This window comes from Streptomyces sp. NPDC107538, from assembly GCF_055657445.1.
Genome location: NZ_JBVKAY010000008.1, coordinates 458,774 through 505,997 on the forward strand (window position 1 = coordinate 458,774; position 47,224 = coordinate 505,997).

At 71.5% G+C, this 47,224-nt stretch carries 38 protein-coding genes (1 of these 38 only partly in view); 16 read left to right on the top strand and 22 right to left on the bottom strand.

What is annotated here, in order from left to right; translation table 11 throughout:
• The 8 genes from ACZ7MG_RS28975 to ACZ7MG_RS29010 all read right to left on the bottom strand — a co-directional run.
• Positions 1 to 307: the 5' portion of a hypothetical protein gene (locus ACZ7MG_RS28975; protein ID WP_471384185.1), read on the bottom strand. 1,082 nt of this gene lie to the left of the window's left edge; the window shows 307 of its 1,389 coding nt (coding positions 1-307); its start codon is at positions 305 to 307; its stop codon lies off the left edge, out of view.
• Between the two features lie 157 nt (positions 308 to 464).
• Positions 465 to 1,793: a helix-turn-helix domain-containing protein gene (locus ACZ7MG_RS28980; protein WP_471384945.1), complete on the bottom strand. Its 1,329-nt coding sequence runs from the start codon at positions 1,791 to 1,793 to the stop codon at positions 465 to 467.
• 373 nt (positions 1,794 to 2,166) lie between these two features.
• The gene (locus ACZ7MG_RS28985) at positions 2,167 to 3,894 is read right to left on the bottom strand and encodes an acyl-CoA dehydrogenase family protein (protein ID WP_471384183.1); all 1,728 of its coding nucleotides are present in this window, start codon (positions 3,892 to 3,894) and stop codon (positions 2,167 to 2,169) included.
• A 112-nt stretch (positions 3,895 to 4,006) separates the two neighbouring features.
• Positions 4,007 to 5,017, bottom strand: a complete 1,011-nt coding sequence (gene sbnA, locus ACZ7MG_RS28990) for a 2,3-diaminopropionate biosynthesis protein SbnA (protein ID WP_471384181.1) — start codon at positions 5,015 to 5,017, stop codon at positions 4,007 to 4,009.
• A 46-nt stretch (positions 5,018 to 5,063) separates the two neighbouring features.
• Positions 5,064 to 6,107 (bottom strand): 2,3-diaminopropionate biosynthesis protein SbnB, encoded by a 1,044-nt coding sequence (gene sbnB, locus ACZ7MG_RS28995; protein ID WP_471384179.1) that lies wholly within the window; start codon positions 6,105 to 6,107, stop codon positions 5,064 to 5,066.
• A complete protein-coding gene (locus ACZ7MG_RS29000; RefSeq protein WP_471384176.1) occupies positions 6,104 to 7,237 on the bottom strand; it encodes a TauD/TfdA family dioxygenase in 1,134 nt (377 codons plus the stop codon). Before ACZ7MG_RS29000 ends, sbnB begins: the two co-directional genes overlap by 4 nt.
• The gene (locus ACZ7MG_RS29005) at positions 7,234 to 9,993 is read right to left on the bottom strand and encodes a non-ribosomal peptide synthetase (protein ID WP_471384173.1); all 2,760 of its coding nucleotides are present in this window, start codon (positions 9,991 to 9,993) and stop codon (positions 7,234 to 7,236) included. The genes ACZ7MG_RS29000 and ACZ7MG_RS29005 overlap by 4 nt, the downstream gene beginning before the upstream one ends.
• 14 nt (positions 9,994 to 10,007) lie before the next feature.
• Complete coding sequence (locus ACZ7MG_RS29010) at positions 10,008 to 12,521, bottom strand: Pls/PosA family non-ribosomal peptide synthetase (protein WP_471384170.1); 2,514 nt, start codon at positions 12,519 to 12,521, stop codon at positions 10,008 to 10,010.
• A gap of 582 nt (positions 12,522 to 13,103) precedes the next feature.
• Between ACZ7MG_RS29010 and ACZ7MG_RS29015 the strand changes: the two genes are divergently transcribed.
• Both ACZ7MG_RS29015 and ACZ7MG_RS29020 read left to right on the top strand, forming a co-directional pair.
• Complete coding sequence (locus tag ACZ7MG_RS29015; protein ID WP_471384167.1) at positions 13,104 to 14,237, top strand: YihY/virulence factor BrkB family protein; 1,134 nt, start codon at positions 13,104 to 13,106, stop codon at positions 14,235 to 14,237.
• 180 nt (positions 14,238 to 14,417) lie between these two features.
• Positions 14,418 to 15,104, top strand: a complete 687-nt coding sequence (locus ACZ7MG_RS29020; RefSeq protein ID WP_471384164.1) for a helix-turn-helix domain-containing protein — start codon at positions 14,418 to 14,420, stop codon at positions 15,102 to 15,104.
• Positions 15,105 to 15,130: 26 nt separating this feature from the next.
• On the opposite strand, the gene ACZ7MG_RS29025 is transcribed toward ACZ7MG_RS29020, so the two are convergent.
• Positions 15,131 to 15,535 carry a VOC family protein gene (locus tag ACZ7MG_RS29025; protein WP_471384163.1) on the bottom strand — a complete coding sequence of 135 codons (405 nt, stop codon included), beginning with the start codon at positions 15,533 to 15,535 and terminating at the stop codon, positions 15,131 to 15,133.
• A gap of 165 nt (positions 15,536 to 15,700) precedes the next feature.
• On the opposite strand from ACZ7MG_RS29025, the gene ACZ7MG_RS29030 reads away from it, so the two are divergent.
• Positions 15,701 to 16,375, top strand: a complete 675-nt coding sequence (locus ACZ7MG_RS29030) for a hypothetical protein (protein ID WP_471384943.1) — start codon at positions 15,701 to 15,703, stop codon at positions 16,373 to 16,375.
• A 39-nt stretch (positions 16,376 to 16,414) separates the two neighbouring features.
• Here the strand turns inward: ACZ7MG_RS29030 and ACZ7MG_RS29035 are convergent, their stop codons facing one another.
• From ACZ7MG_RS29035 to ACZ7MG_RS29050, 4 genes are all read right to left on the bottom strand, one after another.
• On the bottom strand, positions 16,415 to 18,517 hold the full coding sequence (locus ACZ7MG_RS29035; RefSeq protein ID WP_471384160.1) for an alkaline phosphatase family protein: 2,103 nt from the start codon (positions 18,515 to 18,517) through the stop codon (positions 16,415 to 16,417).
• 190 nt (positions 18,518 to 18,707) lie between these two features.
• Complete coding sequence (locus ACZ7MG_RS29040; RefSeq protein WP_471384158.1) at positions 18,708 to 19,748, bottom strand: LacI family DNA-binding transcriptional regulator; 1,041 nt, start codon at positions 19,746 to 19,748, stop codon at positions 18,708 to 18,710.
• Positions 19,749 to 19,940: 192 nt separating this feature from the next.
• Positions 19,941 to 20,504 (bottom strand): dihydrofolate reductase family protein, encoded by a 564-nt coding sequence (locus ACZ7MG_RS29045; protein WP_471384155.1) that lies wholly within the window; start codon positions 20,502 to 20,504, stop codon positions 19,941 to 19,943.
• 137 nt (positions 20,505 to 20,641) lie between these two features.
• Complete coding sequence (locus tag ACZ7MG_RS29050) at positions 20,642 to 21,406, bottom strand: alpha/beta fold hydrolase (RefSeq protein ID WP_471384152.1); 765 nt, start codon at positions 21,404 to 21,406, stop codon at positions 20,642 to 20,644.
• A 92-nt stretch (positions 21,407 to 21,498) separates the two neighbouring features.
• Here ACZ7MG_RS29050 and ACZ7MG_RS29055 point away from each other — a divergent pair, with 92 nt between their 5' ends.
• Positions 21,499 to 22,719 carry an FAD-dependent monooxygenase gene (locus ACZ7MG_RS29055; RefSeq protein WP_471384149.1) on the top strand — a complete coding sequence of 407 codons (1,221 nt, stop codon included), beginning with the start codon at positions 21,499 to 21,501 and terminating at the stop codon, positions 22,717 to 22,719.
• Positions 22,720 to 22,804: 85 nt separating this feature from the next.
• On the opposite strand, the gene ACZ7MG_RS29060 is transcribed toward ACZ7MG_RS29055, so the two are convergent.
• Positions 22,805 to 23,131 (bottom strand): carboxymuconolactone decarboxylase family protein, encoded by a 327-nt coding sequence (locus ACZ7MG_RS29060; RefSeq protein WP_471384148.1) that lies wholly within the window; start codon positions 23,129 to 23,131, stop codon positions 22,805 to 22,807.
• A 15-nt stretch (positions 23,132 to 23,146) separates the two neighbouring features.
• A complete protein-coding gene (locus ACZ7MG_RS29065; RefSeq protein ID WP_471384145.1) occupies positions 23,147 to 23,554 on the bottom strand; it encodes a (R)-mandelonitrile lyase in 408 nt (135 codons plus the stop codon).
• Positions 23,555 to 23,716: 162 nt separating this feature from the next.
• Between ACZ7MG_RS29065 and ACZ7MG_RS29070 the strand changes: the two genes are divergently transcribed.
• The 3 genes from ACZ7MG_RS29070 to ACZ7MG_RS29080 all read left to right on the top strand — a co-directional run bounded on the left by ACZ7MG_RS29070 (position 23,717) and on the right by ACZ7MG_RS29080 (position 26,484).
• Positions 23,717 to 24,607: a helix-turn-helix transcriptional regulator gene (locus ACZ7MG_RS29070; protein ID WP_471384142.1), complete on the top strand. Its 891-nt coding sequence runs from the start codon at positions 23,717 to 23,719 to the stop codon at positions 24,605 to 24,607.
• A gap of 76 nt (positions 24,608 to 24,683) precedes the next feature.
• Entirely contained in the window at positions 24,684 to 25,670 is a 987-nt protein-coding gene (locus ACZ7MG_RS29075; RefSeq protein ID WP_471384139.1) for an aldo/keto reductase, read from the top strand.
• A gap of 94 nt (positions 25,671 to 25,764) precedes the next feature.
• The gene (locus ACZ7MG_RS29080) at positions 25,765 to 26,484 is read left to right on the top strand and encodes a TetR/AcrR family transcriptional regulator (protein WP_471384136.1); all 720 of its coding nucleotides are present in this window, start codon (positions 25,765 to 25,767) and stop codon (positions 26,482 to 26,484) included.
• A gap of 11 nt (positions 26,485 to 26,495) precedes the next feature.
• Here ACZ7MG_RS29080 and ACZ7MG_RS29085 read toward each other — a convergent pair whose 3' ends face one another.
• From ACZ7MG_RS29085 to ACZ7MG_RS29110, 6 genes are all read right to left on the bottom strand, one after another.
• Positions 26,496 to 26,840 (bottom strand): hypothetical protein, encoded by a 345-nt coding sequence (locus ACZ7MG_RS29085; RefSeq protein ID WP_471384134.1) that lies wholly within the window; start codon positions 26,838 to 26,840, stop codon positions 26,496 to 26,498.
• A gap of 64 nt (positions 26,841 to 26,904) precedes the next feature.
• Positions 26,905 to 28,746, bottom strand: a complete 1,842-nt coding sequence (locus tag ACZ7MG_RS29090) for a glycoside hydrolase family 43 protein (RefSeq protein WP_471384131.1) — start codon at positions 28,744 to 28,746, stop codon at positions 26,905 to 26,907.
• Positions 28,743 to 29,669: a carbohydrate ABC transporter permease gene (locus ACZ7MG_RS29095; RefSeq protein WP_471384130.1), complete on the bottom strand. Its 927-nt coding sequence runs from the start codon at positions 29,667 to 29,669 to the stop codon at positions 28,743 to 28,745. Before ACZ7MG_RS29095 ends, ACZ7MG_RS29090 begins: the two co-directional genes overlap by 4 nt.
• Positions 29,669 to 30,553, bottom strand: coding sequence for a carbohydrate ABC transporter permease (locus tag ACZ7MG_RS29100; protein WP_471384127.1), 885 nt, complete (start codon positions 30,551 to 30,553; stop codon positions 29,669 to 29,671). Before ACZ7MG_RS29100 ends, ACZ7MG_RS29095 begins: the two co-directional genes overlap by 1 nt.
• 11 nt (positions 30,554 to 30,564) lie before the next feature.
• A complete protein-coding gene (locus ACZ7MG_RS29105) occupies positions 30,565 to 31,905 on the bottom strand; it encodes an ABC transporter substrate-binding protein (protein ID WP_471384125.1) in 1,341 nt (446 codons plus the stop codon).
• Positions 31,906 to 32,280: 375 nt separating this feature from the next.
• Positions 32,281 to 33,294, bottom strand: a complete 1,014-nt coding sequence (locus ACZ7MG_RS29110; RefSeq protein ID WP_471384123.1) for a hydroxyacid dehydrogenase — start codon at positions 33,292 to 33,294, stop codon at positions 32,281 to 32,283.
• Positions 33,295 to 33,562: 268 nt separating this feature from the next.
• Here ACZ7MG_RS29110 and ACZ7MG_RS29115 point away from each other — a divergent pair, with 268 nt between their 5' ends.
• The 7 genes from ACZ7MG_RS29115 (at position 33,563) to ACZ7MG_RS29145 (ending at position 45,188) form a co-directional block, all read left to right on the top strand.
• Positions 33,563 to 34,912 (top strand): extracellular solute-binding protein, encoded by a 1,350-nt coding sequence (locus tag ACZ7MG_RS29115; RefSeq protein WP_471384942.1) that lies wholly within the window; start codon positions 33,563 to 33,565, stop codon positions 34,910 to 34,912.
• Complete coding sequence (locus ACZ7MG_RS29120) at positions 34,909 to 35,880, top strand: carbohydrate ABC transporter permease (RefSeq protein ID WP_471384120.1); 972 nt, start codon at positions 34,909 to 34,911, stop codon at positions 35,878 to 35,880. The genes ACZ7MG_RS29115 and ACZ7MG_RS29120 overlap by 4 nt, the downstream gene beginning before the upstream one ends.
• A gap of 80 nt (positions 35,881 to 35,960) precedes the next feature.
• Positions 35,961 to 36,806, top strand: coding sequence for a carbohydrate ABC transporter permease (locus ACZ7MG_RS29125; protein WP_471384940.1), 846 nt, complete (start codon positions 35,961 to 35,963; stop codon positions 36,804 to 36,806).
• Between the two features lie 37 nt (positions 36,807 to 36,843).
• Complete coding sequence (locus tag ACZ7MG_RS29130) at positions 36,844 to 38,628, top strand: putative Ig domain-containing protein (protein ID WP_471384119.1); 1,785 nt, start codon at positions 36,844 to 36,846, stop codon at positions 38,626 to 38,628.
• 15 nt (positions 38,629 to 38,643) lie between these two features.
• Complete coding sequence (locus tag ACZ7MG_RS29135) at positions 38,644 to 42,051, top strand: alginate lyase family protein (RefSeq protein WP_471384116.1); 3,408 nt, start codon at positions 38,644 to 38,646, stop codon at positions 42,049 to 42,051.
• Positions 42,052 to 42,068: 17 nt separating this feature from the next.
• Positions 42,069 to 43,352 (top strand): alginate lyase family protein, encoded by a 1,284-nt coding sequence (locus ACZ7MG_RS29140; protein ID WP_471384113.1) that lies wholly within the window; start codon positions 42,069 to 42,071, stop codon positions 43,350 to 43,352.
• 165 nt (positions 43,353 to 43,517) lie between these two features.
• Positions 43,518 to 45,188, top strand: coding sequence for a carboxylesterase/lipase family protein (locus ACZ7MG_RS29145; protein ID WP_471384111.1), 1,671 nt, complete (start codon positions 43,518 to 43,520; stop codon positions 45,186 to 45,188).
• 14 nt (positions 45,189 to 45,202) lie between these two features.
• Here the strand turns inward: ACZ7MG_RS29145 and ACZ7MG_RS29150 are convergent, their stop codons facing one another.
• Positions 45,203 to 45,949, bottom strand: coding sequence for a GbsR/MarR family transcriptional regulator (locus tag ACZ7MG_RS29150; RefSeq protein WP_471384109.1), 747 nt, complete (start codon positions 45,947 to 45,949; stop codon positions 45,203 to 45,205).
• Between the two features lie 224 nt (positions 45,950 to 46,173).
• Here ACZ7MG_RS29150 and ACZ7MG_RS29155 point away from each other — a divergent pair, with 224 nt between their 5' ends.
• Both ACZ7MG_RS29155 and ACZ7MG_RS29160 read left to right on the top strand, forming a co-directional pair.
• A complete protein-coding gene (locus ACZ7MG_RS29155; RefSeq protein WP_471384106.1) occupies positions 46,174 to 46,845 on the top strand; it encodes a DUF4097 family beta strand repeat-containing protein in 672 nt (223 codons plus the stop codon).
• Between the two features lie 80 nt (positions 46,846 to 46,925).
• On the top strand, positions 46,926 to 47,224 hold a 299-nt coding region (locus tag ACZ7MG_RS29160; RefSeq protein ID WP_471946193.1), incomplete at its 3' end, for an ATP-binding cassette domain-containing protein.

Below are 47,224 nucleotides of genomic sequence, written 5' to 3' on the forward strand. Positions count from 1 at the left end.
AGCAGTCGCCCTCGCCCCGCATCGCGTGGTTCGCGCTGCCCAGCACCTCGTCGACACCGACCGGGCCGCCGGTCTCGTCGGTCAGGGCCTGCAGGGCGGTGCGGTCGGTCAGGGTCTCCCGGAGCTGGAGCGCGCGCAGCTCACCGGACGAGGTGACCGGGGAGAGGGCGCCCGGCGTCCGGCCGCCCGCCGCCTGGGACGTGCTGATCAGGGTGGCCGCCGCCGTGAGCGCCAGCGCGGTTCCCGCCAGGGACGCGCGCAGCGCACGTCCCCTTCTGCGTCGACGGTGTCTGCCGCGGTGCTTCATGAAACCTCCCGGGGACGGCCAACTGCCAACCGAGAACAAGATCTTGACGGCGAGGCAGGTGGGGCGGCCTGGCTGCGATGCTACGGCAGTGGGACACGTGTCACGCCGAGGTCCCGGGAAATACAGGGAGATCCCTCACCCCGAGGCCATGATCCGTTCACCGGAAAGGGGGGTGCGGATGGTCGCGAGGGGCCGCGGATGTTTGACCGGGGCTCACCAGTGCGACGCCCCGGGTGCGGACCACCCCCGGTGCCACCGAGTGCGGCAGCAGGTCCAACGGGGTGTCGGGGAGCAGGACTTCGACGTCGGCCCGCTCGGTGAAGCGGTACGGGCGGTGGTCGAGGAAGGCGCCGAGATAGCGCCGTACGCGGGACATCTCGGCGCGGACCGTGACGGTCCGGGCCGGATCGCCGAACATGTCGTCGGCCAGCGCGGACGCGCTGCGGCCGGCGCGGTGGAGGGCGAGCAGGTACAGCAGTTCGGCGTGGCGGGGCGTCAGTTCATGGGTCCAGGAGCCCGCGCAGCCGGCCACGGTGACGGTCCACCGGCGCGGGTGGGAGACGTCGAGCGTGATGTGCGTGGCGGTCGGGGCGGGCGCGGGCTCCGCGGTGGGGCGTATCAGCCAGCCCGCGGGCAGCGGTTCGACGGTGCACAGGCCGAGCGCGGGCAGCCAGCAGCGGCCGGGGGAGAGGGACTTGGGCAGGGCGACCCGGCTGGTGTACGGCATCCCGGTGACCGCGGCCGTCCAGCCGTCCCGGTCGACGGCGACCGCGCGACCGCCGAGCCGGGCCAGCACCGGGGCCGCCACCGCGCGCAGTTCCTCCAGCGAGATGACGTGCAGTTCCCGCAGCCGTGCCTGGGCGAGCTTGGCCACCGAGTCGACCAGGGCGAGCGTCGAGGGGTGCAGGGTCTCCAGGGGGCCGCTGATGTCGACCGAGCCGAGCAGCCGGCCGTCGCGCGGGTCGGTGATGGGGGCGCCGGTGCACGTCCAGGGGTGCAGGGCCCGTACGAAGTGCTCGGCGGAGAACACCTGGACGGCACGGCGGGCGACGAGGGGCGTGCCGACGCCGTTGGTGCCGACGGTCTCCTCGCGCCAGTCCGCGCCGATCCCGAGGCCGTGCCCGTCGGCCTTGCGGAGCACCGCCGTACTGCCCTCCCGCCACAGCACCCGGGCGTCGGCGTCCGCGACCATCATGATGTGCCGCTCGGTGTCCGCGAGGGAGAGCAGCCCCTCGCGCAGCACCGGCAGGACATGGCGCAGCCGCGAGGTTTGCCGGCGGCGCTCCACCTCGTCACGGCCGAGGAGGTCGGCGCGGAAGTCGTGGTCGGGGTCGACACCGCTGTGTGCCATGCGGCCCCAGGACTCGCGGATCGCCGGGCGCGGGGCGGGTTTCGAGGGCCGGCCGTCGAGGGTGGAGGCGCGGACCTCGCCGAGGACCCGGGCCGCTCGGGCGGCGTCGGTCTCGGTGAGCCGCGTGACTTCCATCGGCGAGTGCGGCACTCGTTCCTTCCCGGCGGTCCGGTGTGCCTCCCGGCCCCTGATGGCCGTGGAAGTCCGGATCTGCGCGACGGCGTTGACTGCGGGGTTCATAGTCTGCCGCTCTTCGGCCACGGAGGGACACACTCCGGCCACAGAGCGCAGATGAGTTGCAACCCCCTGCAACCCTGGCGTACCGGCCCGTGCTCCTTGAAACTTGTTCGACGTCGCCCGCTGCGGCGTACGCGCTCCGCTCGAAGGGGCCGGAGAGCGGGGGTGGTGCCGTGTCGGCGCAGCACCACCCCCGCGTCGTAACGGCCTTGTGCGACCACTCGAAAGAGGATGGCTGCGGAGGCCGGAGGCGTCCTCGGTGCGTGCGGGTTCAAGCCACCGGACGCGCCCGTTCCACGATCGACGCCAGGTCCAGTGTGTGCGGGAGGGTGCCGAAGGCCGAGCCCCGGTCGCCGCCGAGCCGGGAGGCGCAGAACGCGTCGGCCACCGCCGGGGGCGCGTACCGCACGAGGAGGGCGCCCTGCAGTACGAGGGCGAGCCGTTCCGCGAGCCGGCGCGCGCGGGCCTCGATGCCGTCCAGATCGGCGAGTTCGGTCAGCAGGTCCTTGATCGCGCGGTCGAGCCGGTGGTCGGCGCCCCGTGCCCGGCCCACCTCCCGCAAGTAGGCGTCGAGGGCGCCGGGTTCGCGGCGCAGGGCCCGCAGCACATCGAGCGCCTGGACGTTTCCGGCGCCCTCCCAGATGGAGTTGAGCGGTGACTCGCGCAGCAGGCGGGGCATGCCGGACTCCTCGACATAGCCGTTGCCGCCGAGGCACTCGGAGGCCTCGACCACGAGCGGGGCGCAGCGCTTGGTGATCCAGTACTTGGCGATCGGCACCGCGAGCCGCAAAAACGAGCGTTCGTTCTCGGCGTCCGCGCCGGCGGGGTCCGCCCCGTAAAACGAGCGTTCGTTCCCGCCGCCCGCGCCGCCGCCTGCGCCACCGCCCGCGCCGCCGCCCGCGTCCACGCTGTCGTAGGCCGCCGCCACCCGCAGCGCCAGCGTCGTCGCCGCCTCCGACTCCAGCGCCAGATCGGCCAGGACATTGCGCATCAGCGGCTTGTCGATCAGCCGTCCGCCGAACGCCTCCCGGTACGCGCAGTGATGCACCGCCTGTGCCACCGCCTGCCGCATCAGCGAGGCCGAACCCAGCGCGCAGTCCAGCCGGGTGGCCGCCACCATCCCGATGATCGTGCGCACCCCCGCACCCTCGTCCCCGACCCGGCGCGCCCACGTCCCGTCGAACTCGACCTCGGCGGAGGCGTTCGACCGGTTGCCCAGCTTCTCCTTCAGCCGCTGGATACGGAACACGTTCCGCGACCCGTCCGGCAGCACCCGGGGGACGAGGAAGCACGTGAGTCCGCCCGGAGCCCGCGCCAGCACCAGGAACCCGTCCGACATCGGCGCCGAACAGAACCACTTGTGGCCCGTCAGCTCGTACGTCCCGTCCTCGGCCAGCGGTCGCGCGGCGGTGGTGTTCGCGCGGACGTCGCTGCCGCCCTGCTTCTCGGTCATGCCCATCCCGAACAGGACCCCGGCCTTCTGGTCGGCGGGCCGCATGTCCCAGTCGTAGAGCACGGACGTCAGCCGGGGCTCCCACTCGGCGGCGAGCGCCGGGTCCGTGCGCAGCGCGGGCACCGCCGCGTGGGTCATGGACAGCGGGCAGCCGTTGCCGGCCTCGACCTGGGTCCAGACGACGAACGCCGCCGCCCGCCGCACATGCCCGCCGGGCCGGGTCCAGGCCGCCGTCAGCCCCGCCGAGACCCCCTTGCCGAGCAGCCGGTGCCACGACGGATGGAACTCGACCTCGTCCACCCGGTTCCCGTACCGGTCGTACGCCCGCAGCTTCGGCGGGTTCTCGTTCGCCAGCCGCCCCCACTCCTGCACCTGCGCGGAGCCGGCCGTACGCCCGAACCCGGCCAGTTCGTCCCGCGCCTCCTCCAGCACATCGGGCGCCAGATGCCGCTCGACCGCCTCGGTCAGCACCTCGTCGGCGCCGAAGACGTCGTAGTCCACCAGGGGCGGAGGCTGATTGGTCACTTCATGGGTGCTGGATGCCATATCCGGAACCTACCCGTCGGCATCCCGTCGTCACGGCGACAGCCAGGGGTGTCCCGCGGCGGGTGCCCGGCGCCGACCGGAACCGGTCGGCGCCGGGCACCCGGAGGTCGCCTCAGACGGGTGCCGCCAGCTCGCCCGTCCCCAGTTCGCCCGTGCCGAACTCCTCCTCCGGGCCGAGTACGGCCTCCCCGTACTGCTCCAGCGGCCAGCCCGGCCGGTAGACGGTGTCGAGGTAGCGCTCCCCGAGGTCCGGGGAGATCGCCACGGCCGTGGTGTCGGGTGTGCCGTTGCGGGCCAGCCACGCGCCGGCGCCGCTGACGACCGTGCCGGTGGAGCCCCCGAAGAGGAAGCCGCGCCGGGCCATGCGGTGACAGGCCCGTACGGTGTCGATCTCCTCCACCCGGACGACGTCGTCGACATAGGACGCGTCGAGCAGCGCCGGGGTCACGCTGGTGCCGAGCCCCGGGATCATCCGGCGGCCCGGCGCACCGCCGAACGCCACCGAACCCACGCTGTCCACCGCGACGATCCGCACCCGGCGCCGCCGCTCCCAGAACCACTGGGCGCAGCCCATCAGCGTCCCCGAGGTGCCGACCCCCACGAACAGCACGTCCAGCCGCGGGAACTGCCGGGCGATCGCGGGCGCGGTGGTGCGGTAGTGCGCCCGCCAGTTCGCCTCATTGGTGTACTGGTCGAGCCACACGTACCCCGGGTCGGTGGCGCACAGCGCGCGGACGTACGAGATCCGCGCCCCCAGGAAACCGCCGTGCGGGTCCGGCTCGGAGATGATGTGCACCCGGCTGCCCAGCGCCTCGATCACGCGCCGGGTCTGCGGATTGCACCGGGAATCGGTCACACACAGAAACCGGTAGCCCCGGCTCGCCGCGATCATGCTCAGCGCGACGCCCAGATTGCCGGACGACGACTCGACGAGCGTCGAGCCCGGCCGGAGACGTCCCTCCCGCTCGGCGGCCCGCACCATCTCGGACGCGGCCTTGAGCTTGATCGAGCCGGCGAAGTTGAACCCCTCGCACTTCAGGAAGAGCTGGTGTCCGACGACCTGACGCAGATCGACGTACAGCTCCTCCTCGTTGAAGTCCGTGGGAACGGATATGACTGGCACCGCTGCCCCCCTGGTTGTGCACTGTCGTACTCGCTGCGCCCGGCGGTCAGCCGTGGCGGCGCAGCTCGTGGAAGAAGTCGTCCACGACCCGCAGTCCGCCGGAGCGGGCCACTTCGTCGTGAACACGACCGCCGACCGCGAGGTCGAGGACCCCGAGGCCGAACGGCGAGAAGATCACCGGACGGTCCGCCGGCACGGTCGCCCGGCCGGTGAGGACGTCATGGAGCGTTCCGTCGAGGAAGTCCCGTGCGCCGGTGAGCTGTTCGGCCAGGTGCGGTGACGTGTTCGCCTTGAGGCAGTGCTCGACGTCGTCGACGAAGTTCGCCGACGCGAGCAGCACCTCGGGCGCGAGATCGCGCAGCGACACGTGCAGCACCAGTGGGTGGTGGGCGAACCACTTGGGTTCATGGATGTGCGGCTCGCCCGCGATCGTCGCGAGGACCACCAGGTCGCTCGCCCGGATCACGTCCTCGGCGCTGTCGTACACGGTCACGCGTCCGTCCGCCCCGGACCGCTCCAGATACCCCCGGAACCCCCGCGCGCTGTCCGCGGACAGGTCGTGCACCCCCACCTCCTCGAACGCGAAACCGGTCGCCACGAGGAAGGTGTGGATGTACCGGGCGATCAGGCCCGTGCCGAGGAAGCCGACCCGCGTCGGACGCGGCGCCCCCCGGCGCGCCTCGCTCAGCCGGTCGGCCGCCAGCGCCGCCGACGCGGCGGTCCGGGTGGCGCTGATGATGGACGCCTCCAGGCACGCGAACGGGTACCCGGTGGCGTGGTCGTTGAGGATCAGCACGGCGGAGGCGCGCGGCAGCCCGCTCGCCGTGTTCTCCGGGAAGCTGGAGACCCACTTCAACCCGTCCACCTGGTACTTCCCGCCCAGCGAGGCGGGCAGCGCGATGATCCGCGAGGACGGCCGGTCGGGGAAGCGGAGGAAGTACGACGGCGGGTTCACCGTGTCGCCGGTGTCCCCGTTCCCGTGCAGCAGATAGGCGGACTCGACCAGGTCGACGATCTCCCGTTCCCGGCCCCGCAGGGCCTGCTGAACCTGGGCGCCGGAGATCACGGCGAAACCCGGAACCTCGGTCATGTGAACCTCACCTCGTCCTTCGAGTCGTCTTTCGAGCCGGAGTGCTGCGTGCGGTGCCGCGTGGCGTGCCGCAGGGTGTGGCCGGTCGGCCGTACGGGATTCGCCAGGCCCACCAGCACCTCGCGTGGTCCCTCGAAGGGCTCCCGGCTGTGGGCGCAGCGGATGTTGTCGACGAGGAGCAGGTCGCCCGGCCGCCACGGGGTGCGGACGGTGTGCGCCTCGTAGACCGCGTTGAGGGTCTCGACGACGTCGGCGCCGATCGGAGTGCCGTCGCCGTGGCGGGTGTTGAAGGGCAGCCCGTCGGGCCCGTACAGGTCCACCAGGTACTCGCGGACCTCGGGGTCCATGGTCCACTCGTTGAGGAACGCGATCTGGTTGAACCAGCAGCGCCGGCCGGTCACCGGGTGCCGGAGTACGGCGGCGCGCCGCTGCCGGGTGTGCAGGGAGCCGTCTGGCCGCCAGGCGAACTCGATGGAGTGCGCCCGGCAGTACGCCTCGACGACGGTCCGGTCGTCGGTGCCGAACGCCTCGGCTACCGAGGCGCCGATCTCGTCGTTGTACGAGCGGGTGAGCAGCCAGCCGTCCCGCTCGAACCGCTCGGTCAACTCCCCTGGCAGCGCGGCCAGTACGGCCTCCGCGTCCGCGATCCCGGTCGCCCCGCCCTGCCCGGCGGCCTCCAGGCAGGCGAGGAGCAGCAGCCCGGGGAACTCCACGGTGTAGCTCAACTCGTGGTGCATGCACATCGGTTGGTTCGACGGCCAGGCCGTCGACGAGTACACGCCGTCCGCGTACGTCCGCCGGGGCGCGAAGGCCTCCCGCTCGGTCATCAGCGTGTCGGCCAACCCCCGGAAGACCGCGCCGACTTCGTCCGCGTCCCGCAGTCCGAGCCCCCGCACCAGCACCGAGCCGTGCTCGGCGACGACGCCCCGCAGGGCATCCCGCTGCCCGGCCGCCCAGACGCCGGCGGGCTCGCCCGGCGAGACGACGAGCAGCGGCGGACTGCCGGGCCCGATCTCGACGTCCGTCAGCGATACGGGAGTCAGCGGTACGGGAGTCGGCGACGGCGACGACGGCGTGACGGTCTCCTTGCGATGGCGCCCGGCGGCGCGCAGGCGACTCAGAAAGCTCACGACGACGACCTCCCCACGGCCCCGGAGGCAGAGCCCGACGTGCCGGCGGCGGTGCCCGTGACGGTCCCGGACAGGGTGAATGTGGGAGACCCGGCGGGGGTCGCGGGCAGGGTGCCTGTGGGGGTCCCGGCGGCGGTTCCCGTGGCAGTCCCGGCGGAGTTCCCGGTGACGGTGCCTGCGGCGGTCCCGGCGGAGGTCCCCGTGACGGTGCCTGCGGGGGCCCCGGTGGCGGGGCCGGGGATGGTCCTGGCGGCCGTCCCCGTGGCGTTCCCGGTGACGGTCCCCGCAGGGGCCCCGGTCCCGGCTCGCGCGCCAGCCCTCGTGTCGATCAGCTTGGCCAGGTCGGCCAGGAGCGGATGGCCGTTGACGTCCTTGGGGGACACCGCACGCTCCAGGGCGATCGCGAGTTTCACCGCGGACAGGGAGGTGCCGCCCCGGTCGAAGAAGTGGTCGTACCGGCCGATCCGGGCCCGTGGCACTCCCAGTACCTCGGCCCATACGGCCGCGAGCCGCTCCTCGGTCGCCGTGGCGGGCGGCTCCACCGACTCGTCCGCCCCGGCGTCCAGCCGCTCGGCCAGCGTGGTGAGCGCGCGCCGGTCGGTCTTGCCGTTGGCGGTCAGGGGCAGGGTCGCGCGATGGTGGAACACCGACGGGACCATGTACGCCGGCAGCGAGGCCGCCAGCCGGTCCCGCAGCACCTCGGCCGCGAGCGCCCGGCCGGAGTGGAAGGCGACCAGCCGCGCGCCCCCGGCGACGACGACCGCGCCGTCCCGGACACCCGCCACCTTCAGCAGCGCGTTCTCCACCTCGCCGATCTCGATACGGAAGCCCCGCACCTTGACCTGGGTGTCCTTGCGGCCCAGGAACTCCAGCTTGCCGTCGGGCCGCCAGCGCCCCTGGTCCCCGCTGCGGTACAGCCGCTCGCCGGGCCGGTACGGGTCGGTGGTGAACGCCCGCGCGGTGCGCTCGGGATCGTTGACGTATCCTCGCCCGACGCACACTCCGGAGAAGACGATCTCCCCGGGCGCGCCCAGCGGCACGAGGGCGAGGTGCTCGTCGACGACGTACACCCGGACGTTGCGGACGGGAGGCCCCAGCGGCACCCGGCTGCCCTCCGGGGCCCGGTCCATCACCTCGTGGTTGGTGTCGTCCGAGGTCTCGGTCAGCCCGTAGGCGTTGACCAGCGGAATCCCGGGCTCGGTGGCGAACCAGCGCTCCGCCAGCTCCTTCTTCAGCGCCTCCCCGGTGACCGACACCCGGCGCAGCGCGGGCAGTTCACGCGGGTGCCGCTCCAGCTGGGCGAGGACCGCTTCGAGGTACGACGGCACGACCTGGACCACGTTCGCCCGGCCCTCGGCGATCCGGTCGACGAACCGCCCGACGTCGAGGATCACCTCCTGCTCGACCAGCAGCGTCCGTCCCCCGACCAGCGGCGCGGCCAGCAGCTGCCACAGCGAGATGTCGAAGCACTGGGGCGCGGTCTGCGCGACCACGTCCCCCTCGCCGATGTCCAGGTCGTCGAGCTTGGCGTGCAGATGGTTGAGCATCCCGGCGTGCTCGCACATCGCGCCCTTGGGCTCACCCGTGGAACCGGAGGTGAAGTAGATGTACGCCAGCCGGTCCGGCCCGATCTCCAGGCCGAGGTCGGAGTCCGGATGGGCCTCGTCGTACGCGTCCTCCACCAGCAGCCGCTGCGTCCCGGGCAGCGTGGCCAGGGCCTCGTCCAGGGTGGCGGTGCTGCCCCGCTCGGTGAGGACCAGCTCGCAGCCGGCGCGGGCGAGCGTGCGGGCGACGCGCTCGGCGGGGAAGTGCGGCTCGACGGGCAGATAGGCGCCGCCCGCCTTGAACACCGCGAGGACGGCCGCCATCCAGTCGAGGTTCCGCTCGGTCACCACGGCGACGACGCCCTCGTGGCCGAGGCCCCGGACCAGCAGGGCCCGACTGAGCTGGTTGGCGCGGGAGTTGAGTTCGCGGTAGGTCCAGCGCCGGTCGCCGTGGACGGCGGCGACCGCGTCCGGGTGGGCCACCACCCGCTGCTCGAACAGCTCGTGCACCCGCCGGTCGGGCAGCTCGCGCCGCGGTCCGGCCAACCCGTCGAGCTGGAACCGGAGTTCGTCCTCGCCCACCAGGCTCCGCCGCCCGTGCCCGGCGTCGGGGCCCTCGGCCAGCAGGGTGAGCGCGGTGACGTGGTACCCGGCGATCCGGGCCGCCCCCTCCTCGTCCAGCACGTCCGTGCGGTAGCGCAGCCGCAGCGCCGGCCCCTCGTCGCGGTGCACCAGCCCCACGCGCAGGACCACGTCCTCGTCGAGGTCGCCGTCGCCGCCGCCGGTGTCGAGCACGGTCTCGAACGGCGGCTCGGTGAGGCCCAGTTCGTGCCGCAGGGCGCCCACCGGGTACGCGGCATGTGTCAGCAGCTCGGCGGTGGCCCGGTGGGTGCGCCCCAGCAGGGCCCGCCAGGTGTCGCCGGGCGCGACGGTGAGGCGGCAGGGCAGCAGCCGGCCGTCCTCCAGCCAGCCGGTGGTCACCTCGCCCTCGCCCGACAGCGCGGCGAGCACCTTGGCGTGCGCGGCGAGCAGCGCGGCCGTACCCTCCGAGGCGGTCAACAGCCCTTCCGGCAGCGCCACTTCGTAGGCGGCGACCCCTTTCACCGGGTCGGCGCTCCACCGCGGTATCGCGGTCAGCCCCCCGGCGGTGAGCACTCCGTGCCAGTACGTCCGGGCGGCGTCGCCCGACTCCGCTTGACTGATCCGTTCCATCTTCTTCCCCCGATTTACTGTGATCCGGTGTTCTCCGTCGCCGGGTTTCCGCCCCAGCGGGCGTGCGGCGGGACCTCTTCGCCCTTCATCAGGAAGGAGTCCGGTGCGAGCACCGCCCCCTCGCCCAGCACCACGCCGTAGTGGACGAAGGCCTGGACCTCCAGCGTGGCGCCGGCGCCGATCGTGACGTGGTCGGACTTGAAGGTGCCGTCCTCCTGCGAGTGCGCCTGGATCTTGCTGCCGGCCGCGAGGGTGCAGTCGTCCCCGACGGCCGTCAGGGTCCGCTCGGTGATGAACGCCCCGTCGTCGAAGACCCGCCGCCCGATCCGCACCCCCAGCAGCCGCCAGACGAGGTTCTTGTACGGGGTGCCGTTGAGCACCTCCAGATGGTGGTCCGGCAGCTTCCACAGCCGCTCCTGCCGCCAGAAGACGGGGTCGTAGATGGAGCACAGCCGGGGCCGCAGCGGACGGAAGCGGGTCAGGGTCCGCTCCACCAGCGCCCAGTACAGGACGGTGAACAGCAGCGCCGCCGGGGGCAGCGCGGCGAGCGGCAGGAGGGCCGCGAAGCCGTCGCCGTGCCCGTACAGGTCGTAGGCGGCGAAGGCGAGCACGGTGAGCGCGAAGGTGTGCAGCCAGCGCAGGAACAGGAACAGTCCCATCGAGCGCAGGTTGAAGCGATTCTTCGCGGCGAGCCGGCGGCGCAGTTCGTCGCCCTCGCGCAGATGGTCGAAGCGGCTGTCGCGCTCCACCGAGCGGGGGATCTCGAAGGGCGGCGAGCCGAGCAGCCCGACCCCCTCACGGATCTCGCCGTCCAGCGGGACCAGCACCTTCGTGGCCAGCAGACAGTTCTCGCCGGTCCGGCCGCCGGCCGGGTAGGCGATGAGGTTGCCCAGGAAGTTGTGCCCGCCGATCGCCGTCCGGGACACCCGGAACGACGTCCCCGAGAAGTCCGCGTTCATGACCGACAGCCCGTCCGCGACCATCGTGCCGCTGCCGACCTTCACCAGGTACGGCGTCTCGTGCTGCATCGCGGTGCCGAAGTTGGACCCGGTCTGGTCGACGCGGGAGAGGTCGTACCCGAGGGTTTTGAGGTAGGGGACGATGTACGAGCTGTCGCCGCACAGCCACTTGAAGAACCTGCGGTTGGTCAGCCGGGTGATCGCGCGGTGGACCGAGTAGTGGAAGCCGTACAGCGGATAGACACGGTCGGGCTTCACCAGCGGGCGCAGCAGCCGGGGCACGGCGAACACGGTGACGGTTCCGACGACGATCGAGCCGGTGAACAGCGCCAGCGACAGGGCCGCCGCCTCGGCGTAGAAGCGTCCCGAGGAGATGTGCTGGGACGCCGGGTCGAGCAGGGTGTCCAGTTCGGGTACGGCGGTGAGCAGCAGATAGGCGCCGCCGACGGCCAGCGGTACGTACAGCAGGAGGGTCTGGAGCAGGGCGGCCAGCCCGTAGCCGGTCCGGCGGAGGGTGCCGCACGGGAGTGCGGGGACCCGGATGTGGTCCACGTCGGTGGGCCGGGCCGGTGAGCCGTGCCGGCTCTGGCCGGCCGGGACCGACTCGTCGGCGCGCAGCGCGGAGGAGTGGCCGAGCTGGGAGCCGTCGCCCATGGCGGTGCCGATGTCGAGGACGGTGTGCTCGCCGACGAAGACATCCCGGCCGAGGATGACCGGGCCGGTGCGGATGCGCCCGGCGCGCGCCCGGTAGCAGAGGAAGAAGGAGTCCTTGCGGATCACCGTGCCCGCGCCGATCGTCAGCAGATCGGTGCAGACCGGGACGGTACGGCTGAGGATCGTGACGCCCGGTCCGATCCGGGCGCCCAGGGCCCGCAGATAGAGCACGTACAGCGGGTTGCCGACGAACAGCGCCATCGGACTGGTGTGCAGCAGCGCCTTGACGATCCAGAAGCGGAGGTACGCCGGGCCCCACACGGGGAACTCCACGGGCTTCCACCGTCCGACCAGCAGCCATTTGGCGGCGACCGGCAGGGCGCACAGCGCGAGGAAGCCGAGCGCGCCGAAGACGGCCGAGCGCAGATAGACCTCCACGATCCCCGGGGCGTCCGCGACCCACTCGTACCCCTGGACGTAGCCGGAGGTGGCGAGCAGGCAGTAGCCGGCGAAGAGCAGCAACTGCAGCGTCCCGCACAGGGCGTAGCGGACCGTGCTGCCCGGGGGCACGGGTTCGGCGGGCGCCGGCGGTGGTCCGGCCGGTGGTGCCGGGGCCTCGGTCAGCGCGGTGGCGAGAGTGCGGATCGTCGGGTGGCCGTAGACGTCCCGGATGGACACCGACGGCAGATCGGGGTGCTTCCTGACGCGGGCACAGAAATGCGCCATCGTCAGTGAGTTGGCACCGAGGTCATCGAAGAAATGGCTTTCTGCGGGCACATGTTCGAGGCGTGCGACGCCGGCCAGAATTTCGGCGAGGAGTCGCTCGACGGCGGTGTACGATTCCGCCGCGTCCGGCTCGGCCCCCTGGACCTCGCCCGGTTTTTCCACCACGGGTCGTGGCGCTGGCAATGTCATTGAATTTCTCCGCGACAGGTATTGCGATGGAAGGCGCCCGGGGGTGAACGGGACGGCGCGCGGAATGACAGAAGGAGGGGGAGGAGTTGCGCGAAAGGAAAGCGGTGACGTATGGGGCGGAATTGATCAGGCCTGGTCGGAGCCTGGGTTAATCCCCCGGTGGGTAGCTGTGCCGGCATCTGGTCCAGAGGGGCGCAGCGGAATGCAATCCGGATTCTTTCGGTACATTCGGGAACGGGTCAAGCAGGGTCGGGTATTTGACGATTTCCCGCCCCTTTCCAGCCTCTTCCCCGATCTCTTCCGAAGTGTCGGACCCGGGTCCGTCCCGTGCTTCAGCGGGGAACTTTCCAAAAGGACGGTACAAAAGCGCCGAGAGGTTCCGCTTCCGGCCCCCTCCATGATTCGGCCAGCACGTCCATGACAGAAAAGGCGATTCGGAATCACCTTTGGTTTCTGCTGGGTTTCCCTTCGTTTGCTGCCCCGTGACGCGACCCGAGGGAAGCGTGCGTCGCACGCGGACCCTGTCACCGCCGACGGCACCGGGAGGTGAGGGCGGCACGCGCGGCCGGATACCTTTAGGGCGTGCAGCCAGCAAGTCAGTCACCCCCACCGTCCGGGACGCCCGAGAGCCCCCATGGACGTCTCCACCGCGCCCGCGCCCTCTACCGGGACGTCTCCAAGCGCAGGACCGCCTGGCTGCTCCTCAAGGACACCGTCAACTCCTGCATCGAGTACCGCATCCTGGGCCTCGCGGCCGAGGCGGCGTTCTTCACGCTGCTCTCCGTACCGCCGCTGCTGCTCAGCATGATCGGCCTGCTCGGCTACGTCGACGACTGGACCGGCGCCGACACCATCGCCAGCCTGGAGCTCAACCTCCTGGAGGCCTCGCGCACCGTCCTGTCCGACAAGGGCGTCGCCCAGATCGCGCAGCCCATCCTGGACGACGTGATGAAGGGTGGTCGCCCCGACGTCATCTCCATAGGCTTCCTGTTCGCCCTGTGGTCCGGCTCCCGCGCGGTGAACGTCTTCATCGACACCATCACCGTCATGTACGGCCTCGACGGGGTCCGCGGCATCGTCAAGACCCGGCTGATGGCGTTCCTGCTCTTCCTCGTGGCCCTGCTGATCGGTTCGATCGCCCTGCCGCTGATGGTCGCCGGGCCCGACGCCGTCGTCCGGATCGTCCCGTGGTCGGCGACGGTCGTCCAGGTCCTCTACTGGCCGGTCGTGATCGTCCTGTCCATCGTCTTCCTGACCACGCTCTACCACGTGTCAGTACCGGTCCGCTCCCCCTGGGTCGAGGACGTACCCGGCGCGCTCGTCGCCCTCGGCATGTGGGTTTTGGGCAGCTTCCTGCTCCGCATCTACCTCACCAACACCGTCGAGGGCGCGACCATCTACGGCTCCCTGGCCGCCGCCGTCGCCGTCCTCCTCTGGATCGGCGTCAGCGCCTTCGCCGTGCTGGTGGGCGCCGCCGTCAACGCCGCGATCGACCGCGTCTGGCCCGCCGCCGCCACGGCCGCGGCCCGCGCCGCCAACGAGCGCCTCCGCGAGGAACAGGCCGCCGAATACGTCGCCCGCGCCGCCGCCGCCCGCTCCCACGACCCCGAAGACCCCGACATGCCCTCGGAGTTCCCCGAACGCTGGTCCCGCTTCCTGCCCCCGGAGGACGTGACATCAAGGCTGCGGTCACCGGTGAAGAAGGGGGAGGACTAGGGCGAGGCCGGGTGCGCGGGCGGGCGGTGCCTTGTCGGCCGCCGGGCGACCCCGGGCTCTTCGGCGCCGTTGGGGGTTCGGTGGGTCGTGGGCCTACGCGCGTCGTGGTTGCTCGCGCAGTTCCCCGTGCCCCTGGAGGGCGCGGTGGTGCCCGGTGGTCACCGGCGTAGCCTTCTTGGTGTGTATGCGGAAAGGGCTTCCCGGCTGGGCGGGGCTGTGGTGTGGACCAACAGTCCGAGTGGGCCGGGGGCCGGGCGGGTCCTGCCCGACGGGTGCATGGATCTGTTGTGGCACGACGGGCGGCTGATGGTCGCGGGGCCGGACACGACGGCGTACGTCACCGAAGGGGCGGCCGGCGGCTGGGCGGGGCTCCGGTTCTTTCCCGGGCAGGCGCCCGCCTTCCTCGGGGTACCCGCGCACGCGTTGCGCGACCGGCGGGTGGAGCTGGCCGAGCTGTGGTCACCGGCGGTCGTACGGCGGCTCACCGCGCGGGTGAACGCGGCCGGTGATCCGGCGAGCGGGCTCGAAGAGGTGGTCCTGGAGCGGGCGGCCGAGGTGGGGCGGCCCGATCCGGTGCTGCGGCAGGTCGTCGACGCCCTCGGCGCGGGGCGGCCCGTGGCGGCGACCGCCGACGAACTCGGGCTCGGCGCGCGGCAGTTGCACCGCAGATCACTCGCCGCGTTCGGGTACGGACCCAAGACGCTGGCCCGGGTGCTGCGGCTGCAGCGGGCGCTCGCGCTCGCCCGGGACGGGGTGCCCTTCGCCGAGACGGCGGCCCGGACCGGGTACGCCGACCAGGCTCATCTGGCCCGTGACGTACGGGAGTTGGCGGGCCTGCCGCTCGGTGAGCTGCTCGGCGGAGGGTAGCGGGCCCTTGCCGGCGGGGTGCCCGGCTACTCGGGGGCGGGTGTCGGCAGCGGTGCGAAGAGGTCGACGCCGTTGCCGTCGGGGTCGAGGATCACGGCGTACCGCTGGCCCCACACCGCGTCCCACGGCTTGAGTTCACCGTGGTACCCGGCGGTCACCAACTCCTCGTACACCGCGTCCACTTCGGCCGGACTGTCGCACAGCAGGGCCAGCCCGGCGCCGCCGCCCGTGCCCGGTCGGTACTCGGGGTGGAAGGAGCGGACGGTCTCCTCGGTGTCGAGCAGCAGCCGCAGTCCGCCGGGGAGCGCGGCCTCGGCGTGCGGCTGGTTCTCGGCGCCCTCCGGGAAGGCGAAACCGAGCCTGCGGTAGAAGGTGACGGAGGCGGCCATGTCCGAGGCCACCATGCCGATCGCATCGAGTCGTGGAGTCATACGGCCACCGTAGGCGGGCCGGCGTCGCGCGGTCTTGAAGGAATCGGACACCCGCACGCGGCGGGAGGAGCGCTGTGCGGAAGCGCTGTGAGTAAGCGCTCTCGGGAGAACGGACTCTTTGGCTCACCTGTGGAACATCTGTGCGGCAGGATGGTGGGCATGCCCATGCCTCGCCGCCGAGAACTCCGTACCGCGCGTGTGCTGCTGCCCCTCGCGGTGCTGCCGCTGGTGCTCACCGCCTGCGGGACCGAGAAGGCCGTGATCGCGGGTCGCGAGCCGCTGAAACCGGCCCCCGACCGGGCGGAGCTGAACGCCCGCGCCGAAGCGCTGGGCCTCGCCCCGGGGCTCGTCTATGTCACCGAGGCCCCCGGATTCACACTGGCCCGGCAGTCCGTCGGCGTGTACGGCGCCGACGGCTTCTCCGCCGCCTACTGGTCCCGCAAGAACAGCGCCCAGCTCCTGGTCCTCGTCGACCGCTCCACGATGACCGCCGCGGACTGCCCGGAGCGGCCGATCGGCCAGGACACCGGCGAGCCGGTCGTCTGCGAGCGCGACGGGGAGGCCTGGTACCGCAGCTCGGCCGGCCAACACGAGTACGCCGTGCCGGAGGACGGCCACCTCGTCCGGATCAGCGCCGCCGCGGGCGCGGTGGACCGCCCCGCCCTGCGGGCCGCCGCGCTCGCCGCGCACCGCCCCACCGACGCCGAACTCGCCGTCCTCCTCCCGCCCCGCCACCACGACAAGCCGCCGCCCCCGTACGACGGCCCGCCGGTCGAACGCGGCGATCTGCCCCCGGCGGGCGACGGCGCACCGGACAACGAGGTGGGCGCCTCGGGCTGAGCCGCAGCGCCCCGAGCCGTAGGCGGCCGTCGGGTGCGGTTAGGACGTACCACCGCCCGGCTGCTGCGGACCGAAGGCCGTCATGAAGCGGTCGCGGAACTTGTCCATCCGCCAGGTCGGGGTGGCATCGGCGGGCTGGAGTCCGTCCGTCCAGCCCCAGTCGGAGATCTTCTCCAGCACCTCGGGGTCCTGGGCGACGATCGAGATCGGCACGTCGTGGCTGGGGTTGTCGCCGGTGACCGTCTTGTTGGGCTGGTGGTCGCCGAGGAAGACCAGGACGGTGTCCTTGGAGCCGTACTTGGCGACGTAGTCGACGAGGCTGGTCACCGAGTACTCGATGGACTTGCGGTACTCGTCCCGGACGGCCAGCGGGTCCTTCCAGACCTCCGTGGGGTCCTTGCCCTCGGCCTTCTGGAGGGAGTGGTAGACCGACCCGTCGCCGATCTGGTCCTCGGGGATCGTGCTCGGGATGGGCGCCCACGGGTTGTGGCTGGAGGTCAGGATGATCTCCGCCATCATCGGCTTCCGGTCCTGCTTGCCGTGCTCCAGTTCCTCGAAGGCCTTCAGCGTGTACTGGTCGGGCATGGTCGACCAGCTGAACTTCGGTCCCTGGTAACCGAGTTCGTCGGAGTCGTAGATGTGGTCCAGGCCGAAGTACTTGCCCTCCGGCCAGGCCTTCTGGGTGCCCGGCACGATACCGACCGTGCGCCAGGCCCCGGTCCGGCGGAACGCCTCGGTGAGGGTGAGGCGGTCGCTCGCGACGAGGTGCGAGTAGCGCGACTGGTTCTTGATCCACAGACCGGACAGGAACGTGGAGTGGCCCAGCCAGCTGCCGGCGCCGGTGATGGGGGAGCGCAGCCAGCCGCTCCGCGACGCGTATCCGGCGTCCTTCAGCTCCCGCGTCTTCTGCGCGAGCGTCTCGGAGAGCGGCTCGCCCATCCGCGGGTCGTCGATCGCGGAGCGGCCGTAGCTCTCGATGAACGTGATCAGTACGTCCTTGCCGCGCAGCCCCGTCAGCAACTGGTCCGGCGGTACGTCGGCGAAGGCGTCCACCGCGGACTGCTTCTCGAACGCCTCGGCGTCCTTCAGGCCGCCGCTCACCGCCTCGATCCGGTTCTCCACGAGCGTCGCCGCGCTGTGCGAGGCCACCGGGACGTCGGCCACCTCCAGCGTCAGCGTCGAGCAGGTGATCCACGCGGTGCCCAGGACCAGCAGCGTCCGGCTCGCCGTCTGCCGGTTGCGTGTCATCAGCCGGCTGATCCGCACCACCGCCAGCGTCATCAGCACCGGCAGCACGAGCGTCAGCAGGATCAGCCCGACCGTCACCGCCAGCGCGGCCGTGTCACCGAGCGAGTCCTGTACGAACGTCCGTGCGTTGTCCAGCAGGATCCAGTCGAGCACCAGGTCGAACGGGCGGTCCAGGGTCCAGTACGACCCCATGTCCAGCATCTTGACCGTCGTCAGCAGCCCGAGCAGCACCCCGACCACGACCACCGCCACGCGCCGCGCCCGCACCGGCAGCACGAGCAGCAGCCCGCCGACGAGGATCCCCTCCGCGGGGATGCGCAGGAACCTCCCGAACGTGATGTCCGTGACGTCGTTCGGCACGAGCAACGCGAACATGACGAGCGCGACGGCCAGTCCGCTCCCACCCCAGGCGACGGCCCGAGCGGCCCGGGGGTGCTCGGCCCGCCAGCCCCCGGGAGCGGCCGGCTCCTCGGCGAGGGGCGCGGGCGAGTCCTCGGCCGAGTTCTCGGCCAAGTCCTCGGCCAAGGCGTCGTCCGAGTGCTCGACCGGGGGTTCGACCGGCGCCTTGGCAGAGGGTTCCTCGTCCGTCGTCGGCCCGGCCTCGGTCTCGGCCTCGGTCTGGGTCTCGGCCTCGGTCTGGGGCTGGGTCTCGGCCTCAGGCTCGGACGCGGCTTCGGCCTCGGGCTCGGACGCGACCTCAGCCTCACTCTCGGACGCGACCTCAGCCTCTGCCTCGGGCCCAGCCTCTGCCGCCGGCTTGGCCTCGGCCTTCTCCTCCGCGTTCGCGCTCGGCTTCGTTTCCGAGTCCGCCTCTGGTGAACTCGACTCCGGGGGCTTGTCGTCGTCCGGCGCCGGTGTCGGTCCCGGAAGCTGCGGAGAGCGTATGTGCGACAACCCGAAGGTCCTTCCCTGTGGAGCATGTGGAGCTCGGTGCTGGTGGTGCGGAGTGGGCCGGGGGCGGCACGACCGCCGGAACACCCGAGGGGCATCCGTATGCGTACGGTCCCACGTCGCCCACCGTTCACCCGAACTCAGGGTCACCGCAACCACTTGACCGAACCTAAACGCTCCCCGCACCCCCGGCTCAGGCCGAGCGCAGCGCCCCCGTGCTGGAGCGTTCCACCAGGCGCGTCGACAACTCGGTGCGGGTGCCCTCGGGTTGGTCGCCCTCCATCATCCGCACCAGCAGCCGCAGCGCGGTCTGGGCCATCTCGGACAGCGGCTGGCGGACGGTGGTCAGCCCGGGGGTCGCCCAGCGGGCCTCGGGCAGGTCGTCGAAACCGACCACGCTGATGTCGTCCGGCACCCGCAATCCCCGTTCGGCCAGCGCCTCGTACACTCCGAGGGCCATCTTGTCCGAGCAGACGAACACGGCGGTCGGCGGCTCGGGGAGGTCGAGCAGCTGGAGCATCCGGTGGCGGGCGGTGGCCTCCATGAAGTTGCCGTAGCGAACGTACTCCGGCCGGTACGGCAGCCCCGCGGCCGTCAGCGCCGAGCGGTAGCCCGCGACCCGGGCGCTGCTGCACATCTTGCGGCGGTACCCGGCGATCACGGCGATCCGCTCGTGCCCCAGGGACAGCAGATGGTCGGCGGCGGTCATCCCGCCCTGCCAGTTGGCCGCCCCCACCGACACCACGCCCGGCGGCGGTTCCAGGACCGGGTCGATCAGCACGAACGGGATGCGGTGCTGGGTGAGCCAGGAGTACTGGGCGGGAGACAGCTCGGCCAGGTTGAACAGCACGCCCGCCGAACCCCGGGCGGTCAGCTTGTCGAACCAGCCGCGTTCGGGGCGGGCGCCCCGGGTGCGGGTGAGACCGGCCGAGACCACGACCTCCAGACCGGCGTCGTGGGCGGCCTGTTCGACGCCGTGCAGGACCGCGCCCGACCAGGAGCTCTCCAGCGAGTGCACCACCAGGTCGACCATGCGCGGCGGTTTGGACGCCTCGAACCGGGGTCTGCGGACATAGCCGAGCCGGTCCAACGCCTCGGTGACCCGGCGCCTGGTCTCCGGGGCCACGTCCTCCCGGCCGTTGACCACTTTCGAGGCCGTCGGTACGGAGACCCCGGCCTCGCGCGCCACCACCGCCAGCGTCGGCCCGGCCGTCGCGCTCCCGCCACGCACCATCGCGACTCCACCTCTCGGGGCCCGTCCCGAGGCCCGTGAAATTTTCGAACAGCGCTGCGCGCACGGCGGAGTCCCCCGCCGCGTAGCAAGCGCTTCCTACGTTAAGGCCAACTCAACACGGCGGGAAGAAGCGGGGATTCACAGGACGGCCCCAGCCAAAACTTTCGAAACTTCGAACAGGTGGAGTTCGGGTCAGCGCACCACGCGATGGCGGAGATAGACGACGTTCGAGCCGTAGGGGCGGGTCTCCACGAGTTCGAGATCGACCCGGCGCTCCTGCCGGGGGAAGTACGGGATGCCGCCGCCGACCATGACCGGATAGACCATGGTCCGGTACTCGTCGATCAGGCCCGCCGCGGCGGCCTCGGCGGCGAGCGTGGCCCCGCCGATCGCGATGTCGCCCTCCCCGGGCTCGGCCCGCAGCCGCTCGATCTCCTCGGCCACGCTGCCGGTGGCCAGACGGGCACTGCCCTGCACGGTCGACAGCGTGGTGGAGAACACCACCTTGGGGAGCGGATTCCAGAGCGCGATCCATTCGTGCTCCGCTTCGCCGAGCGAGGGGTCCTGGGCGGCGGTCTCCCAGTACAGCATCGCCTCGTACAGCCGCCGGCCCATCAGATGGACGCCGACCTCGCGGATCTCGTCGATCCAGAAGCGGAAGACCTCCGGCTCGGGCTCCGACCAGTCGAAACTGCCGTCCGGCCCGACGATGTAGCCGTCGAGCGAGACGTTCATCGAATACGTCACCTTGCGCATCGGAAGTCCTCCTCGGTAAGGGATTCGACATTACGACTGCCGAACACCCCGGAACTCATCGCGGCGCGCGGGATTTCCCGAAGCGGTGCGCGGGCTCTCTCGAAGCGGATACGCGTGGGCCGGAGGGCCCGGCGCGTTCAGTGGTCCAGTGAGTCCCAGAACTTGGTGAGCGCCTGGGCCGCGCGGTCGGGATCCTGGGTCATCCACCAGTGGCCGAGGCCGTCGAGGGTCTCGGTGCGGGCGCCGGCCAGCCGTGCCGTGCGGGTCCGCTGTTCCATGGTGCCGACGAGGAGGTCCTCGGTGGCGAGCAGGGCGAGGCCCGGCCGCTCGGCCGCGCGGCCGAGGTTCCGGCCCAGGCCGGCCATCACCGGCTGGGCGGCCGACCGGTAGAGCGCGTACGCGGCCCGCCCCATCGCCTCGTCCTGGCCCGCCGCGACCCGCGCCGCCACCGGCTCGCTCATACCGAACGCCACGAGCATCGCGACCCGTGTCGCGAGGTCCGGGCCGAGCGGAATGGCCGGGTCGGGGCCCGTGCTCTCCGGCGCCTGCTGGCTCAGGGCGAACTCGTGCCACCCGTAGTCCGGGTCGAACAGACCGATCACATCGCTGACCCAGCTGCGTACGAGGTCCGGGCGGGCCGTCACCGCGTTGAGGACGTGGGCGCCGCCCCAGTCGTGCCCGACCAGGTCGACGGGCTCGTCGAAACGCTCCAGTTCACCGATGAGCCAGTCCCGGTAGTCACCCACGGTCGCCCCGAACCCGGTCGGCAGGGGCGCCCCGAAGCCGGGCGGGGACAGGCGGACCGGCTCGGGGCGGCCGGGGGCGACACGTGCGAGAGCGACGAGCAGCGGCTCCCAGACCTCCGGGGTCTCGGGGAAGCCGTGGACGAGGACGGTGGGCATGGCGGGAACTCCGTTTCCATGGGCCGCGAGCGACTCTCCGCGACCATTGCTGACCAGATGACCAATCTGGTCAGTGAGTATAGTCTCGGCGCATGAACACGAACACCACCCCACGACAGCGGGCCCTCGTCGTCGGACTCGGCGTCAGCGGAACCGCCTCCGCGCTGCGGCTGCACAAGGCGGGCTGGGACGTCACCGTCCTGGAAAGGGCCGCCGAGCGCCGTCGCGGCGGGTACTTCCTCACCCTCTTCGGCACCGGTATGACGGCCGCGGAGCGCCTGGGCATCGAGGTCCCGGACCGCTCCTCCGAGGCCATCGCCTACTACAACGTCGACCGCGCGGGCCGCCGCCGGCGCGGCATGGGCTTCGCCGAGGCCGTGGCCGGCGAGTCACGCCCGGTCGTGCGCGGCGACGTCGAGCAGGCCGCCTTCGACGCCCTGCCCGAGGACGTGGAGATCCGGTACGCGTCCGTACCGGTGGCGCTCAGCCAGGACGACGAGGGTGTGCGGGTCGACATCGAGGACCGGGCCGCGGGGGCGGTGACCACCGAACGGTTCGACCTCGTGGTCGGGGCCGACGGCCTGCGCTCGACCGTGCGCCGGCTGACGTTCGGCCCTGACGACGGCCGTATCCACCGCCTCGGCTACATGCTCGCGGCGTGCGCGCTGCCCGGCCCGGTCCCCGGCTTCCGGGGCACGGACGGCATCATCATGTCCGAGGAGGGCCGCTCGGCCTGGGTCTTCGCCTTCGCCGACCGGCCCCCGACGGTGCTGTTCAACTACCGGACCGAGGACGCGGACGCCGAGTTCACCCGGCCCGCCATCGACACCCTGCGGGCGGTCTTCGGGCCGGAGCCCACGGGTCCGACGCTCGGCTGGCTGCTCGACCGGTTCGAGGAGGCACCGGACCACCTGTTCGACACCGCCGAGCAGGTACGGCTCGACACCTGGCACCGGGGCCGGGTGGTCCTCGTCGGCGACTCCGCGTGGTGCCTGACCCTCTACTCCGGGATGGGCGCCTCCAGCGGCATGGCCGGGGCCGACATGCTGGGCACGATGCTGGAGCAGCACCCCGGGGACGTGCCGGGGGCCCTGCGGGCGTGGGAGGAGAAGCTCCGCCCCTTCATCGAGTTCCACCAGGAGAGCGGCATGGCCATGCGCAGGCTCTTCGTCCCGGCCGACCACACCGAGTTCCAGATCCGGTCCGTCTTCGACCACGTGGTGGGGACGACGGTCGGCCGTACGGTCATCTCGAAGCTGGAGCACCGCAGCAAGGCCTCCCGGATGAAGACGGTCGACATCGCCCTGTCCTGACCATCCCCGGAGACCCCGCCCGGTCCTGACCTCCCCCGGGGCCCCCACCCGGCCAATGGTCGGCGTGGGGTTCCGGGACCTGGTCTCAGTCCGAGAAGACCTGCTTGGCGACCGTGATCGCGGTCATGGCCTTGGGCCAGCCGGCGTAGAAGGCGAGGTGGGTGATCGCCTCGACGAGTTCGGTCTCGGTGACGCCGTTCTCCTTGGCCCGTCCGAGGTGGAACGCGAGCTGGTCGGCGTCGCCGCCGGCGACGAGGACGGCGACGGTGATCAGACTGCGGTCGCGGGCGGCCAGCTCGGTGCGGTTCCACACGTCCTCGAACAGGACGTCGTCGGTGAGTTCGGCGAGCTTCGGGGCGAAGTCACCGAGCATGCGGCGTCCGCCGCCCAGCTGCTTGGGCTGGTCGGTCATCAGAACTCCTCGGTGTCAGGTGCCGCGGGGGCGGTTGTACTGCTCGTCGGTGACGGGCTCGTTCCAGGTGGTTTCGTCGGTGCCGTCGCCCGTGCCCTCCCACAGGGCGATGTGCTCCATGAAGCGGCCGGGGGTGGCGCCGTGCCAGTGCTCCTCGTTCGGGGGGCAGGTGACGGTCCGGCCGGGGTGGGCCTCGAAGACGGTGCCGTCGCGGGTGCCGATCAGGGCCGTGCCGGAGACGACGTGGAGGGTCTGGCCCAGGACGTGGGAGTGCCAGTGGGTGCGGGCGCCGGGAGAGAAGCGGACCATGTTGGCGCGCATCCGGGACGGCTCCCGGCCCGCGTGGATCACGTCGAACCAGACGTCGCCGGTGAACCAGGCGGCGGGGGCCTTGACGGTGTCCTGCTGCTTGACGAATTCCATGGGCTTTCCTTCTGCGTGCGGGCTTGCGTGGGGCGGGCGGGGGGCCTTCGACGGCCGCCTCACCACCAGGAAACCGCAGGCCGAAGGCGGGAGGGAGGGCCTGCGCTGCCAGGTACTGACAGGGCCCCCCGCGGCCGCGCCGGCCCGCCTAGCCTGGAGGGCGTGAGCACCGAGAGCGACATCCGCGAGTTCCTGTCCTCCCGCCGCGCCAAGATCACCCCGCAGCAGGCCGGGCTGCCCGCCTACGGCGGCAACCGGCGTGTGCCCGGGCTGCGCCGCGAGGAAGTCGCGATGCTCGCCGGCGTCAGCATCGACTACTACATCCGCCTCGAACGCGGCCACCTCGCCGGAGCCTCCGAGGAAGTCCTCGACGCCGTCGCGCGTGCCCTGCAACTCGACGAGGCCGAACACGCCCACCTCTACGACCTCGCCCGCGCCGTCGCCCGACGCCCCGCCCGCCGTACCAGACGGACCCGAGGCCCGCTCCCCGACAGCGTCCTGCGCGTCCTCGACGCCATGACCGACTCCCCGGCCTTCATCCGCAACGGCCGCCTCGACATCCTCGCCGTCAACCGCCTCGGCCGCGCCCTGTACTCCCCGCTGTTCACCGAGGGCGCGCCGCGTCCGGTCAACATCGCCCGCTTCCAGTTCCTGGACCCGCACGGCCGGGACTTCTTCCCCGACTGGGAGCAGTCCGTGAACACGACCGTCTCCCTGCTGCGCACCGAGGCCGGACGGGCGCCCGGCGACAGCGACCTGACCGGGCTGATCGGCGAACTCGTCACCCGCAGCGAGGAGTTCCGCACCGCGTGGGCCAGGCACAACGTGCGCCTGCACCACACCGGCCGCAAAGGCTTCCGGCATCCGGTCGTCGGCGAGATCACCCTCGACTTCGACGCCATGGAACTGCCCGCACAGCCCGGCCTGACCCTGACCGCGTACAGCACCGGACCCGACACCCCGGCCCACGACGCCCTGCGGCTGCTGGCCGCCTGGGCCGCCACCGAAGACGCCTCCGCGACCGCCGACCCGGACCGCACCACCCGCCACTGAACCGTGCGCCCGGCCGGCGGACCCCGTTCACCGCCCGCCGTTCACCGCTCACCGCTCACCGCAAGGAGACTCCGCCATGCACACTCGTATCCTCGGCCAGGGCCTGGAGGTCTCGGCGATCGGCCTGGGCTGTATGGGCATGTCCCAGAGCTACGGCCCCAATCCCGGCGACCGGCAGGACATGATCGCCGTGATCCGCGGCGCCGTCGACCACGGCGTCACCTTCTTCGACACCGCCGAGGTCTACGGCCCCTACGCCAACGAGGAGCTCGTGGGCGAGGCACTCGCCCCGCTGCGCGACCGGGTCGTCCTCGCGACCAAGTTCGGCTGGCGCATCGAAGACGGCAAATCGGTCGGTCTCGACAGCCGGCCGGAGCAGATCAGGCGGGTGGCCGACGCCTCGCTGCGCCGCCTGCGCACGGACACGATCGACCTCTTCTACCAGCATCGGGTCGACCCCGACGTACCGATCGAGGACGTCGCGGGCGCCGTCGCGGAGCTCGTCCAGGCCGGCAAGGTACGGCACTTCGGCCTGTCGGAGGCGGGGGCCGCGACGATCCGCCGGGCGCATGCCGTCCACCCGGTGACGGCGGTACAGAGCGAGTACTCGCTGTGGACCCGCGACCCCGAACCCGAGGTCCTGCCCACGCTCGCCGAACTCGGCATCGGATTCGTCCCGTTCAGCCCGCTCGGCAAGGGCTTCCTCACCGGCACCGTCGACACCACGACCGCGTTCACCGCCGACGACATCCGCACCACCATCCCCCGGTTCGCCCAGGACAACCTCGCCGCCAACCAGGCACTGGTCGATCACGTCGCCGCCCTGGCCCACGCGAAGGACGCCACCCCCGGGCAGGTGGCCCTGGCGTGGCTGCTCGGCCGGCACCCGTCGATCGTGCCGATCCCCGGCACCCGCCGCCTCGCCCGGGTGGAGGAGAACGCCGCCGCCACCCGGCTCGCCCTGTCCGCCGACGAGCGGGCGGACCTGGACGCGCTGGCGGCCCGCGTCGGCGTCCGCGGCGACCGCTACAACGAGCTGCACATGAGCCTGGTCGACCGGTAGACGGGCCGCGCCCCGGGCAGTTCACCACCCCGCGAACCCCGCGGACTCACCGTGACATCATGCTGCCGAAGAGCGAACGGGAGGAACCACGACGGTGAGCCGGCTGATCGAACACGACTCCGTCAAGGCGGCCAGGATCCTCGACAGCGCGCGCGAGCTGGCCCTCGAACACGGCGTCCGCAAGGTGACCATCGCCGAGATCGCCTCGGCGGCGGGCGTGGGCAAGGGCACGGTCTATCTGTACTGGGAGACCAAGGAGGACCTGTTCGTGGGGCTGGCCGCGCGCGAGGTGCTGGCCTGGCTCACGGACATCAACGGGCACATCGCGCAGGATCCGCAGTCCGTGCTGCCCCGCCGGCTCGCTCCGCTGCTCGTCCGTACGACCCTCGGCAACCCCTGGCTGCGGTGGCTCCAGAGCGACGACAGTGCCATGCGGCAGCTGCTCCACCGGCCCGCCGACCGGGAGCGTTTCGCCGAGGCCACGACGAGCGCGCTGGGCAGCGCGGTGCTGGCGGTCCTGCGCGATCACGGGATCGTGCGCGACGACCTCCCCCTGCCCCGGCAGATGTACGCCCTGCACGCCGTACTGGTCGGGTTCGTCACCGTCATGAACCACGCCGACGCCACGGACCCGCTGAGCATCGACGATCCCGAAACCGCCCTGGCCGACACCGTCCAGCTCCTGCTCGAACGACCTCACGACCCCACCGCCCAGAAGGTCACCGAGGCGGCGGAGGCGGTACGGATCCGTTTCACCGAGATCCACGACAACCTCCTGAACCTCGTCGCGACGGGCGCCCCCGGCACCAGGTGAACCGAGCCGGGTCAGCTCTCCGGGTCGGAGAACTCCCGCGCGAGGTCCCGGTGTCTCTCCGCGACCAGCTTTCCCTGGGCGGGGCTGATCGTCGATCCCGGCATACCGCTCAGGTGTTCGACCTGTGTGGCGAAGCGCAGATGCTCGCTCCGCGCGTGTTCACGGCACGGCAGACAGGTCACCCGGTCCGCACGCGGCGAGGTCATCGCGTACGGCACGCGCAGCCCGCACCCCGTGGTGACGACGCTCGGCAGGTCACCGGCCAGGCCGAAGGTGGACGCCACCGTGTTCCGGACAGCGGCGTCCCCGTGGACCGCCCTCGCCCCGACATGAATGTGCGGATCGTTTCCGTCCATGGGGCCTACCTGCCCCGGCGGCCGGACCGGAACCCCTGGGCCGCCCCTCCTCGTGTCTCGCCCCTCACCCCTCCTCGCACACCAGCCGGAACCCCCCGAAGTCCGCGGTGAATTCCGCGGCGACGAGGTCCTGGGCGTGGATGCCGGCCAGGGTGCCGGTGAAGCGGAGGGCGGGGCCGTGGTCGTCGGAGAGGTGGGTGAAGTCGAGGGGCGGCCCGACGGGGACGCGCCGGCCCTCGTGGAGGTACCAGAAGCGGGCCTCGGGGCCGTCGATGCTCGCGCCCAGGGTGATCGGCCGGCCCGGTTCGACCTCGACCACGGCCCGCTGCCGGGCCCCGTCCGTGTCGCATTCGACGAGGCTCAGGACGGTACGGCCCGCGCCCCTCCACTGCTGGCCGCGCTGGGGCTCGCCCTCGGGTTCGGCCCAGGTCAGGTCGAGGGTGAGGTACGCGGAGCCGTTGTAGCGCAGGGTCAGACCGGCCGCCTCGCCGAAGGTGCGCGGCCGGGCCTCGACCGTGACCTCCACCTCCGCCCGGTGCTCGGTGATCCGCTGCGCCAACAGACTCTGCTCCCACAGCGATTCGGCCCCCTGCCGCCCCCGAAGCCGAATCCAGCCGGGCCGCACCCCCGCGTCCGCCCACGACACGTCCGGCGCCGCACGCAGACTGCTCCACGGCCAGCCGAGGGCGTCGCTCTCTGCCGTCGCCGTCGCCGTCGCCGTCGTTCCGGCGGGCAGGCCGTCGGCCGCCGCCTTCGGCCCGGCGGACAGGGCTGCCGGCGTCGGCGCAGTGGCCCCGGTGGCAGCCGATGGCATCGCGGCCTCCTCGCGGGCCCGTGGCCGTGGCGCGGTCGGCCCAGCGGCACCCGGCGGGAGCGCCGACGCGGCAAGGGCCACCGGCGTCGCGGGCCCCGTGCCGACCGCCGGGTCCACGCCCGGTACCTGCACCTCCGCGCCCGGTACCTCCACCTCCACCGCCGGATGCCACCCCCCGTGCCGCAGCCGGGGCCAGCCGTCCGCGTCCCAGAGCACTGCCTGGACGGCGGTCTCCCGGCCCAGGGGGCAGCGCATGCCGTGTTCGGTGTGCAGGGGGCGGGCCGTGAGATGGCTCAGGTACCAGTCGCCCGCCGGGGTCCGGACCAGTTCGGCGTGCCCGGCCTTCTGCAACGGCACCTTCGGGTCGTCCCGGGTCGTCAGCAGGGGCAGCGCGTCGAGTTCGTACGGTCCGGTGAGCGCGCGGCTGCGGGCCACCCGTACGCCGTGCTCGAAACCGGTGCCGCCCTCGGCCAGCACCAGGTAGTACCAGCCGTCGTGGAGCAGCAGCTTGGGGCCCTCGATCAACCGGTCGTGCTGGAGCAGGAGATGGGTGTCGCCGAGGGGGCGGAGCGTCGAGCGGTCCAGCTCGGTCAGGACGATCCCGGCGAACCGGTCGCCGTCGGGGCGGTGGTCGCTCTGCATGTTGAGCAGCCAGAGCCGGCCCTCGTGATGGAACAGGGCCGGGTCGAAGCCATGGCTCGCCACCCGCCGGGGAGCGGTCCACTCGCCGTCCACCGCCGGGGCCGTACAGACGTAGGTGTCCAGGTCGAAGTAGCGCGTGCCGACCGACCGGACGATCGTGTAGACCACCCAGAAGCGCTCGCCGTCCCAGCTCAGCGACGGGGCCCAGACGCCGCCCGAGTCGGGCACCCCGGCGAGCGAGCCGCCGGGGGCCGCGCTGCGCACATGGCCGGCGTACTCCCAGTGCGCGAGGTCCCGGGAGCGGTGGATCGGGATCGTCGGGAACCACTCGAACGAACTGGTCGCCACGTAGTACCAGTCGCCGACCCTGATCAGGGACGGGTCCGGGGCGAAGCCGCGGATGACCGGGTTGCGGGCCACGGTCGTCCGGGGCGGGACCGAAGGTGTCACTTGAGGGCTCCCAGGGTTACGCCCGACCGCCAGTAGCGGCGCATCGCGGTCATCATGATGGCCAGCGGGATGATGGACAGCAGCGCGCCGGTGAGGACGAGACTGGTCACGTCGATGCCGGACTCCGCGCGCTTGCCGGACCAGTTGTAGAGGCCGAGGTTCAGCGTCCAGTTCTCCTTGCCCCGCAGCAGGGTCAGGGGGAGGAAGAACGCGTTCCAGGTGTTGACGAAGGCCAGCAGGAAGACCGTCGCACCGCCCGTGGTCATCATCCGCAGCACGATGCTGAAGAAGATCCGCAGCTCACCGGCGCCGTCGATACGGGCCGCCTCCAGCAGTTCGAAGGGGATCGTCGCCTCGGTGTAGACCTTCGCCAGGTACACGCTGAAGGGGTTGATGAGGCACGGGATCAGCATCGCCCAGGGGGTGTCGACCAGGCCGATCTTCGAGAACATCAGATAGAGGGGGAGCGTGAGCAGCGCGATGGGGATCAGGAACGAGCCCACCACCGCCGCGAACACCACACCCCGGCCGGGGAAGTCGAAGCGGGCCAGGCCGTAACCGGTGGCCAGCGCGATGAGCGTGCCGCCGAGGGAGCCGACTCCGGCGTACAGGAACGAGTTGGCGGTCCAGCGCAGGAAGATGCCGTCGTCGTAGGTGAACACCTGCTGGAGGTTCTCCCAGAGGTGCATACCGGAGAACCACAGGCCGTTGCTCTGGTACAGGCCCACCTGGTCCTTGGTGGCGGCGATCATCAGCCAGTACACGGGGAACAGGCTGTAGAGGCTCGCCAGGACCAGCCCGAGCAGGATGAACCGCTGGCCGCCGCGCCCGCCCGAGGCGGGGTCGGGGGTCGTGATCCGCCGTACGGGAGGCAGGCCGGAGAGCCCGGACTTCTTGGGGGTGTCGGTGGTGGTCGTGGCCATCAGTCGACCTCCTTCGAGGTCAGCCGGTAGAAGACGAGGGAGGCGACGCCGAGGATCAGGGCCAGGAGCACCGAGAGGGCGGCGGCGTAGGGGTAGTTGCCCGCGTTGAACGCCTGGTTGTAGATGATCATGATCGGGGTGAAGCTGTCGTCCACGGTCTCGGGGGTGATGTTCCGGAACAGCGCCGGCTCGTTGAAGATCTGCAGCATCTGGATGATGGAGAGCAGTCCGGTCAGGACCAGCGCCCCGCGGACGAACGGGATCTTGATGCTCAGCGCGATCCGGCTCTCGGAGGCGCCGTCGAGACGGGCGGCCTCGAACAGCTCGCGGGGGACGCCCTGGAGCGCCGAGTAGATGATCACCATGTTGTAGCCGATGCCGTGCCAGGTGAGCAGATTGCCGATGGACGGCCACACCATGGACGGCGCGAAGAAGTTCCAGTCGAAGCCGAGGAAGTCGCCGAGCGGGGTCAGCGGACCCACCGCGGGGCTGTACAGATTGATCCACACGATCGCGGCGACCACACCCGGGATCATGTACGGGACCAGCAGCACGATCCGGAAGCGGTTCGCGGCCTTCGAGGTGAGCGTGTCCAGGAACAGCGCCAGGACCAGGCTGATCAGCAGCATGAACGGGATCTGCACACAGGCGAACAGCACCACCCGCAGGATCGACCCCATGAACGCCGAGTCGGTCAGCCCGAGTTGATAGTTGTCCAGCCCGGAGAACTCCCGGGTCGCGCCGCCGAGGCCGAGCCCGGACTGCTTCTCCTGGAACAGCGACTCGTAGACCGCGTACCCGATGGGCAGCAGATAGAGGAAGACGAATCCGAGCTGGAAAGGCACCGTGAACGCGGCACCTTTCCAGCGCTGGGAGCGAATCATCGAAGGAAGCCTCAGCCCTTGACGTTGATACCGCGCGACTTCAGGTCCTTGACCGTCCACTCCTGCATGTGCGCGAGCAGGTCGGTGACCTTCTGTTCCTTGCTGACGACCTTGCCCCACTCGCTCTGCAGCTCGGTGAACATGGCCGTCCAGTTGGGGCCGTAGACCCAGTCGTCGGTGACGGTGCCCAGGCTGTCGGTGACGACCTTCTCACCGGGGGCGTAGTTGTCACCGAGCAGCTTCTCGGAGATGGCCTCGGCGACGTACGACTCGCTGTCGGCGACCGCCGGCATCACCCCGCTGCCGGTCTCCGGGCTGGCCATCGTCTTGACCGCGCCGGTGTCGGTGGACAGCCACAGCGCCGCCTCGGCCGCCTGCTTCTTGTGCTTGCACTGCTCGGTGACCAGGTTCATGCCACCGCTCTGGTTGGTGCCGGCCGGCGTCTTGGCCGCCTCGCCCTTGTACGTCGGCCACGGCGACAGCGCCCAGTCGCCGAAGGAGTCGGTGAAGTTCTGCACCATGCCGGACATCTGCCAGGTGGAGATCTGGCGGGTGACCGTGCCGCCCTTGTCGTAGTTGCGCTGCACGGCCGCGTAGTCGGCGAAGGAGAGCTTGGAGTTGAGGTCGTTGTCGATGATCTGCTGGATCACGTCGGCGGCCTTCAGGCTGCCCGCGTCCTGGAAGTCCACCTTCCAGGAGTCGCCGTCGATGGCGTACCAGTGGGCGCCGGCCTGCATCGCGAGCACTTCCAGGGTGCTCGGGTCCTCACCGGCGTAGTTGGTGATGTGGATGTCGTGCTTCTTCAGGACCTTGCCGGCCGCGATGAAGTCGTCCCAGGTGGCGGGTGCCTTGAGGCCGTACTTCTCGAAGACGTCGGTGCGGTAGATCGTGAAGGCGGGCGCCGAGGCGGTGGGTACGCCGTAGACCTTGCCCTGCACCTGGACACCGGCCCACGCGCCGGGGTTGAACTTGTCCGCGCTCGACCCGACGTACTCGGTGATGTCGGCGAGCGCGCCCTGCGACACCCAGCTCGTCACGTACTCGGCGGTGTTCTGCAGCAGACAGGGGGCGTTGCCCGCCTTCACCGCGTTGCTGAGCTGCTTCTGCATGGTCAGCTGGTCGGTGACCTTGGTGTACTTGAGCTGGACGTCCTTGTGGGAGGCGTTGAACGCCTTGACCACGGCTTCCTGGCCGTTGGCCCAGCCCCAGAAGGGGAGGGTGACCGGGCCGGTGGCGCCGGAGGAGCCGTCGTCGCCCGAGTCCGAGCCGCCGCACGCGGCGAGCAGACCTGTCAGCGCGACACTCGCGACGGCGGCGCGGGCGAACCTTCTCCGGGGGCTGTTGGAGTTCATGGAACAGTCATCCTTCGAGACGTGGGCGAGCGCGGAAGTGGGGCGCGAGGGGCGGCTCGGTGGGGCGACGGCGAGCGAGGTGGACCGTCAGCTCGGGTCTCGGATCCCCTGCGGAAACGCTGTAGTAAACGGTTGCTGTGAAACGTAGGTGGCCTGATCGGCCCACCGCAAGAGCGCGACGGTAAATTGTTACGCCGGATTGTCGGCGGGGTTGCCGGAAGCGGTCGTTCGGTGGCCGTGGAGTGGTGCGGAGTGCCCAGGCCGGAGCGTGCTCCGCCGCGTGGGGGCCGTCGTGGGCACGGGGCGCGGGACGGCGCGGGACGGCTCGGGGCGCGAAAACGTTTGTGGCGCGGGCAGGTCGGGTCGGCCGGGGTTTCAGGCGACCCGGGCCAGGTCCGTGTGCCGTACCTCGTGCGCGGGCGGCAGGCCCGAGGCGAGGCGCTCCAGCTCCTCGACGACGGTACGGCCGAGGCGCTCCAGCTCGTTGCCGAGGGACCCCGCGATGTGCGGGGTGAGGAAGACGTTGGGCAGGTGGTAGAGCGGGGAGCCGACGGGCAGCGGCTCGGGTTCGGTGACGTCCAGGACCGCGCTGAGCCGGCCGGAGAGCAGCTCGTCGGTGAGCGCGTCCGGGTCGACCAGGGCGCCCCGGGAGGTGTTGATGAGGACACCGCCGTCCCTGATCAGCGCGAGTCCGGCGCGGTCGAGCATGCGGTAGGTCTCGGGGATGTCGGGGGCGTGCAGGCTGACGATGTCGCTGGTCCGCAGCAGGTCCTCCAACGTCATCGGTTCGGCGCCCAGCGCAGCGGCCCCGGCGGGGTCGACGTACGGGTCGTACAGCGAGACGGCGAAGTCGAACGGCCTCAGCAGCTCCAGGAGCCGGCGGCCCACGCGCGAGGCGCCGATGACCCCCACCCGGCGGCCGACGTTGCCGATGGCGGCGGTCTCGGCGGGGGAGGGGTAGGTGTGGGTCCTGCGGAAGCGTTCGCGCTGGTCGAAGGTGTCCTTCCCGGCCAGCAGGATCATCGCGAGGGTGTACTCGGCGACCGGCAGCGCGTTCCCGGCGACCGCGCTGGAGACGGTGACCCCGCCCTGCCACAGGGCCTCGCCGACCAGCGCCCGGACCGAGCCCGCCGCGTGCAGGACGGTACGCAGCCGGGGCGCCGCCGCCAGGACGTCCGCGTCGAGATGCGGGCAGCCCCAGCCGGTGATCAGCACCTCCGCCCCGGCCAGCACCGGGGCGGCGACGGGATCGGCGAAGTCCCGGACGACGAACTCGGGGTCGATCCGGGCCACTTGACGCAGCCGTGCCATGAGCGGCGGTGGGAAGAGCAGGGGCAGATGCACCGGATCCATGGCGAACACGGCTCGCGTCGGCGGGGCGCTGGGCATGGCTCTCCTGGAGAGTCGAGAGGGGGGTGGCCGCAGGCGCTGCTGCGGAAACAGTCTCAGAAAACGTCTTCTACCGTAGGCACGGGTGCGACGGGTGGTCAATCGTCTTGATCGTGTCGGACGAGGCAACCGGTTCCCGCAGAGTTTTCGAAAACTCGCCCAGCCCCTTGACGCGGTTTCCGGTCAGGCACAAGCTCTGCCCGTCGACAGATAGAAACCGGTTGTCGACGCATCGACCGATTCTCGTCCCTGGAGGTGAGGCGTGTCCGTGTCTCCCCGTGCCGGTGGTTCCCTGAGCCGTCGCCGGTTCCTCGCCCTCTCGGCGGGTGGTGCCGCGGCCGGCGGTGCGGCCCTGAACGGCTGCGCCCTGCCGGTGTCCGGTGGCGTCGGCGGCTCCGGTGAGACCGTCACGCTGATGGTCAAGCCCGAGGACCTCTCCCCGGAGCTGATCCGGCGGGCGCGGCGGGACACCGGCGTCCGGATCGTCACCGTGAAGTACGACATGACCAAGCTGATCGCGATGCTGACCAGCGGAAACCCACCGGATCTGGTGCGCGGTGTCGGAGCCGTGGACACCCCGTACTTCGTGGCCCGGGACGTGGCCGAGAACCTCGACCCGTACTTCGCCGCGAGCGGTGTGCTGAAGGCCGACGACCTCGACCCGGTCAACGACCTGTGGCGCTACGACGGCCGCACCCAGGGCAGGGGCCCGCGCTACGGCATGGTCAAGGACTTCTCGCAGGACTCCATGTACTGGTACAACACCGCGCACTTCGACGAGGCGGGCATCGACCGTCCGCCCGAGTCCGAGCCGGTGACGTACGAGGAGTGGCTCGACCGCGCCGAACGGCTCACCCGGCGGAAGAACGGCCAGACGATCGTCTTCGGCGGCAGCTACAACGGTCTCTACGAGGCCACCAACCTCTCGACCCTGACCGCGGCCGCCGGCGGGAGTCTCTTCGACGACGACCTCTCCCGGATCGACTTCACCACCCCGGAGGCCCGCAGGGCGCTGGCCTGGTACATCGGTTACTGCCGGACCAGGGTCGGCCCCAGCGCGATCCAGCCCGACCCCAACGCCTGGGACGGGCCCACCTATCAGGCGGGCCGGATGGCCATGACCAACAGCGGCTACTGGCTCGGCGGGATGATCAACACCGACGAGAAGCTGGCGAAGGTGTCCCGGCTGGCCCCCGCCCCGGTCTTCGAGGGCGGCGCACGGGTCAGCCCCTGCCAGGGCGGCACCGGCTTCTGGATGCCGAGGAAGGCACCGAACAAGGACGCGGCCTGGCGGGTCTTCGAGTGGTTCTTCGGCGAGGCCCCGGCCAGGGAACGCGCGGCCGGCGGCTGGGGCATCCCCAGCCTGAAGTCGCTGCGCCCGCTGATGCCCGCCGAACACGACTACCAGCGGCGGGTGTTGCGGGCCCAGGAGGCCGAGCTGAAGCACTTCTCGGTGATCTCCTTCACCCCCTACCTCACGGCGGAGGGCTTCAAGGCCCTCTTCAACCAGGTGGCGCCCGCCGCGATGAAGGGCGAGATCTCCGTCGACACCCTCGCCGGACGCCTGAACTCGACCATCAACGAGCAGCTCGACCGAGGGAAGGAGCAGGTCGGATGACGGTCGGTCAGGTCGAGGCGCACCCGGTGCGCCAGGGCAGGGCGCGCCCGAAGCGCGCGTCCGCCACCGCCCGCAGACACCGGGCGTTCTACATGTTCACCTCGCCCTGGATCATCGGCTTCCTGCTGCTGACGGTCGTCCCGATGGCGTACGCGCTGTGGCTGAGCCTCACCACCTACGACGGGATCTCGCCGCACTGGCGGTTCATCGGGCTCGGCAACTACCGTGAACTGCTGGCCGATCCGGTGACCTGGGACGCCCTGGGCCGTACCGGGCTGTTCGCGGTGACCTCGGTGCCGCTGTCGATCGTCGCGGGGCTGGGCCTCGCCGTCCTGGTCAACCGGCCGCTCAGGGCCCGGGGCCTGTTCCGCACCCTGCTCTATCTCCCGGCCGTGGTACCGCCGGTGGGCGCGGGCCTCGCGTTCAAGTCGCTGTTCGACCAGAACTCCGGTGCCGCGAACGGGGCGTTGGGCTTCCTCGGCATCGACGCCCTGGGCTGGCTCGCCGATCCGTACGCCCGCTATGTGCTGCTGATGACCGTGTTGTGGGCGGCGGGCAACGTCATGATCATCTCGCTGGCCGGGCTCCAGGACGTACCCCGTGAACTGCACGAGGCCGCCCGGATCGACGGGGCGAGCGCCTGGCGGACCTTCCGCAGCATCACCGTGCCGCTGCTGTCCCCGGTGCTGCTCTTCCAGACGGTGACCGGGGTGATCGCCTCGGTGCAGACCATCATGCCGCTGCTGCTGGCCGCCGAGCCCACCACGGGCGGCGTCACCGCGATCCCCCAGTCCAACTACATGTACATGATGCATGTGTTCGCCGAGTACTTCGCGCTCGGCCGCTACGGCTACGCCTCCGCGCTGCTGTGGGTGCTCTTCGTCCTGATCCTCGCCGTCACCGGACTCATCTTCAGGTTCACGTCCGGAGTGGTGTTCTACAACGTCGATCCGGAGGCGAAGAAGTGACCGTCACGAGCGACACCGCCGGGGGCGCTCTCCCGGGCGCCACCACCCCCGGCCGGCCCGCGCGCAGATCCACACCCCCGGTGGCCCCCGCCCCGGCCCGCGTCCGGATACGCACCGGCCGGCTCGTCCTCTACACCGTGCTCGTCGTCGCCACCGGGCTGTTCCTCGGCCCGTTCGGCTGGCTGGTCCTCACCGGACTGAAGACCTCCGCCGAGACGGCCGCCGCCCCGGTGCACTGGCTGCCCGCGGACTTCCAGTGGCACAACTTCGCCGACGCCTTCCAGCTGATCGACTTCCTCGGCTACGCCCGCAACTCCCTGATCATCGCCTTCCTCTACGCCACCCTGGTCACCCTCAGCTCGGCCTGGGTCGGCTACGGCTTCGCCCGCCTCGACGCGCCCGGGAAGAAGACCCTGTTCGGTGTGCTGCTCGGCTCGATGATGCTGCCGCAGATGATCACCCTGCTGCCCACCTATCTGATCTTCGCCAAGCTCGGCATGGTCGACACCTACTGGCCGTGGGTGCTGTGGGGCCTGGCGGCGGCACCGTATCTCGTCTTCCTCTTCCGGCAGTTCTTCGCCGGGCTGCCGCGCGAGCTGGAGGAGGCCGCGATCGTCGACGGCTGCGGCTACGCGACGATCTTCTGGCGGATCTTCCTGCCGCAGTCCTGGCCGGTGCTCTCCGCGAGCTTCGTGATCGCTTTCACCTGGACCTGGGGCGACTACATCGCCCCCCAGCTCCTGCTGTCCACGGACCGCTCCACCCTCGCGGTCGCCGTGATGTCCACCTACGTCACCTCCGCCGGGACACCCGTCACCCAGCTCCAGGCCGCCGCCTCGGTGATGTACGTGATCCCGATCCTGCTGATCTTCCTCGTCGCCCAACGCGGCTTCGTCGCCGGGATGTCCACCTCGGGGCTCAAGTAGCTCTCCCCAACTCCCCCTGCCAGTAAGGAAGTTCCTCATGAACGACACCCAGGGCTCAGGTCCGTCCCGGCGTACGCTCCTCCAGGCCGCCGGTGCCACGGCCGCCGCGTACTCCCTGCTGGGCGCGGCCACCGGAACCGCGAGCGCGGCCACGGACGACAGACCGGAGGCCGCCGACCGCCTGGTGGTGCACACCGTCCCCACCGGGGTCGCCCTCAACGCGAGCTACACCGTCAAGGCCCGTACGCCGGGCGGTGAGTGGCGGACGGTGCCCGTACTGCGGGTCGGCACCAAGACCATCAACGAGAAGACCGGCTCCGGCGTCATCCGCCAGACCTCCGTCGCGAGCCTCGACTTCTCCGGCACCGTGGAGGTCCAGGTCACCTCCGCCAAGGGGGCCATCGGCGAGGCGCGCGTCCGCCCGCTGTCGTACGACCTCGCGCACGAGGTGAGCGGCGACACCGTCACCCTCAGCCTCAGCGAGCCGCGCAACCTCTCCGTCGAGATCGACGGCGACCTCTACAACAACCTCCAGCTGCACGCCAACCCGATCGAGAAGACCCGCTGCGAGGAGGGCGACCCCGACGTCCTCTACTTCGGGCCGGGCATCCACACCGTCCCGGGCAATGTGCTCCAGGTGCCCAGCGGAAAGACGGTCTACCTGGCCGGCGGTGCCGTGCTGAAGGCCCATGTGTCGTTCACGAACGTCGAGAACGCCCGGCTGATCGGCCGCGGCATCATCGCCGACACGGACAGCGGCACCACCGTGGCGTTCTCGAAGAACATCGAGATCGACGGCATCCTCGTGATGAACCTGAAGACCGGCTACTCCTGCACCATCGGCCAGTCGCAGCAGGTCACCGTCCGCAACCTGCACTCGTACAGCAGCGGCCAGTGGGGCGACGGCATCGACGTGTTCAGCAGCGAGGACGTCCTGATCGAGGGCGTCTGGATGCGCAACAGCGACGACTGCATCGCCATCTACGCCCACCGCTGGGACTACTACGGCGACTGCCGCAACATCACCGTCCGGAACTCCACCCTCTGGGCCGATGTCGCCCACCCGGTGAACATGGGCACCCACGGCAACCCCGAGAAGCCCGAGACCATCGAGAACATCGTCTTCAGTAACATCGACATCCTCCAGCACCGCGAGCCGCAGGTCCTCTACCAGGGCTGCTTCGCCCTCAACCCCGGCGACAGCAACCTCATCCGCAACGTCCGCATCCAGGACGTCCGCGTGGAGGACTTCACCTGGGGCCAGCTGCTCAACATGCGGGTGATGGCCAACCGGTACAACGCCTCCCCGGGCCGGGGCATCGAGGACGTGTACGTCCGTGACCTCACCTACAACGGCACCCACGCCTCCACGGCCATCCTCACCGGCTACGACGCGGACCGCCCGATCAAGAACCTCACCTTCCAGAACCTGTCGGTCAACGGCACGGTCGTCCACGACAAGATGAAGAAGCCCGGCTGGTATCTGACCACCGACATGGTCCCGATGTTCGCCAACGAGCACGTCCAGAACCTCCGCTTCCTGGACGCCGACACCGCCGCCGCCACTGAGGCCCCGGAGATCACCAGCGCCGCCGAGGCCACGGCCATCGCGAAGCGGGTCTTCAACCACCTCGTCACGGCGACCGGGCTGCCCACGTCGTTCGCCGCCGAGGGCCTGCCCAAGGGCCTCGCCATGGACACCAGGACCGGTCTGATCTCCGGCGTCCCGGCCCGCCCCGGCACCCGCACGGTCACCGTCTCGGCCACCAACAGCGCCGGGACCACCACCCGGTCCGTCAAGCTCACCGTGCGCCACCCGTAGGACCAGGAGACATCTGTGCTTCCCCTCAGCAGACGGTTCGACCGGCGGTCGTTCCTCGACAGACGGTCCTTCCTCGGCGCGGCCGGGGTCACGGCCGCGGCCGGAGCAGGACTCCTGTCCACCGCACCCTCCGCCTCCGCTTTCGCCTCCGCTTCTGCCGCGGCCTCGCGGGACAACGGCTCCACCGGAGCGGCCCGCACCTTCAGCCATCCGGGCCTCCTGCACACCGCCGCCGACCTGGACCGGTGGCGAGCGGCGGTCGCCGCCAAGGAGGCGCCGGTCCACGACGGCTATCTCGCGCTGGCCGCCCACGCCCGCTCCAAGTCCACGTACACCGTGCAGAACACGGGCCAGATCACCTCCTGGGGGCGCGGGCCCAGCAACTTCATGGGCCAGGCCGTCGCCGACTCGGCCGCCGCCTACCAGAACGCGCTGATGTGGTGTGTGACGGGCGACCGGGCCCACGCCGACAAGGCCCGGGACATCCTCGACGCCTGGTCGGCCTCCCTCACCATGGTCACGGGCGCCGACGGCCCGCTCGGCGCGGGCCTCCAGGCCTTCAAGTTCGTCAACGCCGCCGAACTGCTCCGGCACACCGGCTACGACGGTTGGCCGGACGCGGCGATCGCCCGCTGCGAGCGCTCGTTCCTCGACGTCTGGTACCCGGCGATCTCCGGCTACATGCTGTACGCCAACGGCAACTGGGACCTGACGGCTCTTCAGACCGTCCTGGCCATCGGCGTGTTCTGCGAGGAGCGCGTCCTCTTCGAGGACGCGCTGCGCTTCGCGGCGGCGGGCGCCGGCAACGGCAGCGTCCCGGGCCGCGTCGTCACCGCCGCGGGCCAGGGCCAGGAGTCCGGCCGCGACCAGGGACACGAGCAGCTGGCCGTCGGCCTGATGGGCGACGCCGCCCAGGTGGCCTGGAACCAGGGCGTCGACCTCTGGGGCTTCGACGGCGACCGGCTGCTGGCGAACGCCGAGTACGCCGCCCGCTACAACCTCGGCGGCGACGTCCCCTTCACCCCCGACCTGGACCGCACCGGCAAGTACATCAAGAAGACCGTCTCGGCCGTCGGCCGCGGCACCCTGCCCCCGGTCTACGAGATGTACTACGCCCACTACGCCGGAGTACGCGGCCTCGACGCCCCCGCGACGAAGGCGGCGGTCTTCCGGGGCACGGCGGGCGCCCGGTTCGTCGAGGGCAGCAACGACGACCTCCCGAGCTTCGGCACCTTCGCCTACGCCGGGGCCACGGCCCCCGCCTCGGCCCCCGCGCCGAAGCCCCCGGCCGGTGTGACGGCGGTGGGCGAGCCCGGGGCCGTGACCGTGGCCTGGCTGCCGTCCGCCTGGGCCACCGGGTACACCGTCCGGCGGTCCACCCGCCCCGAGGGCCCGTACGAGAAGGTCGCCACCGGCCTCGACGAGCCGACGTACACCGACCGGGACGTGCGCCGGGGCCGGACCTACCACTACACCGTCACCGCCACCAACTCTGGCGGCAGCAGCGGCAGTTCGAGCCCGGCCGGCGCCTGTGCCGGGCTGCCCGAGCCCTGGGCCGGCCAGGATCTGGGGGTGGTGGAGATCCCCGGCGCCGCCGCCTTCGACGGCGAGCGGTTCCTGCTGCGGGCGAGCGGCACGGCGGACACGTACCGTCTGGCGTACGTACCGCTGCGCGGGGACGGCTCGGTCACCGCGCGGATCGTGTGGCCGCTCAGCTCCCAGTACTCCAAGATCGGCGTCACCCTGCGCGCCGGCCTCGACGCGGGTGCCGCGCACGCCTCGACGCTGATCCAGGGGCTGCCGCTGCACACCTGGAGCGGGGTGTGGAGCGTACGGAAGGCGGTCGGCGCGGAGATCTCCGCCACCGGCAGCACGCCCGTACCGCCCTCTCAGCTCCAGGCGATCACCACCTCCGCCGCCTTCCCGATCTCCGCCCTGGGCGCCCTGCCGGAGTCGGCGACCCCCTTGGAGGCGCTGTACGTCGAGGGCGCGGGCGACGGCTACCGGCTGCGGGCCCCGTACTGGGTGCGGGTCACCCGCAAGGGCCGTCGCTGCACCGGGGCGATCTCGCCGGACGGCGTCGACTGGACCGAAGTCGGCTCCACGGAGGTCGAGTTGGGGCGCACCGCGTACGCGGGCCTGGTCCTGACCTCCTGTCTGGGCGTCGCCGAGGAGTACGCCGAGACCGGCACCGGCGCCTTCGACAACGTCCGGGTCGTCTCCGCCGCCGGGGGAGAGGTCTGGTCGGTGGCCCGCCCTGCCTGGCGGGCCACCGACCTCGGGGCCGCCACCGGGGCGGACGCGGTCGAGCTGGACTGGACCGATCCGGACCTCTCCGCCCGCTACAAGGTGCTCCGCGCCACCCGCGCCGACGGCCCCTACCGGACGATCGCCACCGGGGTCGCCCCGCTCGGCTTCGGCGCCCGCCTGCGGTACGCGGACGCCACCGGCACCCCCGGTACGACGTACCACTACGCCGTCGCGAAGACGAACACCGGCGGCAGCGGCCCCCGCTCCGCGCCCGCCGCCGCGACGATGCCGACCCCGTCCACCCCTGAACTCACCTCACCCGCAACGGCGTTCGCCAACCGGGGCGACACCTTCCAGCACCTCATCCGGGCCTCGCACGCACCCGTACGGTTCACCGCGAGCGGGCTCCCCGAGGGCCTGCGCGTCGACCGGCGCACCGGCCTGATCTCCGGAACCCCCACCCGGACCGGCGAGTTCACCGTCACCACCACCGCCGGCAACGCGGCGGGCGAGGCGACCGGCACCCTCACCCTGACCGTCGGCACACCCCCGCCCGCCCCCTGGACGTACGGCGATCTCGGCGACGTCGTCCTCGACGACCGCGACTTCGGCACCCTCGGCGTGGCCGCCGTCCGCACCCCCGGCAGTACCGCGTACGAGGACGAGGACGAGGACGACGGGACCTTCGTCGTCCGGGGCGCCGGAGTCGATCTGACCGTCAACAACCAAGGGATGACAGGTCAGTTCGTACGGCGGCCGGTCACCGGTGACTGCGAGGTCACCGTCCGGCTGGACTCCCGTACCGGGGCCGCGGCCGACCGGGTCGGGCTGCTGATGGCCAAGTCGCTGTCGCCGTTCGACCAGGCGGCCGGGGCGATCGTCAGCGGCGGGACCGTCGCCCAGCTCATGCTCCGGACGACCGTGGCCGGACGGTCGGCCTTCACCGGTGACTCCACGGTCACCACCCCCTGCCTGCTGCGGCTGAAGCGGACCGGGACCCGCTTCGCCGCGGCGGTCTCCACGGACGGAGGCGCCACCTTCACCCCCCTCGCCGAGGGAGAGATCCCCGGCTTCGGTGACGCCCCCTACCACGTGGGCCTGGTGGTCTGCTCCCGCAGCCCGCTGACCCACGGCACCGCGCGCTTCAGCGAGGTGAGCATCACCCCCACCTGAGGATCGGAGATGTACCGATGAGCCGCACTTCCCCCCACGCTTCTTCCCACGACTCCCCCCACACGGGCCCCGAAGGGCCCGCCCCCGAGAGCGAGTTGAGCCGTCGCGGTCTGCTGCGGACCGCCGGCGGTCTCACCGCCGCCCTCGCGCTGGGCGCCGCCTCCGTCGCCACCACGGCGGAGGCGGCCCCGGCCACCTTCACCCACCCCGGCATGCTGCACGCCTACGGCGAACTCAACCGCGCCAAGGTGCGGGTCGCCGCCGGCGACGCCCCCTGGCTGTCCGGCTGGAACCGCCTGACCGCCAACTCCCACTCCGCGAGCACCTGGACACCCAACCCGCAGGCCACGATCATCCGCGGCGGCACCGGCGAGAACTACGGCATCCTCTACAACGACATCCACGCCGCCTACCAGAACGCGCTGCGCTGGAAGATCGCCGGCACCACCGCGAACGGCGACGCGGCGGTCCGCATCCTCAACGCCTGGTCGTCGACCCTCACCACCGTCACCGGCAACGCCGACCGGTTCCTGGCCGCCGGGATCTACGGCTACCAGTTCGCCAACGCCGCCGAACTCATGCGCGGCTACAGCGGATTCGCTCTGGACCGGTTCAAGACGATGATGCTGAACGTCTTCTACCCGCTCAACAACCAGTTCCTGAACAACCACAACGACGCCTGCATCACCAACTACTGGGCCAACTGGGACCTGTGCACCATGAACTCGATCCTCGCGATCGGGATCCTGTGCGACGACGGCGCCAAGTACGACCAGGCCGTCAACTACTTCAAGACCGGCGCCGGGAACGGATCGATCACCCACGCCGTCCCGTACCTGCACACCGACTCCGCCGGCTACGCCCTCGGGCAGTGGCAGGAGGCGGGCCGCGACCAGGGGCACACCATGATGGGCATGGGCCAGATGGGTGCCTTCTGCGAGATGGCCTGGTCCCAGGGCGACGACCTCTACGGCTACGACGGCAACCGGTTCATGAAGGCCGCGCAGTACGTCGCCAAGTACAACCTGGGCAACGACGTGCCCTTCACCGCCTACACCTGGGGCACCGGCCAGAACTGCGCCCAGCAGACCCACACCGCCGTCTCCTCCGCGAGCCGCGGCCAGGTCAGGCCCGTCTGGGACCTCATCTACTACCACTACGGCCGCCGCCGCGGCCTCGACGTCCCCTACATCAAGGCCATGGCCGAGAGCGTCCGCCCCGAGGGCGGCGGCGGGGACTACGGCTCGGCCAGCGGCGGCTACGACCAGCTGGGCTTCGGCACCCTGATGTACGCCAAGTAGCCGCCGACCCGTCCGAGGGCGGCCGTCGCCCGAACGGCCGCCCAGGACCCGGTACGACCGGAATACCGCGAAGGGATGTGGTGCTCTGAGGGTGAACGACGGTTCACGAGCGAGTGAGCGGGCGTGCGCGCGGGAGCGTGTGCGCCCGTGAGGAGCTGGTGCGCGATGACGGCAGACCGGCAGCAGGGCGGCCCCGTGGTCAGGACGCCGTACGGCGACGTACGCGGCGCGTACGAGTACGCGGACGGCGCGGACGGCGGGGACGGCCACGAGGACGGGATCGCCGTCTTCCGGGGCGTCCCGTACGCGGCCCCGCCCTTCGGCCCCCGCCGCTTCCGCCCGCCCGCCCCGCCCGAGCCCTGGGCGGGGGTGCGGGACACCGTCGCCTTCGGTCCGACGCCTCCGAAACCGCCGTACTCGGAGGCGTTCGCCCGCTATCTGTCGGACCCCGTCGTCCCGGGCGACGACTGCCTCAACCTGAACGTATGGACGCCGCAGCCGGGCCCCGGGGCCCGGCTGCCGGTCATGGTCTTCCTCCACGGCGGCGCCCTCACCCGGGGCTCGTCGGCGGTCCCCGTCTACGACGGTGCCGCCTTCGCCCGCGACGGCGTGGTGCTGGTCTCCCTCAACTACCGGCTGGGCGTGGAGGGTTACGGCCTCTTCCCGGACGCCCCGGCCAACCGCGGACTGCGGGACCAGCTGGCCGCGCTGGAGTGGGTGCGGGACTCGATCGCCGGGTTCGGCGGCGACCCGGACCGGGTGACCCTGTTCGGCCAGTCGGCGGGCGCCATCAGCGTCGGCGCGCTGCTGGCCGCCCCGCGTGCGCGGGGCCTGTTCCGGCGGGCCGTCCTGCAGAGCGGCCCGCCCGAGGCCCTGGACCGGGACAAGGTACGCCGGATGGTCCGCCGGATGGCGAACCGGCTGAAGGTCCCGGCGACCGCCGAGGCCTTCGCCGCCGTGGACCGGGCCGCCCTGCTCGAAGCCCAGGCCGAGGCCGGCCGGCTCAGCAGCCCCGTGCTGGGCGGCCCCGCCTTCGGCGTCGTCGTCGACGGCGACCTGCTGCCCACCGACCCGATGGCGGCCCTGACCGAGCACGGCGCGGCCCCCGGTGTCGACCTCCTCATGGGCTGGACCCGCGACGAACACCGTCTCTGGCTGGTCCCCGGCGGCCTCCAGGAACGCGTCGACCGTCTCGGCACGGTCGCCCTGGCCGGCGCCCGCGCCCGCTGCCACTGCGGCCCCGAGGTCCCGCGCGGCTACCGCGACCTCCACCCCGACAAGGGCGTCGCCGACCTCGTCGGGCAGCTCGTCACCGACCACCTCCTGCGCGTCCCCCTGCACCGGGTGGCGGACGCCCGCCTCGACCAGGCCCAGGCGCGGTCCTGGCTCTACGAGTTCGCCTGGCCCTCCGGCATCCCCGCCCTCGGCTCCTGCCACGCCCTCGAACTCGGCTTCGTCTTCGACACCGGCGACACACCCGCCTCCGCCAAGCTCGCCGGTGACCACGCCCCGCGCGACCTCGCCGCCGCGCTGCACTCCGCCTGGGTCCGCTTCGCGACGGACGGCACGCCCGGCTGGCCCGCCTGGGACGCCGGGCATCCGGTCCGCGTCTTCGACACCAGTGAGGACATCGGGGACGACACCGGGGAGGACATCGGGGAGGACATCGGGGAGGACACGGACGGCGCCCGGGTCGTCCTCGGCCCCTACGACCCCGAACTCGCCCTCTGGGACGCGGACGCGAGACGCCCGCGCAGGGTCCAGGGCGCCGGCACCTTCGTCACCTCCGGCGGAGGCCCGCTCCCGGCCCTGCGCCGCTTCCGCCGGACGCCCTGAGCCGGCTGTCCGCGCTACGGGCGGGGCTCGGCCGTCTCCTCCGTGGGTGTGCGCGGCTTGGTGTGGAGGACCTCGCGGGCCTGTTCGGCGGCGCGCAGGGAGCTCTCGGCGACGAAGTCGAGAAAGCGGGCGACGTTCTCCAGCCGGGCGCCGGCGGGGGTGTCGGTGCCGACGACGCCCACGCCCTGCCGGGCGATCTCGACGATCTGCGCGACGGCGCGGGCACTGGCGATCATCGACTGGTACCAGACGTCGTCGTCGACGACGTACCGCTCACGGCGGCGTTCGCCCTGCTCGCGCCGGATCATCCCCTGGCTGTCCAGGAACGCGACCGCCTTGGAGATGGACGCCGGGCTGACCTGGAGACGCTGGGCCAGTTCGGCGGCGGTGAGGCTGCCGGAGTCGGTGAGGGTGAGGCAGGCCATCACCCGGGCCATCATCGCGGGCATGCCCGAGGCCATCATGACCGTCGTGAACGTCTCCTCGAACTCCCGTACGGCTTCGGTGTCACGCCCATGGGCCTGCTCGGGCGTCCGGGCCTCACGGGGAGCGGCCTGGCGCCGCCGGTGCGCGCGGCGCTCGGTGGCGCGGTGGGCGAGGTCGGCGCGGTAGGCGGTGGGGCCGCCGTTGCGCATCACCTCGCGGGTGATCGTCGAGGTCGGGCGGTCGAGCCGTCTGGCGATCTCGGCGTAGGCGAGACCGTCGGCCAGTCCTAGCGCGATCTGCTGGCGTTCCTGCTGGGTGAGCCTGCCTCCCGGCATCGCTGTCTCCTTCGTGCTCCGTGGTGCGCCCACTATAGCGTTCACTTCCACTTCATTGCAACGTGCGTGAGGCAGCCTGTTGCGTTGCCTCGCAAGCCGTTGCAACAAATTATCTGCTCTGAGCTGCAGGAATGTGATTCTCGTGCAACGAGTACGTTGCGCGATATCTGAATGCAACGTAGCTTTTCCATCGTCAGAAACGACGCAGAGCCGAGGAGAGCACGATGCAGAAGTTCGACACCCCCGCCCCGATCGCCGCGGTCCTGAACATCACCGCCGGCCGTGTGCAGCTCATCGCCGCAGACCGCACCGACACCACCGTCGAGGTCCGCCCCGCCGACTCCTCCAAGAGCCGCGACATCAGGGCCGCCGAGGAGACCACGGTCGACTTCCGCGACGGTGTGCTGCGGATCGACGCCCCGAAGGCGAAGAGCGAGCTGTTCGGCCCCTCCGGAACCCTGGAGGTCACCGTCCAGCTGCCGTCCGGCTCCCGGGTCGAGGCGAAGTCGGCCGCCGCCGAGTACCGGGGCGTCGGACGGCTGGGCGATGTGGCCATCGACGGCGCGCACGGGCGGATCAAGCTCGACGAGGCCGCGAGCGCCCGGCTCAACCTGCTGGCCGGCGACGCCCTGATCGGCCGCCTGGACGGCTCCGCCGACATCACCAGCGGCAAGGGCGACCTGCGCGTCACCGAGGCGGCGCGCGGCACGGTCACCCTCGACACCGGGCACGGCGACATCTCGATCGGCGCCGCCGCCGGCGTCTCGGCCTCCCTGGACGCGGGCACCTCCTACGGCCGTGTCCGCAACACCCTCAAGAACAGCGAGGGCGCCGGCGCCCACCTCGCCATCCGCGCGACCACCGGCTACGGCGACATCGACGCCCGCAGCCTCTGACCCAGCCCCCGCAGCACGCCCTCGCACCGCGACCACCGACCCACGCTCTCCCGACCCGAAGCTCTGAAGGAGCACCTGTCATGACCGACCCGGCCATCGCGGCGAACGGGCTGCGCAAGTCCTACGGCGACAAGGTCGTACTCGACGGCATCGACCTGACCGTCCCGGAGGGGACGATCTTCTCCCTGCTGGGCCCGAACGGCGCCGGCAAGACCACCGCCGTCAAGATCCTCTCCACCCTGATCTCTCCCGGCCCCGGCTCCGGCGGGATCCGCGTCGGCGGTCACGACATCGCCACCGCCCCGCAGGCGGTGCGCGCCGCGATCGGTGTCACCGGCCAGTTCTCCGCCGTCGACGGACTGATCACCGGCGAGGAGAA

Bases quoted from the DNA above. Each gene is read 5' to 3' on its own strand.
- ACZ7MG_RS28980 (WP_471384945.1), bottom strand. From the start codon at position 1,793: ATGGAAGTCACGCGGCTCACCGAGACCGACGCCGCCCGAGCGGCCCGG.
- ACZ7MG_RS28985 (WP_471384183.1), bottom strand. From the start codon at position 3,894: ATGGCATCCAGCACCCATGAAGTGACCAATCAGCCTCCGCCCCTGGTG.
- sbnB (WP_471384179.1), bottom strand. From the start codon at position 6,107: ATGACCGAGGTTCCGGGTTTCGCCGTGATCTCCGGCGCCCAGGTTCAG.
- ACZ7MG_RS29005 (WP_471384173.1), bottom strand. From the start codon at position 9,993: ATGGAACGGATCAGTCAAGCGGAGTCGGGCGACGCCGCCCGGACGTAC.
- ACZ7MG_RS29010 (WP_471384170.1), bottom strand. From the start codon at position 12,521: ATGACATTGCCAGCGCCACGACCCGTGGTGGAAAAACCGGGCGAGGTC.
- ACZ7MG_RS29025 (WP_471384163.1), bottom strand. From the start codon at position 15,535: ATGACTCCACGACTCGATGCGATCGGCATGGTGGCCTCGGACATGGCC.
- ACZ7MG_RS29030 (WP_471384943.1), top strand. From the start codon at position 15,701: ATGCCTCGCCGCCGAGAACTCCGTACCGCGCGTGTGCTGCTGCCCCTC.
- ACZ7MG_RS29040 (WP_471384158.1), bottom strand. From the start codon at position 19,748: ATGGTGCGTGGCGGGAGCGCGACGGCCGGGCCGACGCTGGCGGTGGTG.
- ACZ7MG_RS29045 (WP_471384155.1), bottom strand. From the start codon at position 20,504: ATGCGCAAGGTGACGTATTCGATGAACGTCTCGCTCGACGGCTACATC.
- ACZ7MG_RS29050 (WP_471384152.1), bottom strand. From the start codon at position 21,406: ATGCCCACCGTCCTCGTCCACGGCTTCCCCGAGACCCCGGAGGTCTGG.
- ACZ7MG_RS29055 (WP_471384149.1), top strand. From the start codon at position 21,499: ATGAACACGAACACCACCCCACGACAGCGGGCCCTCGTCGTCGGACTC.
- ACZ7MG_RS29060 (WP_471384148.1), bottom strand. From the start codon at position 23,131: ATGACCGACCAGCCCAAGCAGCTGGGCGGCGGACGCCGCATGCTCGGT.
- ACZ7MG_RS29065 (WP_471384145.1), bottom strand. From the start codon at position 23,554: ATGGAATTCGTCAAGCAGCAGGACACCGTCAAGGCCCCCGCCGCCTGG.
- ACZ7MG_RS29075 (WP_471384139.1), top strand. From the start codon at position 24,684: ATGCACACTCGTATCCTCGGCCAGGGCCTGGAGGTCTCGGCGATCGGC.
- ACZ7MG_RS29085 (WP_471384134.1), bottom strand. From the start codon at position 26,840: ATGGACGGAAACGATCCGCACATTCATGTCGGGGCGAGGGCGGTCCAC.
- ACZ7MG_RS29095 (WP_471384130.1), bottom strand. From the start codon at position 29,669: ATGGCCACGACCACCACCGACACCCCCAAGAAGTCCGGGCTCTCCGGC.
- ACZ7MG_RS29100 (WP_471384127.1), bottom strand. From the start codon at position 30,553: ATGATTCGCTCCCAGCGCTGGAAAGGTGCCGCGTTCACGGTGCCTTTC.
- ACZ7MG_RS29105 (WP_471384125.1), bottom strand. From the start codon at position 31,905: ATGAACTCCAACAGCCCCCGGAGAAGGTTCGCCCGCGCCGCCGTCGCG.
- ACZ7MG_RS29110 (WP_471384123.1), bottom strand. From the start codon at position 33,294: ATGCCCAGCGCCCCGCCGACGCGAGCCGTGTTCGCCATGGATCCGGTG.
- ACZ7MG_RS29120 (WP_471384120.1), top strand. From the start codon at position 34,909: ATGACGGTCGGTCAGGTCGAGGCGCACCCGGTGCGCCAGGGCAGGGCG.
- ACZ7MG_RS29130 (WP_471384119.1), top strand. From the start codon at position 36,844: ATGAACGACACCCAGGGCTCAGGTCCGTCCCGGCGTACGCTCCTCCAG.
- ACZ7MG_RS29140 (WP_471384113.1), top strand. From the start codon at position 42,069: ATGAGCCGCACTTCCCCCCACGCTTCTTCCCACGACTCCCCCCACACG.
- ACZ7MG_RS29145 (WP_471384111.1), top strand. From the start codon at position 43,518: ATGACGGCAGACCGGCAGCAGGGCGGCCCCGTGGTCAGGACGCCGTAC.
- ACZ7MG_RS29150 (WP_471384109.1), bottom strand. From the start codon at position 45,949: ATGCCGGGAGGCAGGCTCACCCAGCAGGAACGCCAGCAGATCGCGCTA.
- ACZ7MG_RS29155 (WP_471384106.1), top strand. From the start codon at position 46,174: ATGCAGAAGTTCGACACCCCCGCCCCGATCGCCGCGGTCCTGAACATC.